A 57671-nucleotide genomic window follows, 5' to 3' on the forward strand; every position below is an offset into this window, starting at 1 on the left:
AATACTGGGCCAATCTTGCCATTATCACCGTCTGCCTTTCGATGCTGGGTATGGTAATGACGGCATTTTTATTTAAGCGCTATCCCCAATGAAAAAATAAAAAAGAGCCTGCAAGCAGACTCTTTTTTCACCTGATTTTGCTTTTAAACCTGATTGGCCTGCCCCGCTTCCAGCACGGCAAACAGATCATCTGCAATCGAGGTGCCAAACTGGGTGTCAATTTCACGGATACAGGTTGGACTGGTTACATTAATTTCAGTAACATAATTTCCGATCACATCCAGCCCTACAAAGACCAGACCTTTTTCTCTGAGATACGGCCCTACTTTTGCTGCAATGGCTTTGTCATTTTCAGTCAGGGGGCGTGCCTCACCTAGGCCACCCGCGGCCAGATTACCACGCACTTCACCATTTTGTGGAATACGGGCCAGACAATACGGCACTGGCTCACCATTAATCATCAGGATGCGTTTATCGCCTTCGACAATTTCCGGAATATAACGCTGCGCCATAATCGGCTGGGTACCATTATTGGTCAGCATTTCAATGGTTGAACCGATGTTGATGCCATCCTGATACAGGCGGAAAATCCCGGTGCCGCCCATACCATCTAGAGGTTTTACAATCACATCGACCTGTTCTTTGAGAAATTCACGGATCAGGCTTTGCTGCGAAGTCACCAAGGTCGGAACTTGCAGATGCGGGAACTGGGTCGCGAACAGTTTTTCATTACAGTCACGCAGGCTTTGCGGTTTGTTGATGATCCATGCCCCTTCGCGCTCTGCCTGCTCCAGAATATAAGTGGTATAGACGAAGTTCATATCAAAAGGCGGATCTTTACGCATCAAGACAACGTCATAAGCAGCGATCGACTCTTTTTGTTTTTCGCCAAGTTCATAATAATGGTCGTAGTCTTCAAATACCTGTAGCGGCGCGATCAGACCAAAGGCCTTGCCCTGATCGATATATAAATCTTGCTGCAATGCATAACCGAGTTCATGCCCGCGACGTGCTGCTGCCCACAGCATGGCCATGGTCGAGTCTTTCTTCAGGTTTACATTTTCAATGGGATCCATCACAACAAGTACGCGCATGTGTCTCTGCTCTTTTTCAAAAAATGACTTGGCAAGGAGTATAGCTTGTGTGGATTCTTTTGTTTATAGTGATTTTGCATGACTTATTTTGTATAGGTTTTTAGATAGATGCTCAGGCAATTTGAGCTCAAGGGAGGTATGCCATGCAACAGGCCATTATCGGTTTTCACCTGGATGAGGAACAGCATTGGGTTGCAGAACTGGCCTGCGGACATGGCCAGCATGTGCGGCATACCCCGCCCTGGAAAAATCGCCCATGGGTGATGACCGAGCAAGGACGTAAAGAAAAACTCGGGATGCTGCTAGACTGTAAAAAATGCGAAAAGTGCGAAACTGCAACCTGAACCTATGAAAAAAGTAGTATGTAGGTGACCTAAAAAATAATCTTGTCCAGAATTTGCTAATTTGAGTTACTGCGTTTATGCTTTTATTGCTCAAACATGCAGCGCATTTTTTCAGGGTGTACTTTTGCTCATACGGCTCGTCAAACAGATCTGGTTGGTGATGCTTGTGGTTTTTGCCATAGGCTGGAGCAGTGTGTCTGTCGCATCTGCAAACACCATGCATCTGGTTATGCCGTCTGAAAAAACGAATCCTCATTGTCTGGAAATGACAAAATCCTCTGCTTCTCACTCGCTGCATAAGACTGATCATCATCAAGATCAGGAACTGATTCAGCCGGACTGTGTCAGTGACAGCACCCAGCAGTCATCAGATTGTCTGGATTGTGGCACTACGGCCTGCCAGAACTTGGTCACCAGCCTGCCCATTACAACGCCCGAGTTAAGCGTGCCTGATCACGGTTATCCGGAAAAAACCCTCCTCCCTGCTTACCATGCCCAGCACCTTGCCGGTTACTGGCAAGAAATCCTGCGCCCACCCAAAGCTTGATCCTGAATTTTTAAATTTTTTTATTCATTAAGGATTAAGTTATGTTGCTTAAAATCAGTCAAAGCCTGTGTCTGGGCTTCGGTCTCATCTCGTCGTCTGCCTTGTTTGCAGCCGTAAAAGAATATCATCTGGTCATTGATGAAAGCCCGATCAATCTCACCGGAAAGACGGTCAAGCGTATCACTGTAAACGGAAAATTCCCTGCACCCTTGCTGGAATTTGAAGAAGGTGATGATGCAGTCATTCATGTACAAAACAACCTGAACAATCAGGATACCTCGCTGCACTGGCATGGCCTCCTCCTGCCTGGGCTGATGGATGGTGTGCCCGGATTTAACGGTTTTCAGGGGATCAAACCGAAGCAGTCTTTTACTTATCGCTTCAAGGTTCGTCAAAACGGCACCTACTGGTATCACGCACATTCCAAAGGTCAGGAACAGGACGGCCTCTATGGCGCATTGGTGATTCGCCCCAAAGCACAGACATTACTACCTCCACATGAACAAACCGAGCGGGATTATGTGGTGATGCTGTCAGATTTTCACGAACAAAGCGGCCAGCAGATTCAGAACAATTTAAAAAAATCGGCCGAATATTATCAGAACCAGCGTGAAACCGTGGGCGATGTATTTAAGCAGGTGAAACGTGACGGCCTCAAGGCCACCTGGACAGACCGCAAGATGTGGAACCAGATGCGTATGCTGAAAACCGACCTATCTGATGTTACCGGTTATACCTTTCTGGTCAATGGAAAAACGCCGCAACAAAACTGGAGTGGCCAGTTCCAGCCCAATGAAAAAGTCCGCCTGCGTTTCATCAATGCTTCTGCCATGTCGTTTTTCGATGTGCGTATTCCCCAGCTGAAAATGACCGTGGTCAGTGCCGATGGACAACCGGTGCAGCCGGTCAATGTAGATGAATTCCGTATCGGAACCGCTGAAACCTATGATGTGATTGTGGAACCCACTGCAGCGCATTACCAGATAGAAGCGGAATCGATCGACCGCTCAGGCTTTGCCATTGGCAGTCTGCATCAGGCAACTGATTCAAGTAAAGCCCCGGCTCCGATTCAATTACCAACACCGCGCCCTCGTGCCTTATTGACCATGGAAGATATGGGACATGGCGAACAACATGACATGTCACATGACACACACAGCAGTCAGACCATGCAGACTGCCACAAGTGAACATGATCAACATGCCCAGCACGACATGCATGCAAGTCATAATGCCATGTCCGGAACCAATCAGCCTCATCAGCCGGTTGAGGGCTGGGCCAATATGTCTACGCCTGCAGGGCACAAAGCCTTGCAATATCAAGACCTCAAAGCTCTGACACCGCAACCTGATACCCGCGCAGCAGAACGTGAACTGGTGATTCGTCTGGGTGGAACCATGGAGCGCTACATCTGGACCGTTAACGGTAAAAAATTCAGTGATGCCGAACCACTTCAGGTGAAATATGGCGAGCGGATCCGGCTGAAATTTATCAATGACAGCATGATGGCCCATCCGATGCATTTGCATGGCATGTTTATGCAGCTGGAAAATGGTCAGTCTGCTGCAAATATGCCAAATAAACACACTGTGATTGTGCCGCCCGGGAAAACGGTGACTACCCTGCTCACAGCAGACGAACTGGGAGAATGGGCAATTCACTGCCATCTGCTCTATCACATGAGTGCCGGTATGATGAACAAGCTGATTGTGGCACAGGTTGACGAAGATCAAGCATCTCACCCTTCTTCACAAAAAATGCCATCAAAGCCAGCAGCTGTTCAAGGAGAAAGCCATGCACATCACTAATCTTTTGGTAAAGTCAGTGCTCAGCAGTGCACTTACCCTAAGCAGTCTGAGTATTTTTGCGGCAGCTTCTAGCGAGCATACGGGTCATAATGAACATCAGCATCATAGCGGGCATCATGCCATGCAAAACATGGCTGATAACCACGCACAGCATACTGAAACTGCAGATGGCGCATCCTATCAACCGCCACAAAAGTTATTGCATCAACAGCATGCACTGAGCACACCAAAAAATTCAGTCAGTTCTGCCAGCGAACATGATCATCGTAAAGAACATGGCGCACAGATTTATAGCCAGATTATTCTGGACCAGAAATGGCAGCATAGTTCAGAGGGAAATGGAGCATTCAAGTCCAAGAACCAGGCCAGAGTCGGCACGGATGAAAATAAAATCTTTCTCAAGCTAGAAGCCGACAAACATGAATCCCGTCAGGCCGAATATGATGCCAAAGTGTTGTATAGCCGAAATATTTCTGATTTCTGGGATGTGCAGACCGGGGTGCGCTATCGACAGGAAAATTTAGCCGAGCCTGCTACACAACAGCAGAACGAGCGCTTCGATGCAGTATTTGGGCTACATGGCCTGGCCCCCTACTTTTTCGAAACGGATGCTCATGTTTATGTCGGTGAAGATGACTTTGTCGGATTAAAACTGGAAACAGAGCGTGACCTGTTATTGACGCAGAAACTGATTATGCAGCCCTTTGTCGAACTGGATGTCATCCTGAATGATCAGGCAGCGAATGCGAAAAAAACTGGTCTTAGTCATGCAACCTTGGGTCTGGAAACACGCTATGAACTGAGCAAAAAGCTCATGCCTTATCTGGAAGTCGGTTATGAATACAGCAAAGGCAACCAACAGACGGCCTGGCAGCAAAGTTCAGATTCAGAAAAAGGCTGGATCTATTCGGCAGGTCTGAAAATGATGTTCTAAATTTTTGATACAGAAAATTATGCAGCTACGGGATATGAAGCTCCATTCATGTCCCGTAGCGCTATGGCACTATACATTTGGCTGAGGAAGATTTTTTAATCCTATGAACTGTACATGCAATGCTTTTCTGTACTTTCCCGCTCATTAAGACACTTGTTATTTTGCAAAAAACTAGTCTTCATCGCCTTGATTTCTACTGTTACTTTTAGCCACCAAAGTGCCTAACATAATGATAAAGGTACTCACGCCGCCAATTAACAGGCTCATCAATCCCATTTCCAGCATAAAATTGCTATCGCCAGTCTCAGGGGCACCCCACAAAAATTGAAGCCGATCACCAAAAACAAAATTGATCCCACATACAATCAGAAATCCAATCAAGGTGGCAATCAGTAAAGTGACCACCAAGTTCTTCCACATTTTACATCCGACGAACAGGATGATCATGGCCAGTCCAACCATGGTGATGATGGATATAAGTAACACACTGTTCCAGTAATCCATGAGACTCACTCGTATTTGGTTTTAAATTAAAATCAAGAAATTCTTATAGTTAATTTTTCCAATTGAATTTTAATATAGGTGGATTTTTATACACAAACAATGACGATAACTATCTTAAAACTACAAATACTAATTTACCCAAAGTTATAAAATACACTGACTTAGTAAAATCTTGCTGGGTACTGAACGATTTTGATTAACATAAAGTAACACAAACACAACGTGTATTTATTGTTTAGCTTCGCTAAAGCTTAAATGCAAATGATAAAGCTCAAGCGAATCAGCTTGAAATGCTTTAAAAAACAAGAATTGAGCTACTTTTATAAGAAAAATAAATAATAAATATAAAAAACTTGAATATTTTCTGATTTAGGCTATGCTGTCTTTAACTAGAAAAAAGCGTTGTTTAGTTAAGCTTCTTTAAGTGCCGCAGTATTATTTATAATCCTCAGTTTTTTCAGATCTTTATTTCAATTCTTGTTGTTTTTCCAAGTTATCCATAGTCATTTGCATGACTAAAATTATTAAAATTTAACAGGTTATATTATGTCTACTACAGTTACCGGTACAGTAAAATGGTTTAACGAAACTAAAGGTTTTGGTTTTATTCAACAAGAATCAGGTCCTGACGTTTTTGCACACTTTAAAGAAATCAGCAGTTCTGGTTTCAAAACTTTGTTTGAAGGTCAGCGCGTTTCTTTTAGCGTGGTTGATGGTCAAAAAGGTCCAAATGCGATCAATATCGTTGCGCTATAATTTAGCACAGCAATAAGAAAAAGCACCTTCAGGTGCTTTTTTTAGCTCTGAAGATTCATAATTTTGGTGAAAGGTTTTCTACTCCTCTATTTAACTCATTAACAGTGAATTTTTAAGAATCATGTTCTGAATCATTGCTGTTGTAAGCGTTGCTCTATAAAGAAATAGAAATGAAAAACCCCTGGCATCTGCCAGGGGTTTTCCGTATGGGTTCGCTTAGTATAACTCCTGTCGTACCTTACTTTCCTTGTATTTATCTATTGTTATTCTTGTGTGGAACCTCCTGTTCCTGTTAAAGCCATCATAGGAAATTTCCACTATTCAAAACAGCCGCAAAGTGCTGGAATTGATGTAAGCGAATGCTTACAAGAATAGACAGAGATAATAAATTTCAAATACTTAGAAAATCGAGCATCTATAAAAAAAGGAAGCTTAAGCTTCCTTTTCTATGCCAATCCAGGCTTAGATCCCGTATTTAACACGGTAATCTTCCATTTTCGCCAAAGCTTCTAGGTCGCCTTTCGCTTCCAGATAGTCCATTAAATCTTTCATGGTAATTAAGGCATGTACAGGAATCTCAAGCTCTTGCTGCACTTCCTGAATGGCAGATAAATCACCCTGACCTTTTTCCTGACGATCAAGCGCCACGAGTACACCGGCAATTTGGGCACCGGCATTTTTCAGGATGGTGACGACTTCACGAATCGCTGTGCCTGCGGTAATTACGTCATCAATGATCCAGACTTTTTTACCTGCTACAGAAGCACCGACCAATACGCCACCCTCGCCATGGTCTTTGGCTTCCTTGCGGTTAAAACCCCATGGCACACTTACCCCATGATTTTGCGACAGAGCCACAGCAGTTGCTGCCACAAAAGGAATGCCTTTATATGCAGGGCCAAAAATCACTTCAACATGGTCACATTCAGTCAGTTTTGCAGCATAGCCAGAAGCCAGCAGTGTCAAGGCTTCACCATCATTCAACAGACCCGCATTAAAAAAATAGGGACTCACACGTCCCGATTTTAAAGTAAACTCACCAAATTTAAGCACACCGCGTGATAATGCGAGTTCGATAAAAGCTTGCGGGTTAAACTGAGCTGGCGTTGACATGAGGTGCTCCTAAATCCATTAATTAAGGTAAGACTTGCGCATGATACCAAAGAGTAGCTATCCAGGTGATCAAAAAATTCTTCGCGTCGTTTCAATTAATGTCAACGGCTTACGTTCATCTGTCACCAAAGGCCTATTGGAATGGATGGAACAGTCGGATGCCGATGTAATTTGCATGCAGGAAAGCCGGATCACGCATGCGCAGTGGACCGATAAATTCAAGCCTGAAGGCTGGTACACGCACCTGTTTCCTGCCGAGCGTCCGGGTTATGCCGGTACTGCCATTTATAGCCGTCTGCCTTTTGTGTCTCTGACCGATGGCTTGGGTTTTGAACTGGCCGATTCGCAAGGCCGTTTTATTGCCGCTGAATTTAACTTGGGTCTAGAACAAACTGTACAGATCTGTTCCCTGTATCTGCCTTCGGGTTCATCAGGCGATGAAGCACAAGCGCGTAAAGATCACTTTCTGGAAGAATACGCAAAAATCCTGAAACAGTGGCGCGATGAAAATAAATCGGTGATTGTCTGCGGTGACTACAATATCGTGCATAAACGTATCGATATTAAAAACTGGTCGGGTAACCAGAAAGCCTCGGGCTGTTTACCGCACGAACGTGCCTGGCTAGATCATATCTACGATGAGCTTGGTTATGTCGATACTTTCCGTGAAGTCCGCAAAGAAGCCGAATTATACTCCTGGTGGTCAAACCGTGGACAGGCGCGTGCCAAGAATGTTGGTTGGCGGATTGATTATCATGCCTGCTCTCCGGACTGGAAAGAGCGCACCATTAATGCCTGGGTCTATAAAGAACAATGGTTTAGCGACCATGCCCCTGTGATTATCGACTACAAACTATAATCTGGATTATTTAATTGAGTGAACAGTTGTTCACTCAATTAAGGCTTATCTCTTACATGACATGACGTATTTTTTGGGTTTATCTCAATGTAATAACATAGCATTATAGCGCTACGGCACAAGGACATGTCAGGACGACAACATAAGGACAGGACGCCGTAGGACGAAAATAAAACAGACTATAGATTTAGCTTGTTTTGCATGGATGTGACATTGGACGTTGGATTGAGACCCGCATGATCAGGATGATTAAATGCGGGTTTTCTATTTCTATCATTCCCAAATTTTTATTTTTCTTATTATTTAGATTGTTCTTTTTCTTGCTGCTCATGTTAAAGCTGCTTGATGTCATTTTGATGACATGACTTTTCTGCTATTTAAAATTTTTTCTTTTTTTTTCATTTGCTTTTGCATGGTCTGCTGCTGCCAATTTGGTTAAGCTAGTTCATGATTTAAATTTTTTAGAGGGCAGCTATGTTAAAAATTTACGGAATTAAAAATTGCAGTTCGATGAAAAAAGCCTTTGATCTGCTGACTGAGCAAGGTCTGAGTTATGAATTTCATGATTATAAAAAACAGGGCATCGATGCTGAAACCATCAAAACCTGGCTAGATGCCTTGGGTCAGGATGTGGTCCTGAACAAGAAAGGCACCACCTGGCGTAAACTTAGTGAAGAAGAGCAACTAACCGCCCTGTCGAGTGAAGATGCATTAATTAATGCATTAACTACCCATACCAGTTTAATTAAACGTCCAATCTTGGCGACCTCTACAGGATTTATTGCCGGTTTTGATGAAACAGCTTATCGTGGCTTAGCCCGCTAATATCATGTATTGAATAACACTCATAAAAAAAGCCTGACATCGGTCAGGCTTTTGTATATCTGCTTAAAATAAATTAGTTGGCACGAATCCAGGTCTGGTTACGACCCAATGCCGCTACGCCGATGAAACCACGTAGCTCAAGTTTCTTGCCACCGTCTGCCAGCTGGCCTTTCAACTTATAGGTTTTACCAGATTGCGGATCTAGGATCGAACCGCTGTCATAACTGGTACCACCAGCATTTTTCAGACCTTTAACAATAGTCAAGCCTTTCAGAGATTTGTTGTGATATGGACCTTCACATTTCTTGCAGGCATTTTCTTCACCTGGAGTTAACACCGACTGAATGCTGGCTGACAAAGTACCATTCTTTTGTTCAGTGAATTTAACCATCGCCTTCGGCTGCTTGGTTTTATCATCAATGGTTTTCCATACCGTGCCATTTAAAGGATCCGCGGCATTAGCCAGTGCAGATAAGCCTAGTAGTCCTAACGTAAGCGCTATTTTTTTCATTTTTCTTCATTTCCTTAGTCTGAAAATAGACCCATGTAGTATTAAAAAGTCACAACAATTTTTCAATTTTTAGGTGTGACTATTTAGTGTAACCTTGTAAATATGGTTGGTAAATAATCTACACGATCAATAAAAGCACAAAAAGATGGAAGGAAGATGAAGATAAGCCCGCTAACGAAACAATTAATTACAGAAAGCTTTTTAAAAACGGCCATTCGTGCCCCGAGCAGATTCAGTCTTCCACCGAGTTCGATGCGTATTGCTCTGGAACAGATGTGCAAACTTTTCCCTCAGGATAAAACGGTACAGATTCGCTCGCTCCGACTGGCCGGGCTGCGCGCGGAAGAAATTAAGCCACAACAGGAATCGACCCAGCTGATTTTTCATATTCATGGCGGCGCATTTTATTTGGGTTCTTTAAATACCCATCGTGCCTTTATGACTCAAATTGCGGCTCGAACCCAGATGCAGGTGCTGCATGTCGATTATCCGCTATCACCCGAATCTGCCTATCCAGAAGCATTAGAAGCCTTGTTTGATGTCTATAATCTGCTGCTGAATCAAGGTGTTCAAGCCAAAGATATTATTCTGTCCGGCGATTCTTGCGGAGCCAATCTCGCATTGGCGCTGGCACTCAAAATACAGCAGGAAAGTCTTCCACAGGTCAGCGGTCTGATTCTGTTGTCTCCACTGCTGGATTTAACGTTGACCAGTGAATCTTTACGTTATAACCAGAAGCATGATGCCCTGCTGTCTCTGGAAACGGTTCAAACCGGAATTGAATATTATGTGCCGCGTTCGATTGATCGTGGTGATCCGGAAGTTTCCCCCTTTTTCGCCGATTTAACTGGTTTGCCACCGATTCATATTCAGGTGGGTTCCAAGGAAATTCTGCTAGATGATGCTAGCCGTTTTAAAGAAAAAGCGGAACAGGCAGGTGTCGAGGTCGAATTTAAACTGTATACTGGTATGTGGCATAACTTCCAGATGTTCAGTGCCTGGTTCGATGAAGCCAAACAGGCCCTGACCGATCTTGCAGAATTTGCCCATCGTCTGGACCGGGATTAAGCATAATTCAATGCATAAAAAGGTCAGCCGTAGCTGACCTTTAAAAAGATGTATTAGGTTTTAAATGGCCTGAACCTGCTGTAATGCAGTTTGCAGCGCTTGTGCTTTAACCGCTTCGCCCATGTTCACTCCTTCAGCACGAATCACTTCGATATCATTCACACCGGTAAAGTTAAATACGGTTTTCAGGAAAGCCTCCTGAAAATCAGCCGGGCTTTGCTCGCCATACACACCACCACGGCTGCTGGCGATATACACTTTTTTATTGCCCGCCAAACCCACAGGACCTTGTTCGGTATATTTAAAGGTACGTCCCGCTACACAAATCCGGTCAATCCAGGCTTTCAGGGTCGATGGCAAACCGAAGTTATACATCGCTGCACCAATCACCACGACATCCGCCTGCAAATATTGTTCTAAAATTTCCTCGCCCAATGCCGTCTGTTCTGCATTCTGGCCCATTAAAATTTCGGCAGTAAGATGGGGAATAGGCTGTGCTGCCAGATCCAGGTACTCAACTTCAATGGCCTCCGCATATTTTTGCTGCAATTGTTCCACCACGGCCTGAGTCAACTGACGCGAAATAGAAGCATCTCCTAAAATACTGGAATCAATCTGTAAAACTTTCATGGCTTCGCTCTTTATCTTTGGTTGTTTCTAACAATGCAGGCATTTTAACGATTGACCATATTGAAATAATTAGCACAAATAAAACACATCATCCTGAATTTAGAACAAAACTGTATGCCTCTTAACCTTTTTAATTTTGATTAGAACCCTTTGGTATAGCCTAGATCACTTATGCTATAGGCAAAGACTGAGCAGATCAGATATCAACTAAATCACAAAAATGTTTTAAATATTGTTGTTTATCAAGTATTCAAACTTATGTTATCTTGTGTAAATAAAGCTATAAATATCCAATAAGTCTTAAAAAAAAATCTGCCATAACAATTAAAGTCAGACCGGGACCATGAAGCGAATATCGCCTGTATTAGAAAAAGTGCTAAGACACAGAATCAAGAAATATCTGGTCGAAGATGAAGTCGTGATGAACTGGCGCATCCTGAAGAAATGCATCCTGATGCTGACCTTGGGATGCGGAGTACATCTGACCTGGCTCGGCTGGGATATTTTCGTGTTATTAAATCCCGAATATTGGCAATATGTTCATCTAGAACGGGTCTATACACAAATTACTCTGAACAGCAGCTTTCTGGTAATTCTATTTCTCCTGATTTTTCCCTGTTATAAATTTCAGGGGAATCAGCTGATTGAACGTTATCTGTCTTATATGGCAGTGGGTACTTTTGTTATCTCGTTGTGTCGTGACGCCTATCTCGTCGGGGTGATCAGCCCTGTGGCCACGACCTCCTATGTCTGTTTAATTATGGTGGGACTGGTGCTGTTCCATCGCACGCTGGTTTATAGCATGCTGATTCCAGCGTCAATTTTCCTAGGCGGATGTGCCTATTTAAGTTTCAGTCATCAATTGCCTTATTCACCGCTATTTAATATCGATGACAAGCTTTTCTATAATGGTTTCTGGCTGTTATCGATGCTGTATTTCATTTTGCCAATTCTGGCCGTCTGTATGGTCTTATTCGAGATTCTGCTCAGTCAATGGCGGCATCGTGAGCAGCTGATCAAACAACTGAGTCAGATTGATCCGCTCACTAACCTGTTTAACCGCCGTAGCATCAACCAATGTCTGGATAAACTGAATGCCGCAGCAACTCCGAATTACGCCTTGGTCTTACTGGATCTGGATCATTTCAAGAAAATTAATGATCACTATGGCCATCATAAGGGCGATGAAACCTTAGTTGAAGTGAGTGCTGTGCTGAACCAGCAATTGCGCGAAAGTGATGTGGTCGGCCGTTTTGGTGGGGAAGAATTTATTCTCGTGCTTAAAAATACTAGTCTGGAAAAAGCCGAACAAGTGGCTGAGCGCTGCCGTATCGCCATTCAGCAATTGCAGATTTTCAGTGATGAGGGTGAGCTGATTCCGGTGACCGCCAGTTTCGGGATTGCTATTTCTAGCGCGGAATTACGCCCGCAGCAGTTATTGAGTCAGGCCGATCAGGCGCTTTATCAGGCCAAAGCCGGTGGGCGTAATCTGATCAAAGCCTATGCTGAACCGGTGCCAGCACAGATGCAGGTCTCTTAAGCGGGTTCAGCTTTTTAAGACTCGATTATGGATTTTCACTTTGAGCCAGCGCTTGCAGTTGTGCCAGCAATTCTGCCTCGCTAAAGGCACCGGTCAAACGCAAGCCACGAATTTCCTGCTGCTGCGCATTCAAGAATAAATACGTCGGCGGCCCGAGAATTTCCCATTGGTTTAACAGCGCTTGATGAGAGACATTATATTGGCTTAAATCCAGCTTGATCAGGAAATATGGCGCAAGCGCCTGCTGTACCGCTGCAGATTTTAAAATACGATGTTCGATCGGCTGACAGGCAACACACCAGTCGGCGTAGACATCAATAATAATCTTTTGCCCTTGTGGTGCCCTGTCCAAAATCTGCTGAAATTCTGCTGCACTACGTGCCACATGCCACTTGGCTTCTGTGCTCGCCTGCTCCACAAAAAAACGCTGACTGTGCTGATATTGGCTATAAGCGATATAGGGGACGGCCAGTACCAGACACAGGATATATAGCCATCTCAAACCGGTACGATGCCAGAAAATCCGGAACAGCACATAAGCCACGAAGGTCATACCCAAAGCTAGGGATAACCATTGTAAAGCGGCTTCTGAAATCAGTGGGCGAATAAAATACAGCGCCAGCGCCAGCATGATAAAGGCAAAGAGCACTTTGATCTGATTCATCCAATGCCCGGCTTTAGGCAGAATCCGTGCACCCAGAATACTGGCCAGCAATAAAGGCGTGCCCATCCCAAAACCTAAAGTAAACAGCAGTAAAGCTCCCTGCCACTGACTTTGCGTCTGGGAAATAAACAATAATGCGCCTGCCAGCGGTGCGGTCATGCATGGCCCCACCAGAAGCGCCGAAATCATGCCCATGACACCGGCACTGACCAGACCGCCTCCCTGCTGCATGGCCTGTGCCCGATCCAGACGATGAACCAGACGTTGCGGCAGTTTGATTTCAAACAGGCCAAACAGATTCAGGGCAAATAGGACAAACAGGATGCTAAATGCGATCAGGGTTCCCGGTTGCTGCAACCAGCGCTGAAAATTCAGGCCGGCCGAAGATGCAATTAGGCCAAGTACTGCATAGACAGCGGCCATACTGCTGACAAAAGTCAGTGCAATCATCCAGGCTTTCAGGCCTTTACTATCTCGTACAATCAGCGAGGTCAGAATCGGCAACATCGGCAAGGAACACGGTGTAAAAGCCAGTAAAATGCCTAAGCCAAAGAACAGCAAAAGCCCATAGCCCAAAGAGCGTTCAAGCAGTTGGGCTGACCATTTCTGGTCTTGTGCTGCATAGGGTTCAGTTTGTGTGTTGGCTGATGCAGAGATTTCATTTGCTGTAGATTCTGAGGAGTCCGCTGCATTAAATAGGGTATTGTGTTGCAGTGATGAAGTATTCAGATCGAGTAAACGCTTTGTTCCTGATCCGGTAGCTTCAAATTGCACCAGACCAGACAAATCGGTCTTGAACTGAATGGTTTGTGGCGGATAACAGATCCGGTCTTTGGCACAGCCCTGCCAGCTGACCTGATAGGATTGCCCCGCCTGAGTCGGAATTTGAAACTTTAACTGCTGATAATAAACCTGGGTATGTCCATAGTTATCATCATATAAATCTTCAGCGGGTGGCAACTCAAACGACACCGGTTGGTTGCCCTGCCGGACTTCAATTTTATGCTGATACAGATAATAGTTGTCTGGAATCTGCCAACTCAGTTCAGCCTGCTGCTGACTGGTGGAGATCACGCTCACAGGAAAAGCCTGCTCGGCAGACAACAATGCAGTTTCCGCCTGAGCAGGACTGCTGAACAAGGTGCTTCCCAAAATAACCAGGGCAAGCATTTTCCCCCAGGTCGGGAACTGCGAGTATTTCATCATCTGTGAGTTGAATAACTTAGAACAGCACAGAGAAACCTAGGCCTGAGAAGTAACTTCGATCTGCACCATCCAGATCTACACCGACATTCGCATCCAATTGGACACGGTCGTTTAAGGCATACATGACCCCGGTACCGAGCGCGTATTGATTATCGACACTTTCAGCTTTACGGTAAATCAGTTCAGAATAACCTGACCAGCGATCAGTAATGCGGTAGCCTAGAGAAGGAATCGCAGACACTGCCCAGTTGCTGTCCTGCCATTCATAACGCATGGTCAATGCGGTACTGACCAAGTCATTATATTGATACGACACGACAGAACCCAAGCTGTAAATATCTTCTTCATTAGTGAAACCGGCATTGCCTGTTGCAATGATGGCTTCGGCCAGCAAAGCCATACTGAGTTTGTCATCATCCAAATCAATGGCCTTTTTCAGACCAATACTAACATCGCCCAGACCATCATCTTCTTCGGTCTGGCCATTGGATTTCACTTGGGTCCAGGTCGGGCCAGCCCAACCTAAACGCAATTCCAGATCATCACTGAGTCCGGTACGTAACAACATATCTGCACTGAGTGTGGTCACGGTCTGATCGCCCGACTTGCTATAACGCGCTGTAGGCAAGCCTTGCTCCCAAGCGACATTTCCGACTGGAGTAATTCCAGTACTCAGACCCTCACCTGGTCGATCAAATTCAAAATCTGCTGCGAAAAGCTGTGCACTACAACCGGCCAGTGCAATCAAACCCAAGGTTTTTAATGTTGTCATGTTGGAGCTCTTTATTAAAATTTAACTGAGTTCTTTGGTCATTTTTGCGCCATGCTTGCGAAGCAGTTCTAGCGTCTGTTTTTCTTCGTCTAAAGCTTCTGACCAGTTGATTTCATCAAAATCACAATCAAAGAATAGATCACTAATTGAAGATAAAATAGTCATGCCATCTTCATCTTTGCTATTTGGATCGACTTTTTCATCCAGTAAACGCTGTACAGCCGGTGCACATGCGGCACTCGCGGCATCCCAGAGCGGGCCATAAATTTCTTCTGCATCCCACAGATGCAGATTCACTTTGGCCTGGATCAGTTCTTCCAGAATCTGTAAATGTACCGCCAAACGTGCCTGTTTCTCATCTTCTGAAAGTGGTGTACCGGCTTCATACAGTTCACACACCTCTTCCCACCATTTGAACAGGCCATCTGACCAGACCGAAATCACCGGGCCTTTGTCATGATCAATAAAATTCGGGTTGAGTCCATCTGCCAGCAGCTGTTTGACCTGGTCCAGATTTAATTCTTCGAGTGCTTGCACAAAAAGCTGTTGTTGCGCAGTTAACATGATGGAGCTCACTTTGATTCGTTTTCGACTATTATGCCGAATAAAGCAGGATTTGTTGTGCTTCTCATAACTATATTTTTGTTTAATACGAAAAAAGCCCCGCAGGGCTTTTTCAAATCAGTTCGGCTTACTCTTCGATATCCGCAGTATCTGTGTCTGCTAGTTCGAGAGCACCAGGACGAACATTGTCTTTTTTCTCGATCACATGTTCCAGACTACGTTTTAGTCGGTCAATTGCACCATGGATCGCGGTATCGACATTATAGCCACGGTGATTGACTACGACAGGTTTCAAGCCTGCAGGGCGCGCTTCAATCATACAGCGAATATCGTCATCGCCGCCTTTGGCGCCATTTTCATCACTGAGATGGACTGAAAAATGGGTAATACGTTCGCTGTGGCGCTGGAATTCTTGATTTAATTCTTCCCGTACATAAGTAATTAAACGATCACTATTCTGAATGTGGTTATCGGTACGAAGTTCAATATTCATATATTACCATCCTCAATCTTTGTAACTTTTGAGTGCAAAATTTTTTATCTTGGCACGTTTGTAGCTTGCTGTTTCGCATCGCATTTCACTTCTTCAAATGATTGGAATCACACCCTCCATTTTGAATGATGAACACATTTTTGAGTCTGCAGAATCGTGTCCTTATATCTTGAATATCGGCTGTATCTGGGAAATATGCAAGTGATATTTTGGTTTTTTAGCAAAAGAATAATCCATTGTGACAACTGCTTACTCAGCTCAAAAATGCAGGATTTTTCAAACGACAATTGCGCAACTCTTCACACGATCTAATTTGAAATGTTTTTTAGTCAGACAGATAAATCGCTTAAATAACACTCGACCAGAAAACCTAAAAAAAGAGAAATTAAAAGTATTTTTTTATGGAAATTAGCTCACTTTTACCTAATAATTTATCTTATAAGATCAGCTCCTAGTCAGCCTTACAGTCCTGAAGAGATCATATGCTTTATCATTGTTTAGTTGCTTGTGCAGAACCAGGAAAAATACTCTTTCTTCATTCGAAAATAACAACTTGAAAAAATGATTTTCAATTGAAATATAAGACCGATCAATCTCACTTGAAGAGGTTGAGAACAGGCTTATAAAACGACCATCATTTGAGATTTTAAAAGTAGCTTCATTACACAAACAGAACAAAGCTATTCAGCCTCAGGCTCAAATTAATTACTAAACAATCTGTATATTCCCCCCTATTTTTACTGTTTCTCTAAACTCATCATCCTGAATTGAAGTGATTTTATATTTTTAGTTATACATTCAGTCTTTTAAGGCACTAAATATTCAACTTTATTTAAAAAAATAATGCTTTAGAAAAGCCTCAGCGAAAGACAATGAAAACTGAGCAAAATGATCGTCTGCATTCAACTCATGAGAGCTGAAATATATTTAAGTTAGCGATCACTTTTAACTTTATTTTTACTTATTAATCTGTATGCTTATTCTGCTTTCTCGGGGGGATAGATCTAAATGAAATTTACACAACTTACGGCACTTTGTGCATTAGCTTCAACTGCTGTATTTGCCCAAGCAAAACCAGTTTGGCAGGACTTTAGCGTTACAGGTCTTTATGGTGAAAACTATGAAGTTGTAGACGATCAGCAAACTACTTTAACTGTTGAATATGCTGCAAAAGTTAAATATGCAGATGTATTCTTCTTTATGGATCGTCTGCGCGGTGGCGATGATGTTAAAAGTACGTACTTTGAGTTATCACCACGTTTAAGCTTAAGCGAAGTTACAGGCCAAAAACTTGCCTTTGGTCCAGTGAAAGATGTGCTTATTTCAACAACGTGGGAAGGTTCAGATAATGCTGATAACTTCCTATATGGCGTGGGCTTTGACCTTGATATCCCATACTTTCAATATGCAAGCTTAAATCTTTATCGTGCAAACAATGAAAAAGTGTTTGGCAATAAAGACGATTATCAAATGACGCTTACCTATGGTGTGCCATTTAAACTGGGTGCTGAAGATTTTCTTGTAGATGGCTTCCTTGATTGGTCAACTGCTGAAAAAGACGCTCAAGCAAGCGAGTTAAACTGGACTACACAGTGGAAATGGAATGCGGGCAAACACATTTCTCCAGATACCCGTTTATACCTCGGTGTTGAACATTCAGTGTGGAACAATAAGTTTGGTCTTAAAAGTCAAGACGAAAACAATGTCAGCGCACTTGTGAAATATCATTTCTAATTGATGTATGATCGAAAGCAGAACTCCGGTTCTGCTTTTTTTTTAAACTGTGATTTCAGCTCACCTCTACTAGAACAAAAATATGCCTGATTTTGACATTCGACCTGCGACCGAACATGATCTTGAAACCATCCTCGAGATTTATAATCAGGAAGTACTCTATGGTACCGCGACCTGGAACAGAACAGCCTTTGATTTGAACTATTTCAAAATCTGGTTTAAGCAGCTTAAAAATCAGAATTTCCCGGTTTTTGTGGTTGAAGATACTCAAAATAAAGTCGTTACTGGCTATGCCTGTTATGATCAGTTTCGTAGTATTCAGGGCTTTCAACAGACGGTAGAACATTCCATCTTTTTAAATCCGGATTATGCTGGGCAAGGTCTGGGTTCTAAATTATTGCGGTATTTAATTGAACAGGCTCAAGTACAGAAACTGCATATCATGGTCGCGGCGATTGATTCTGAAAACACCTCATCAATTCGTCTGCATGAAAAACTGGGTTTCGTTCAAACTGCCTATATGCCACAAGTCGGACAGAAGTTTGGGCACTGGCGTGATTTGGTCCTCTTACAAATCAATCTGGATCAAGCTTGATTCATTCTTAGTTTAAAGCTATTCCAGAACTGCTTTCTGGACACTCCTCTTCAGCTTTTTAATACTTGGCCATCACGATATTTTGTTGTTATCCAGTCTAATAAGCACAAGTTCTATTTACTTATACTAGCGGTTATGTTTTATTCAGCTCAAAATCATACTGAATAACACCATGTATAAATCTCTATTGTCTATTGGTCTTTTAAGTTTAAGTATGCTCACTTTTGCTGATTCAGACTTTGAAAAAGAGCTCCGTTCAGGCTGTAGCAAAGTGCCAAGCTATGCAAATAATGGCAAAAAATTCTACGACCAAAAACAATATCAAAAGGCCATAGCGCAATTTGAGCAACAAGCCGCATGGTCATCCTTTTGTGCGATGAATGTAGAAGATGGCGGTACAGCTTTTTCCGAACGCGATATCACTACGGCGTTTAACAATGTCGGTTTAAGTTATGCCAAGCTTGGAAAGCCGCAATGGGCACGCGCCTGGTTTTCTGTCTATCCTGAAGCCCAAAGTAGCCAGTTTAATTTGAAACAGCTTCCCACTCCTCAAAAAAGTGCTAACTTGGCGGGAAAATATGTACGTTACGCGGGCTATGGAGCATGGGATACTATTACAGTTCAGAAAGTAAAAAATGCATATGAAATTGATTTCGAAGGTTATTATATGGGGTTACGTAGTCTGATTTACGGTCCTAATGTAGGAGACTTTGAAACTTCTATGGCTTTAAATAAAAGCCAAGCACAGTATCAATTTCAGGATTGCAAAATTGATCTAACTTTTAAATTTGATCCAAAAATAGGACAGCAAACTGATGTAAAAGAAACACCTTATACTAATTGCGGTTTTGGACATAATGTCTCGGCAGAGGGTCTATATTTAAAGGTTGAGTGATTGCCGATTCAGCGATATCTTATTGCCCTATAACAAACATAATATTCAAAATATTACAGGGAAAATATGGCTAAATTTCTAAATACCAGTGCAACCAATTTTTTCTTAGAAGAACTCATCAAAAATGCCAAAGAACGTTTAATTTTAATCAGTCCGTATTTGCGTCTCAATGACCGTATTAAAGAATTATTAGAAGACAAAGACCGGTTAAAAATTGATGTTCGCATTGTCTATGGCAAAAGTGATTTGCATCCTGAAGAAATTAAATGGATTCAAAAACTGGACTATGTTCGTTTGAGTTTCTGCAAAAACCTGCATGCAAAGTGCTATCCGAATGAATCGGAATGTATTATTTCCAGTTTAAACCTCTATGAATTTAGCTAGGTCAATAACAATGAAATGGGCATTTCAGTTCGTAAGTATGAAGATGATGAAGTTTTTAAAGATGCGTATGAAGAAGCGCAGCGTATTATTCGGATTAGCGAAGAAGTCCGGATTAGCTTAGATGAAGTCAAAGCTAATCCGAACACTGAGGATTTAGGTCAAACTGATCAAGAAGCTAATGCCTTTAGTAAATTGACCACCTCCAAACTGGCTGCCAAATATAAAATTAAAACAGCAGATTTACTTGAAAAGTTAGTGGATAAAGGCTTTTTAAAGCTGAATGACACGGGTAAACATTTTTTAACTGACCAAGGCAAATCCATCGGTGGTGAATACCATCCAAGTCAGTACGGCGGCTATTTTTTATGAAATGAAAATACAGAAATCTAATTCCTCCATTATTCAAAAAAAATTCCCCTCTCTCTTTAGGAGATGAGAAGCTCTGCTTGATAAGAGGAGATTTAAAATTTAATCCCTCCAAACCTCCCTTTCTTACGCTTCGATATAAAGCAGTGCTTATATCTTGCTCAGGGAAGCTTTTTCCCTCTCCTTCTAGGAGAGGTTTAGGGAGATGTAAATAAAGATAAACCCTCATCCCCCGCCTTCTCCCTGAGGGAGAAGGAGCTAAAGAATTAAATCGTCACCAACTCCCGGATCCCCTTCCCCGGCATTTCACTGCCCACACCTTGCGCCACCACTTGCCCACGTGCCATCACGGTATAACCATCGGCAAGTTCTTCTGCAAAGTCATAGAACTGCTCCACCAACACAATCGCCATTTCACCACCATCAGCAAGTTTACGAATGACTCGACCAATATCTTTAATGATTGAGGGTTGAATACCCTCAGTCGGCTCATCCAAAATCAGCACACGAGGTTCAGATGCCAAGGCACGGGCAATAGCAAGTTGCTGCTGTTGACCACCCGATAAATCCCCCCCACGGCGATGCTTCATTTCATCTAAAACAGGGAAAATTTCATACAGATGCTCAGGCACTTTACGAGTTTTCGCCCCTTTAAATTTCGCCATGCCAATCAGGAGGTTTTCCTCAACCGTCAGCGTTGAAAAAATATCGCGACCTTGTGGTACATAAGCCAAACCTTCACGGACACGCTGTTCAGGACTGAACTTGGAAATGTCTTTACCATCCAATAAAATTTGCCCAGATTTAATCGGTAAAATCCCCATCAAACACTTAAGCAGTGTGGTTTTACCCACACCATTACGCCCAAGTACCACCGAGCATTCACCCACAGGTGCAGTAAAGGACACATTACGCAAAATATGACTGCCACCATAAAATTGATTGACGTCTTTGACTTCTAACATTGCTGTCTCCTTAACGTCCTAAATATTTTTCAATGACATCTTCATTGGCTTGTACTTCTGCCAATGTGCCTTCTGCCAAAATTGCGCCTTGTGCCAATACCGTGACTTTTTCACTAATGGTGTCAATAAAACTCATGTCATGCTCGACTACTACAAGGGTATGGTTTTTCTTGAGTTCTAAACACAACTCCGCCGTGCGTTCGGTTTCGGCATCGGTCATCCCTGCTACAGGCTCATCCAGTAAAATCAGTTTTGGGCGTTGCATCAGCAACATGCCGATTTCTAACCATTGCTTTTGACCGTGTGACAACAAGCCTGCCGGTTTATTGACGAACTCTTGCAAACGAATTTGCGCAAGTGACTCATCCAACGCATTTTGCGCATCAGGATTAAGCTTGCTAAAGAAACTCTTTTTCACCCGTTTATCTTTGGGTGCAGCAAGGAGCAGATTTTCCATAACCGTGAAATTTTCAAACACGGTTGGCTTTTGGAACTTACGCCCGATGCCTGCTTCGGCAATTTGCTCGGTACTCATTTTGGCTAAATCGTAATTTTGACCGAAAAATGCCGTGCCTTCGGTTGGTCGAGTTTTGCCCGTGATCACATCCATTAAGGTGGTTTTACCTGCCCCATTCGGCCCAATGATGCAGCGTAATTCGCCTTCTTCTATATAAAGCGACAAATCGTTTAAGGCACGAAAGGCATCAAACCAAACACTGACTTTTTCTAAATACAGCGCAATACCATGGGTAAAATCCGCGCCTTGTTCTTTAGGACGGCCATAGCCTTCAGCGGCATGACCACCATGAGGTTGCAGGATTTCGCTCATTCGCTACGCTCCCTTCTTAAAACGGTCAAACAGACCAATAATGCCTTTTGGCAGGAAGATGGTCACCACAATAAATAGGGCACCTAGAATTAATAACCATGCTTCAGGGGATGCTGCGGTAAAGTAGGTTTTTGCCCCGTTGATGACGCCTGCACCCAGCAATGGCCCAATCAATGTGCCACGACCACCTGCTGCCACCCACACCGCCATTTCAATCGAGTTCACCGGGTTCATTTCACTTGGATTAATAATGCCTGCTTGCGGCACATACAGCGCGCCTGCAATCCCTGCAATCACCGCAGAAAGTACCCAAGCAGAGAGCTTGTACCAAAGCGTGCGATAGCCCAAATATTGCAGACGATTTTCGCTATCACGAATCGCCCCCAACACACGGCCATAAGGTTTATTCATTAAATGACGTAAACCGATAAAGCATAGCAACAACACCAATGCGGTAATAAAGCACAAACTCGCACGCATCGATGCCGAGGTAATGTCCATACCTAAAATGGTTTTAAAACCGGTAAAGCCGTTGTTTCCACCAAAGCCGGTTTCATTACGGAAGAAAAGTAATGCAGCGGCAAAAGTCATGGCTTGAGTGATAATCGAGAAATACACACCTTTGATTTTCGAGCGGAAGGCAAAGAAACCAAAAATAAAGGCAATAATGCCTGGCACGAGCACTACGAGTGCCAGCGACCAGAGGAAATATTCTGTACCGACCCAGAACCAGGGCACTTCGGTCCAGCTTAAGAAACGCATAAAGTCCGGAATGCCATCCCCTGCAGACTGGCGCATCAGGTACATCCCAAAGGCATAACCGCCAAGGGCAAAGTACAAACCATGTCCCAAACTTAAAATTCCGGCATAGCCCCAAACTAAATCCAGCGCCAAGGCGACCAAGGCCAAGCACATGATTTTGCCAATCAGAGTGACCCAATAAGCAGATAAATGCAGGGTTGAATCGGCAGGTAATAAATGTAGCCATGGCAATGCCAATAAGATGGCAAAGCACACGGCAGTGGCAATACCGCTATGCGGTTTATCGGATAATAATTGTGTCATCTTCATGTGCTTACTCCACGAAACGGCCTTTGATGGCAAACAAACCTTGTGGACGTTTTTGAATAAACAAAATCACAAGCACCAAGAGAACAATTTTTGCCAGTACCGCACCAATGCCAATTTCCAAGGCGGTACCGCTAATACCCAGACCAAGCGCTGCAAGGACTGCACCCCACACCTGACCTACACCACCGACAACTACAACCAAGAAGGCATCAATAATGTAGTTTTGCCCTAAATCCGGCCCGACGTTACCGACTTGTGCCAAAGCACATCCGGCTAGTCCTGCCAAACCTGAACCGAGACCAAAGGCCATCATGTCAATACGACTTGAACGAATGCCGACTGCACGTGCCATTTGACGGTTTTGCGTGACTGCACGCACGAACAGACCAAAACGGGTTTTATTAAGCAGATAAACCAGCAGTAGAAGCACTGCGATGGTAAAAACAATAATGGCAATGCGGTTATAGGGCAGCATTAAGCTGGGCGTGATAGAAATCCCGCCTGATAGCCATGAAATATTCGACACTTCGACATTTTGCGCACCAAAAGTCATCCGTACCAGTTGCATCAGAATGAGACTGACACCAAAAGTGGCAAGCAAGGTTTCCAACTGGCGACCATATAGCGGACGAATCACCGTGCGTTCAATCAACATACCAATCAGCGCACTGACCACAAATGCAGCAGGAATCGCGGCAATCAGGTACCAATCAACATAGCTGCCCAAATAGCTTTTAAACAGGCTTTGCACCACATAAGTGGTATAGGCGCCAATCATAATGAGCTCGCCATGTGCCATATTAATCACACCGAGCAAACCGTAGGTAATCGCAAGACCCAGTGCAGCAAGCAACAAAATACTGGCGGTACTTAAACCTGAAAATAAATGTCCTGTCCATTCACTGGCTTGAATACGGGTTTTAATACTGTTTTTCGCTTCAAGCAAAGCCGTTTTCAGTTCAGGATGTAAATTCGGCTGTGCCAACTCATTGTCGATCATCGCCAAGACATCAGGACGATTAGAATCTTGTAAAATTTTTGCGGCTTGAATTTTGACGAGCACATCTGAGTTTTGATAATCCAGACGGGCTTTCAACTGAGCCAAACGGGCTTTGACTTTATTGTTTTGTTCTTTTAAATACAGCGCATTGATATGTGCTATATCAAGTTCTGCAAGATTGCTTTCATAAATATCAATCGCTTCTAAACGCTCAGAGGCATCATCCGACTTCAACTTGCTTTGTGCCAAACCAAAGGTCAGTGCTTTACGCAAGGTATTCACCAAAGTGACTTGTGCAAGGTCACTTGGCCAATCTGCAACGACATCTAAACTTGGATAACTGAGCAACTGATCATCGGCTTCTAAAATATAGGTTTGTCCTTGAGAATCGCTATAAAGCTGGTCGTTTTCAACATATTCTGCAAGCTGATCTAACTGTTCAATACTGCCTGGCCATTGATTGAGTAAAGCACGACGTTGAGCAAAATCACCTTGCACAAATTGCTGAATCGCATCTTGTGGTTGTATCGCTATGGTTGAATTATTGTGTTGTAAAGAGGTTTCTGCTGTTGCCATTTGCATACAAAATATTTGTATACACAACAGAAAAATAGTGGCGATATTCACACGAATATTCATTATATACACCCCTATTCCATTGGAAGTTTTCCGTGGAGAGTAAGAAAAAAATCAGAGGATGCCTGCTACGGCTGTAGCAGGCAAAAGATAGGTATTATTTAGGAATGTACGGGCTCCAAGGCTCTGCTTGAATAGTTTGAGATGTTTTGTAGACCACATCAAACTGACCATCACCACGAATCTGGCCAATCATGACTGGCTTGTGTAAGTGATGGTTACTTGCATCCATTTTTAGGGTATAGCCCGATGGTGCTTTGAATTCCTGACCTGCCATCGCTTCACGGACTTTATCGACCTCTGTAGAACCTGCTTTTTCAACGGCTTGCTTCCACATATTAATCCCGACATAGGTCGCTTCCATTGGGTCATTGGTCACCAGTTTGTCAGCATTTGGCAGTTTGAATTCCACCGCATACTGCTTCATTTTGTTGGTGAATTCGGTATTGACCGGATTCTTCACTGACATGAAATAGTTCCATGATGCCAAATGACCGACCAATGGCTTGGTATCAATACCACGCAGTTCTTCTTCACCCACTGAAAATGCCATGACTGGAATTTCAGAAGCTTTAATACCCTGATTACCCAGTTCACGGTAGAACGGCACGTTGGAGTCGCCATTAATGGTCGAGATCACCGCAGTCTTTTTACCGGCTGCGAATTTTTTCACATTACCCACAATAGTTTGATAGTTGCTGTGACCAAATGGCGTGTACTCTTCCATGATGTCAGCATCGGCCACGCCTTTAGACTTTAAGAACGCACGTAAAATCTGGTTGGTGGTACGTGGGTACACATAGTCTGTACCGAGCAGGACAAAACGCTCAGCCTTGCCGCCCTCTTCGCTCATCAAGTATTCCACGGCTGGAATGGCTTGCTGGTTAGGCGCAGCACCGGTATAAAAAATATTTTTGGATTGTTCTTGGCCTTCGTACTGTACAGGATAGAACAATAAGCCATTCAGCTCTTCAACCACTGGCAATACCGATTTACGTGACACCGACGTCCATGCACCGAAAATTACCGCGACTTTGTCTTGGGTAATCAGCTGACGTGCTTGCTCTGCAAACAGCGGCCAGTCTGATGCTGGATCGACCACCACCGGTTCCAGTTTCTTACCCAGTACCCCACCATTATCATTGATTTCCTTAATCGCCATTAAGGCCGTGTCTTTCAGTGAAGTTTCAGAAATTGCCATCGTGCCTGACAAGGAATGCAGGATCCCGACTTTAATCGTATCGCCGCTATCTGCGACTTTGCTTTCTGTGGCCGGGGCTCCTGCTTTTTCAGCAGATTTTGAACACCCCGTTAATGCAACAGCCCCTGCCATGGTTGCGGCTAAAATACTTTTTGAAAATAAATTGCGTTGGAACATCAGATTTTTCTCCAAACTTTATAATGGTGCATTTTTCATGCTTGTCTTGTTGTACATCTGGATGGAGTGATTCAATTTCTGTGCCAAGGCTTCAAAAAATAAAAAAATTTACTTTAACCGATCTCATTATTTGTATTATGAATCATTGATTTAGTAATACTAAAAAGAATTAAACCTGTATTTAAATACTGTATCCGAGCTTAATTCTAAGTAGGTCGCGCAAAGAGCAATGAAAGCATGGCGGAAGTGAGATAGAAGATGATGTACAAATAAAGTGCAGTATTTTGAATAATTTTTGCACTGTTTTAAAACAGAAAATCCCGCAAGCGCGGGATTTTTTATTGCTTAAATTCGATAGTTTAAACCACCAAATCTGCCAGATTGCCTTTTTGCTCTAACCAGTCTTTACGGTCACTGGCACGTTTTTTTGCCAAGAGTTTATCCAATAAACCTGCAGTATGATGAGCATCATCTAAGTCCAGTTGCACCAGACGGCGCGTGTTTGGATCCAGTGTGGTTTCACGCAACTGGCTGGCATTCATCTCGCCCAGACCCTTGAATCGGGTAATTTGCGGATTCTTGGTTTTGCATTTTTTCAGGATGCTATTCAGTTCGTCTTCATCCAAAGCGTAATGCACATCTTTGTTGTCATCAATACGGAATAATGGCGGCATCGCTACAAATAAATGCCCTTCCTCGACCAGTGTAGGAAAATGCTTTACAAACAAGGCACACAGCAAAGTCGCGATATGCAAACCATCCGAGTCGGCATCCGCCAGGATACAGACCTTGCCATAACGCAGTTCAGACAAGTCATCCGAACCCGGATCAACGCCAATGGCAATCGCAATATTGTGTACTTCCTGCGATGCTAGAACTTCGTCAGAAGAGACTTCCCAAGTATTCAGGATTTTTCCACGAATTGGCATAATCGCCTGGAAGTTCTTATCACGCGCCTGCTTGGCCGAACCACCCGCAGAATCCCCTTCCACAATAAACAGTTCTGACTGATCCAGATCATGGCCTACACAGTCCGACAGTTTCCCCGGCAAGGTTGGACCCGCGACAATTTTCTTACGTTCTACTTTTTTCGCTGCTTTGAGACGGCGACCGGCTTTGGAAATGGCCATTTCTGCCAGTTGCATGGCGATATCAGAATTCTGGTTCAACCATAATGCAAAGGCATCTTTGGCAATATTCTGCACAATTCCAGCTGCTTCACGGCTCGATAGACGTTCTTTAGTCTGACCTGAGAATTGCGGCTCCTGAAATTTCAGCGACAGGATATAATTGACGCCGTCCCAGACATCTTCGGCAGAGAGTTTCATATTCCGCGGCAGCAAATTACGCAGTTCACAGAATTCACGCATCGCATCGGTGACGCCTGAACGCAGACCATTCACATGCGTTCCGCCTTGTGCGGTCGGAATCAGGTTGACATAAGATTCCTGGACGCTTTCACCCCCTTCGACATTCCAGCAAATTGCAAATTCTGCGCTGGCACGTTCCGCATCGCCTGTGGCAACAAACGCCGGTGCCGGAATAATTTCACGGTCTTCCAGCTCGTCCATCAAATAATCAACCAGACCATTTTCAAACTGCCAGGTGATCTTTTCATCATTGATCTGATCAACATAGTTGATCTGTAAGCCCGCCGCCAAAACAGCTTTGGCTTTGAGATTATGTTTTAAAGCTTTGAGGGCAAATTTAGGAGAATCAAAATATTTGGCTTCAGGCCAGAATTGTACAGTAGTTCCTGATACCCGTTTCGGTGCCTTACCTGCCAGTACTTCAAGCGGTGCAACCGGTTCGCCATTTTCAAAGGCCATTTTATACAGATTGCCCTGACGCTGAACTTCAACCTCTACCCGGGTCGAAAGCGCATTGACCACTGAAATCCCAACGCCATGCAAACCACCGGAAAACTGGTAATTATCGGTGCTGAACTTACCGCCGGCATGCAGTTTGGTCATGATAATTTCAATACCGCTCTGGCCATATTCAGGGTGAATATCCACCGGCATACCACGGCCATTGTCTTCGACTGATAAAGAACCATCTTTATAGACCGTGACGGTAATCTTGTTGGCATGCCCTGCCAGTGCCTCATCGACAGCATTATCAATCACTTCCTGTGCCAAATGGTTGGGACGAGAAGTATCGGTATACATGCCCGGACGACGACGGACCGGATCCAGACCAGATAAAACTTCAAGAGATTGAGCCGTATATTGAGACACGTTATTCGGTTTCCTTTTTTATGCAGTCCAATAAAAACTGTAAGACGAACGGAATTTTCTCCGCAAAATCATCCATCCCGTGACTGCCATAGGCTTCAGTCATCAGCATTGCAGGGGGATGCGCAGCACTATAATAACGATGTGCTTCACGATAATCCAAAACTTCATCGCCTTGTTGCAGCAGAACCAGTATTTTGTCTGCATCTTGTGCAACAGGCAGGGCCAATTGCTGGAGTTGTACCAGATCTGCCTCATCCAGACACCAGTTTGGATGTACTTGATAAGGCAATTGCTCGTCAAACAGTTCACGAAACAGTTGCCATGGTCGCATTGCCGGATTGATCAGTACAGCAGGCACAGCATGCTGTGCGACCAGATGTGTCGCATAAAATCCGCCGAGACTACTGCCCAGTAATGCCACATTATGCATCGATTCAATCAGTTCAGAAACATGCGCAATGGCAGCGTTCGGTGACATGTTTAAATCGGGTAAATGTACCTGAATTTCAGGATACTTTGCACAGTAATGTTGCAGCAATTTCCCCTTGATCGAGTTGGAATTACTCTTAAAACCATGCAAATAAATGATATTCATGAACTACCAACAAAAAACCCATCAATCATCAAAATTTAATTTAAATAATGTGAAGTACACTACTTTATAAGACCAGTTAATTGCTTAAATTGTCTGACAAAAAAGCCCAAAATCTTTTCTCATTCTCGTTATTTTAAGCTGAGGCCCTCAAAATCCGGAAACTCAACAAGAAAAAGAATTTATACCGCGAAGTTCTTTAAAAAGAAAGATGGCACCATATGCGGCTCATTGAAAGGACAGGATCAGATGCCAAGTTTGACACCGTTACATGAAACCTATTGTCGATGGGACCGAACCCCGCCGAGTCAGGCCGATGTACTGGAAGGTCTGGCGCAGCTGGTAACGATGCGCTTTAACGATGTGATCCAGGAGCTGATCAAGAGTATTCAACGCGAAATTTTAATGAGTATTTTCGGTTTAAGTGAAAATAATTCTGAAAAAATTCAGAATATTCCGTCGATTGTGCGGCTCTATCAAATGTCTTATGACATGCTGTTTCATTACGGCAATACCCTGATTGCCCCTGCTTTGCGCCAGATTATTGAACGCTTTCCTAAACTGCATAATAAACCGCTGACACCTTCCTTGCATTTTCTGGTCAGTGTCTTAAATGGTATTATCGGGGATTATCTGCTGAAATATCAAAACCCTCTAGCCCTGCCGATGGTGATCTATGACCATTATGGCTCGCTGCAAAAAGGTGAGCTAAGCGGTCGTATTACTTTGTTTGTACATGGCTTATGCATGAACCATTTAGACTGGTCAAATCGCAAATATGAAGGCATTGGGGCAAAATTACTGGCGCAGCGCGACCGCAATACCATGCTCTACCTGAATTACAATACTGGACGCCGGATTTCTGCCAATGGTCGAAGTCTGGCGAATACCTTACAGGATCTGATTGCTCGCAATCCGAGAATTACCAGTATTGACCTGATCGGGCATAGCATGGGTGGTCTGGTCTCTCGTAGTGCGCTGTTTTATGGCAAGCAGAATGTCTATAGCTGGGTCAATATGGTGGAAAATCTGGTCTGTCTGGGTTCACCGCATCATGGTGCAGTACTGGAACGTTTTGGCTTTAGCTTGCAGGACAAACTTGGACATTTTCCACTGATCCGGCTGCTTGGCCATCTGGTCAATATTCGCAGTAACGGTATTCTGGATTTGCGCCATGGCAGCGTCCGGGATGATGACTGGGAGCATAATCCACTTCGGATCGGCTTTATGGATGATCACCGTAAACCTGCCCCAATTCCCTCGCATATCGATACCTATCTGGTCGCCGGTACCATCGAGTTTGAAAACCGCAAGAACAAGACCTTACATGTGATTGGCGATTATCTGGTCAGTATTAAAAGTGCTTTGGGCGAGCACCCCAATCCGCGTTTCCAGCTCAAAGTCCCGGATGCAAACAAGGCGATTTTCTACGGCCTGAACCATTTTGAAATTCAGTATCATCCGCTGGTGGCCGAGCAGGTGGCGCGCTGGTTCTATCCAAGTATAGAAGATGAAGCCTTTGATCAGATTCATGAATATGTGATGGATCTGGACAGTCTGGAAGGCATTGCCCTGACCTGAACTTCAGCAAAATAAAAAAGCCCTCGATTGAGGGCTTTTTTATTAAATATGGAATTAATATTTATCTCTGAGTCGTTTAACCGGTGCCTTTTTATATTTACGCAGTAGTTGCCACAGACTAATCAACAATAAAATACTGAAAAAGATCAAAGACCAGACAGGCAAGGATTGACCCAAAAAGGTCCAGTCAATCGCGGCACATTCCCCTGAACCATTTAAGACCTGTTGCAGTACAGACTGCATCGGCAGGGTTTCCAGCCAGTATTCCAGACCGGGACCACAGCTCGGCACCTGATCCGGTGGCAGGTTCTGTAGCCAGACATGACGTGCAGCCACGCCCACAGCCCACAAAATACTGAGCGAACCCAGCAAGGCATATAGCCGCTTCATGAGATTGGATGCGGGATTATGCAGGAATGCGATCAGTGAGATGATCCCGAGTCCGATTAATCCAACACGCTGAAACACACAGAGCGGACAAGGCGCCAGACCTTGTACATGCTCAAGATATAAGGCAAATGCCATGCCGATGACAGCAGCCAGAAACAACATACCACTCACGAAGCGATAACCCCATTGCATGGTGAATCCTCTTATTTTTTTATCGATATTGGGCTAAATAATCAGCAAAACTGACGCTGCTATCTTGCTCGAGTTGCTGTTGCTGCTGCAATGACTTTTGTGACATTTCTTCAAAATAAGCCAGGGTTTCCGGGCTGAGCTGATGTTCTTCATAGACACTGCTGTGCTGTTGGGCCAGATGTTGGCCAAAATGCCACATACCGCCCTGCTCACGTGTATCCCCGACCACCAGAGCAGACAAGGTGGCATCGACTTCATCGACCCGGATCATCATGGTTTTTAAAGCATCAGTATATAGAGTACTGTCGTAGGCTGAATTTAACAGCTTGGCCAGGGGATGCATACGCTGCAAATGCATGGCACACCAATCTTCAATCGGATAAGACTGGTCATTTTCCATAATTGCCGCATTTGGCGCACGGCCGCGGTTCACTACTTCAGCCTGATTCTGTTCAATAATATCCTGTTCATTGCTGAGGAGCGCCGGACTGTCCTGCAATAAACAGTACAAGGCTACGACTTCGAGGAAGCCGGCCGTATCTTCATTAATGCCAATCGGGCTGTATGGATTGACATCGACTGCACGCAGCTCGACATAGGCAATCCCACGATTTTCCAGTGCCTGTGACGGCGTTTCACCTGCAAGCGGCACCTGTTTCGGGCGCACTAAGCTGTAATATTCATTTTCGATTTGCAGCACATGATCATTGATCTGGATCGGCTGGCCATTGGCATCATCTAGTCCCAAACGGCTAAACGGTTTATACGGCGTTTTGACGGCTTTTTGCAGCCCGTCCAGATAGTCCTGCAAATTATTGTAGTGAATACCGAGCTGTTTCTGCGCAGAGTTTTGATAACCAAAACGTCCCATACGCAGTGCAGTCGCATAAGGCGAATACAAGGTACCTTTGACCAATGGCAGCAAGAAATGATCACGGCCAGTCATAAAGCACTGGCAGACCGCCGGACTGGCCCCGATCAGGAACATCACCAGTGGGGTCAGACGAATAAAGTTGCGGATCAGGCCCATATAGCGATGACTGCGATAATCCTGCAAGCTCAGTGCTTTGAGTGCTTCATCTTGTTCCTGCTGTTGCAGTGCCTCGAACAGATGGTCCGGGAAAGACAGGTTGTAATGCACGCCTGAAATCGTCTGCATACGGCGACCATAACGCACACCTAGACCACGACGATACAGGGTTTTAAATAAACCGATATTCGAGCTGCCATATTGTGCCAGCGGAATGCTGTCATCCCGACTGTCCAGCATACACGGCATCGACAAAGGCCAGAGCTTTTCATCATTTTCCAGATGACGATGCACAATCGCATGAATATCGCTGAGATAGTCCAGCGCTTTTTTAATACTGTCCTGTGGCGGAGTAATAAACTCCATCAACGCTTCGGAATAGTCTGTGGTGATATGTGGATGAGTCAAGGCTGAACCCAAGGCACGAGGATGCGCTGCCTGTGACAGGAAACCATCACTTTGCATACGCAAGCTTTCACGCTCGATACCACGCAACATGCCTTTGATGAGTGACGACTCGACCCAGGTTGGTAATACATTTGGGGAAGTCGATTCAGGTTGACTCATTACAATCTCGCTTAAGGGGGCTAAATTATTAAATTAAAATCATCGGTTTAATCAGTATAACGTGATTTCATGCCGGCACATGACAGGCTGCCTAGTTTTCAGGCAAACCATTGATTTTTAATTTGGCAAATTTTTAACACAAACTTCCTCTATAAGACATGGAAAATTTGTGATTTTATTAACAAATAGATGCTAATGAATTGTAAATATTATGAATTATCAAGATATTTTAGACTTCTGGTTTCATGCAGACAGCCAGCCCTTATGGTTTAGCCAAAGCCATGAATTCGACCAAAGTATTGCGCAGCAGTTCATGAGCACCCATCAGCAAGCAGCCCGGGCTGAACTTTGGGGCTGGCGTAAAACAGCAGAAGGCCGGCTGGCCGAAATTATTGTCCTGGATCAATTTTCACGAAATTTATTCCGTGATTCTCCCCAAGCTTTTGCCCAAGACAGTTTGGCACTGGCCTTGGCTCAGGAAACCATCAGCCTGAACCTGGATCAACAACTCAGTCCGGAACAACGTGCCTTTCTATATATGCCATTTATGCACAGCGAATCCAAACTGATTCATGAATTCGCATTAAAACTGTTTCAGCGTCTGGGCAATCAGACCAATCTGGAATTTGAGAAAAAGCATAAAGTCATTATTGACCGCTTTGGACGTTATCCGCACCGGAATCAGATTCTGGGTCGTGCATCGACCGATGAAGAACTTACTTTCCTGACCCAGCCCGATAGCAGTTTTTAAGATTTTTTAAGCCCGGCTGTCTGGACTGGATCATTGCATCAGGAGATCGAACATGAAAAACATGCTACTGGGATTGAGTGTGATTGCTGCCATCAGCCTGACCGGCTGTGCAACCACACCATCAAAGCCCTTAACATTTGATCAGTTAGGTCGCTACAGTACCACTCCCCTCAATAGCAACACTTACCGTATCAGCTTTCAGGCCCGTCCCAATATGAGCTTTGGCACAGCTGAAGAAATTACCCTGCTCAAAGCCGCACAGACTACCGTACAAAATGGCTTTCAGTTCTTCAGAGTACTGAATGATCCAAGTAACCGTAGTCAACAACCTCCACGGCAGGCCATCGTCTATCCGGCACCAAGCTTTTATCCGTACGGGTATTACCGTCGATATCCAGGGTTCTGGCCAGACCCATTCTATGACCGTCCTTATACTGTGACGCTGGATCCTGCCCAAGTGGCCTATACCATTGAATGCTTCAAGGCCAATCAGGCACCTCAAGATGCCTTTGATGCCCGCTTGATTTTACAGTCACTTGGGGCTAAATATGGTTTAAGTCCATCCGGTGCAGTGCTGCAACCGCAACCGGCCAATCCCTCCTGACAGGATGATCTATGCAGACAGAGCGTATCTCCCCGAGCTTACAACGCAGTAAACGTTTCGCGACCATCGCCCTGGTGGTCGCCGTACTGACCTGGTTGGCATTGATGGTTGCAGCCAAATTGTTACCTGAATATGTCTGGCTCATTCATATTCTGATGCTCTCGGCAGAAGCGGGTGTGGTCGGTGGTCTGGCGGACTGGTATGCGATTACTGTGCTGTTTCGTAACCCTTTTGGCAGATTGCCCATTCCCAAGTTTTTACGTGACCATACCGAGATCATTCCACGTAACAAGGCCCGTATTGCAGAGTCAATGGGCCGTTTTGTGCAGGAAAATTTTCTTTCTCCGCAAATTGTACAACGCAGTCTGGACAGTACTGACCTGAGTCTAGCCGCGGGACGCTGGCTAGCCAATCCACAAAATAATGCCCAAGTGACTCAGGTCATCCAGCAGACGGTGCCTAAAATCTTTGAATTTGTGGGACAGGAACAGATTGCCGGATTTATCCAGAGCAACAGCGTGCAATGGGTCAAAAATACCCAGATCAATACCTTAGCCAGTGAAATGCTGCATGCCGTTCTGGACAATGATTTCCATCAGGATGTGCTACAGCGCGGACTGGATGTGGTGCATGCCTGGATGACCTCGCATCCTGAACAAACCCGCGAGCTGACCCGTAACCTGTTTAAGGAAATGGGCGTGTGGAAACTGGCCAAAGGTGCCAGCTGGATCGGGATTGACGTGCAGCAACGCAGTATTGATTCCGTAATCGGGCGCGTTGAAGCCATGCTGGCCGATCCAGATCATCCATGGCGACTTAAAATTGAGAACATGGGACATAACTGGATGTTACAGTTGGCAGATAATGACAGTGAAGCCAGCCAGCGTCTGAATGAAACCAAAGATGCCTTATTAGATAGTCCACAGGTACTGAATTTTATCAGTGGTGCGGTGGTGATTTTATGTGATGCGATCAAGGAAGACTTGCAAAAACCTGATTCGGGTATTGCAGAGAATCTTAGAATTGCCATTCAACAGGTCGGAGAAAATATTATCTCAAATGCCTCGGTACGTGAGCTGCTGAATAAACGTCTCAGCGGAATTGCGGTTGACCTGAGTGACCAGTACAGTGAAAAAGTCATTCGTTTTATCAGCGAGCGCATTCACGAATGGGATTCAAGCGAGATGATCGATAAGATTGAAAACGAAGTCGGCGGTGACCTGCATATGATCCGGGTCAATGGGGTCGTGGTCGGTGCCTGTATCGGTCTGGTGCTCGGGATCATCCGGGCGGCGGTGGAGCATTTAATTTAAAAATGATGCTATTCGCCCCATACAGCCCCACTTTTAAAATGCCCAAGAATTGACTCCAGCCAGATCAAATTTAAGATTTAAAAAATGATCATTTGGGTGGCTGAGGTCCGGACATATCCACCAACAGCCCAGTGAATTTGCGTACGAATGGCAATAAGGTCACCACAATCGGAAAAGCAATCGCCCAGGAAATCATCCAGTTATGAAACCAGAGTGCCATAAATCCCTCAATCCAGCCAAGATTGCGCAGCATATTGATCATGGAAATAATGCCACTCATCAGGCAGGACAGGATAAAAGGCACAATAATCAATGCACATTTTGCAGGAAGTTTAGGAATATGACCGATAATGGTCGGACGTTGTGATGCAGCCACGACATGCTCTTTTTACTGTTTTCAGATGACTAATATAAGCCAAATTCTGTACGGTGAAGCATTGTTTTTTTCATCTGAAATGTTGAGCTAAAAACTGGTTTTATTTTCATGGGATTAATCCGTTGATTTTCCCTTTCTTTAGTCAAAAGCTTCTGACAAAGTGATCCTCTACTTTTTATTCCCTAGAAATGCTTTTACCTAAACAGCCTGAAATTTGCTATATTTGCTGTTTTTCTGCGATCTCTATTTTCGACTGATTATGAATACGGCAATACAAGCAGCTCTCGATCATGCAGTGCACACTTTACAGGCACAAGGCGTACTCCCATCTGACTGGAACAATACAAGTAATTTGACGCGTACCAAAGACCGAAGCCATGGTGACTTTGCGTCGAATATTGCCATGATCGCGTCGAAAGCTGCGGGTATGAAGCCACGTGATTTAGCGGAAAAAATTCTTGCTGCCCTGCCTGAAGTGGCAGATATCAGCAAGGCAGAAATTGCCGGTCCTGGTTTTATTAACTTCTTCCTGAATGCCGACCAGCGCTTTGCAGTCCTCGATCAAATTCAGACACAACAGGCAACTTATGGCCGTACCCAGGTCAATGCTGACAAACGTATTCAGGTTGAATTCGTTTCTGCCAACCCAACCTCTAGCCTGCACGTAGGTCATGGTCGTGGTGCTGCATATGGTATGACGGTTGCGAATTTGCTTGAAGCGACCGGTGCCAAAGTCGACCGTGAATACTATGTCAACGATGCTGGCCGTCAAATGGACATTCTGGCGACTTCGACTTATCTGCGCTACTTAGAATTAACGGGTCAGGAACTGGTATTCCCGAAAAATGCCTACCAGGGTGACTACGTAAAAGAAATTGCACAAAGCATTATTGACCAGGATGGCGATGCTTATGTCCGTCCTGTGGCCGACGTGTATAAAGATGTGCCTGAAGATGTACAGTTTGCAGCCGAATTAGATGCTGATGGCAATAAAGTCGTATTGTCTGGTGATAAAGAAAAACACATTGATGGTTTGATCTTTAATTCACAAGCGTTAATTGGCACAGGCTACCGCGTATTCTTGCAAGCCGCGCTTAAAGCAATCTTAGATGATATTAAAGATGACCTCGGCGAGTTTGGTGTAACCTTCAATCAATGGTTCAGCGAAGAATCATTGACAGACAAAATTGAAGAAGCCTTACAGACTTTAGACCAGCGTGGTTTCCTGTATGAACTGGATGGCAACATCTGGTTTAAATCCACTGCATTCGGTGATGAAAAAGACCGTGTCGTAAAACGCCGTAATGGTCAGACCACCTACTTCGCATCTGACATCGCTTATCACCTGAACAAGTTACAACGTGGCTATACCGATATCATCGATATCTGGGGTTCGGATCACCACGGTTATATCGCACGTGTAAAAGCGGCCATTGATGCGTTGGGCTATGACTCGAAAAAATTAACGGTTCTTCTGGTTCAGTTCGTGAGCCTATGGCGTGGCGGCGAGATGGTACAAATGTCATCTCGTTCAGGTCAGTTCGTGACCTTGCGTGACCTGCGTAAAGAAGTCGGCAATGATGCCGCTCGTTTCTACTACGTAATGCGCAAGTCTGAACAGCACATTGATTTTGACCTTGATCTTGCTGTGTCACAAAGCAAAGACAATGCAGTGTATTACATCCAGTATGCACATGCCCGTATCTGCCGTATGTTAGAAAAAGCAGCGTCTACCAACGTCAACTTTGATGCTACAGCGGCACGTAATTTAGCGGCTAAACTGGAGCTGGATGCTGAAACTGAAATCCTGGCCAAGCTGGCGGCCTATCCAGAGATTCTGGTCCGTGCTGCAAACAGCTATGAGCCGCATCAAATCGGTAACTACCTGAAAGAGCTGGCAGCATTGTTCCACGGCTGGTACAACGACAATAAAGTACTCGGTGATGATGCTGAATTGACCCAAGCACGCTTATTGTTATCAGTGAACGTACGTCAAGTACTGCGTAACGGTTTAGAACTTTTAGGTGTGTCTGCACCTGAGAGCATGTAAGCAAAACACTGTTTTGCATGCTCGCAAGGCGAGAGCTAGGCTCGAAGCAGAAATGTAAAGCACTGCTTTTACATTGATGCAAGACAAGAGCTAAGCTCGAAGTGAGCATTTAAGCAAAACATTGCCGTTTATCTGCTGAGCAGACATTTTGTAACTTCAGCTATGTGCTTGAAGATATAGATAAATTAAAATTCTGTGTGATTTGTGATCTAGAGGATGACTTTTGTATCCTGATCACATAGGATGAAGTGATAGTAAGGGCATAACTGCTGTTATGCCTTTTCTATATGTCCCGATTAATAAGAGGAAAATCCCAAGTGTTTGGAAAAACGCAGCGCGGTGTATCTGAAAGACCGAATAAGCCTAAAAAGCCACTTATTCCAACTTGGCTCGGCACACTCGTGATCATTTTAATCGTGTTAAGTTTTTTGATGGCACTGATGCTCTGGAAGCCATGGGAACCGGTTAAACCGAAAACTCAAACAAGTGCTGAATCTGTCCAAGAAGAAGATACCAATAAAGATTACCGTTTTTATGATCTGTTGCCACAGCAACAAGTGACGCCGATTCCTGAACAGGCCGTCCCTGAAAACAAAAATCAGGATACAGTAGTGATTGTAGAAGCGCCTCGACCTGAAGTGGCTACACCTGAAGCGACGACGACTGAACCTGGTTTAGAAGCCAGTGAAGCACCTGTTGCCGCTCCGGCCAGTTATATTCTGCAAGTGCGCAGCTTTGATGATCCAGATCAGGCCGATGCCCGCCGCGCCGAAATTATTCTCAATGGTTTATCTGCTGATGTGGTACGCAGTGTAGAAAATGGTAAAGTCTGGTATCGCGTGGTTTCTGGCCCTTACGATTCTGCAGAAGCTGCGATTATCGCGCAGCAAACCTTACAAAATAGCGGGATCGATTCTATCGTCGTGAAACGATAAACCTTAGCAATAAAAAAGCGCCTGATGGCGCTTTTTTATTGCTTTTTAGCTCCTCCCTTTTAAAAGGGAGGCTGGGGGGGATTAGCTAAAAATTAAATCCATCTTTAGAAAGGGGGAAGCTCCCTCACCTTCTAGGAGATGAGAAGCACGGCTTCGCAAGGAAGAGGTTATTTTAAAAGCCCCTCCACCTAGCCTCCTCCCTGAGCGAGATTCAAAGCAATGCTTTGAATTAAAGTGCAAGAGAAGGAAATTAAAAATTTTAATCCCCCTCGATCCCCCTTTTTCAAAGGGGGAGGCAACAAGAGGTTAAAAGTATCTTATAGAGTATGTCCCAGCGCTTCACCCATATTCACCAAAGAATTGGCCTTGAATGCAGCATCCCACTGCATTTTATTTTCTTCAAATAAAATCACTGCAGTTGAACCGAGGTAGAAACGACCCAGTTCTGCCCCTTTTTCCAGGAACAGGTCATGCTGATTAAGTTCGATTCGTCCTGAAGGCTTCACTTTGCCGGTTGCCACGGTTTCAATACCCGCCACAATCATCGCGCCGACCAATACCACCGCCATACGGCCAATTTCAGTATCAAACAGGCAAACCATACGTTCATTGCGTGCAAACAGGCCCGGAATGTTTTCTGCGGTCACCTGGTTTACCGAGAACAGCTCGCCCGGAACATATAGCGTTTCAGTCAGGGTGCCAGCAAATGGCATATGCACCCGATGATAATCACGTGGCGACAAATATACGGTCGCGAATTCACCATTTTTGAATGGCTCGGCCAGTTGTGGATCAGCAATCAGGGCTTCAACGGTAAATTTCTGGCTTTTGGCCTGAAACACATCGCCATTTTCAATTTTACCCAGCTGGGAAATCGCACCATCTGCAGGCGAAACAATGCTCGTAGCATCTGGATCAACCGCACGGATACCTTCTTTTAGGGCGCGGGTAAAAAATTCATTAAATGACTTGAATTTCAGGGCATTGGCCTGCTCAGCAATCGACATATCAATGCCATACTGCGCCTTAAAGGCAGTAATTGCAGCAGTTTTGATAATCGGGTTTTCGCTGGCGGCAATTTTACCCACCACACGAGACAAGCGATGTTGCGGTACTAATCGTTGAGCTTTAATAAAAAACTGTTGTTTTAAACGTGACGTGATGCTCAAGATGGCAGCTCCCCTGTAGCGATTGGACTATCGAGGCTGTTGCCCCATTCACTCCACGCACCATCATAGGCTCGAATTTTCCAGCCCAGTAAACGACCCAGAATATAGGCCAAACCTGAGCGGTGATGGGACTGGCAGTACACCACAACGGGTTGATTCAAATCAAAGCCCAGTTGTTCCAGACGCTGCTGAGTACGTGGTAAAGGCTGTAATTTTAAATGATTTTCGCGATTAAGGGCAGTACTCCATTCAAAATGACGTGCTCCCGGAATGTGACCGCCGCGTCGAGCCGCTAGACGTAAACCGGTATATTCATCTTGCGTACGGCAATCCCAAATTTGAACCTGTTGATTTTCAACCTGTTGGCGCAGTTCATCATAGCCAATCTGAAAATTCGCCTGATGCTGGAGATTGACCTGCAATACATCCTTCACTGGTGCAAACTGCTCCTGACTGGAAGAAGTCGGCAAACCGGCACCGAGCCAAGCATGAATCCCGCCATTCAATAGGCTGGTATTTTCAAAACCCAGACAATGCAGGTTCCAGAGCAAACGTCCGGCCCATGCCCCGCCCTCATCATCATAAGCCACCACATGATGTTCAGGAGAAATATTCAGATAATCAATGAGAGCCTGCAAGCCTTCCGCGTCCGGCAACAGTCCCATTGCCGTTTCATCCTGACGCACCAGAAGTTTAGGCTGAAGATGCAAGGCATGCGGAATATGCAGCTGCTCATACACAGAGGCACGGCTCAGGTCGACAATACGAAGTTTTTCATGGCCCAAATAGGGAACTAAATCTTCTGCCTCAATCAGCAGGCCAAAATTAAAAGCTGCAGCGGTCATCGTTATCATGGCTATTATTGGTCAAATCCTGTTGATCTTAGCACAGCTGGTTTTTACACTGATGCGCTTTCTTTGCAGATGATTAGCAAGATTTTAGCTAAACCCTGGTCTTAAATAAGCTTGCATAAAAAAAACCGCATCTGCATAGACACGGTTCTTTAAGATTATGAATTGTTCAAACTGACTTAGACAGGTTCATTGATCTCAAAAACCTGACGTAAATAGGCCAGGAACGTATCATTATCGGTCATGGTCTTGCCCGGGCTATCCGAGATTTTGGCCACTGACTGACGGTTACATTCCACCAGTTTCAATACAATATTCAGCGGAGTCTGTCCCATATCATTGGTCAGATTGGTACCAATCCCGAAACTGACCTGGAAACGGTCTTTAAAGTATTGATGCAGTTTCCAGGCTTTTTCCAGATTCAGGCCATCACTAAAAGTCAGCATCTTGGTTTTGCTGTCAATTTTCAGCTTTTTATAATGCGCATAGGCCTTGTCACCCCATTCATAAGGATCGCCACTGTCATGACGCAAGCCATCAAACAGTTTGGCGAAGTACAGGTCAAAGTCGCGCAGGAAGGCATCCATCCCCACCACATCGGTCAAGGCAATGCCCAAGTCACCACGATATTCCTGCACCCAGCTTTCCAGTGCAGATTTCTGGAAATTACGCAGACGTACGTCCAGCGCCTGAAAAGCTTGCAGGAATTCATGCGCCATGGTGCCAATCGGGGTAATCCCCAGCTCTTTGGCCAACAGTACATTACTGGTACCACGGAACACATGCGGTGCAGCTTTGTGAAATTCTTCGACCACATGCTTTTGCCAATCGAAACTGTAACGGCGACGCGTACCAAAATCTGACACCAAAAATGGTGGATCATTGGGGTTTTGCGCAGCATCATACTGCTTTAATAACTCGATTTTGGCTTTTAAACGGCGCTCGCCTTCCGCCAACACTTCAGGTGTGCGAATGCGGCTGAAATACAGTTCATTCACAATCGCCAGTACGAAGATCTCAAACATCATCGCCTGAACCATCGGGCCTTCCACCACAATATCCAGACGGCCTTGACTGTCGATACTGGCCTTAATGAAACGGCGCTTGAGCTGGAACAGTTCCAGATAATCCACAAAATCGCTTTTGATAAACCGTAAGCTTCTTAAGTATTGCAGTTCATCTTCTTTGAATTTGAGCTGACACAGCAAGTCCAGTTGATGATTGAGATCATCCAGAATATCCGTCAATGGATAGACTGTATCTTCCAGATTACGACAACGGAAATGGTAGACACTATGCGTTTGCGGAAACTTGTGTAAGACCACTTGTAACATGGTGAATTTGTACAAGTCAGTATCTAACAGAGAATGGATAATTGGAGCCATAACTAAGGGAATATCGCTGTGCTTATCTCTGCATTAAAGCATAAAAAGTCGTGCAATAATGCAGGATTTACGTACAGCTGGCTGTATTTGCGACAAAAGTATCAGAAGCATAACCCGCTTTATTTCTGGGTTTTGGTCTGAGCTTTTTCCTGCTCCTGAATCAGTTTCTGCAACTGTTTTTCCTGACCAATGACCTTGGCAAATTCGGCTGTGGTCTTTTGTCCGGTTTTTTGCGCCTGTACATCACAGTCCACCTGACGCAGCTGCTTGGCAATCGCAAATTCCATTTTAAACAAGGCTCCCATCAAGGCTGTATTGCCTCGATTGTCTCGAGCACAGCGGTCTGCCCCATGCTTAAGCAAACTAGCGACAATATCCTGATGGCCATAATAAGTCGCCATCATCAGTGGTGTATAACCGTCTTTATTGCGTACATCGACCGGAAAGCCATGTTTCAAAAATTCGTTGATAACTTCGCTATTGCCAATTTTGGCGGCAGCAAAGAACAGGTCGACCAGTTCCTGTTGTGAGTTCATCTGAATATTGTCCACGCTTTTAGCGGGGGAGATCTCCTTCGCGACAGTCACGTTTGCGAATGCGGAACCTATCGTGAGAATACTGGCTAAAAACATAGATGACATAACTTTCATGATGAACTCCAGCAGAAATCGAAGGGGAATTTAAGTCTTGAAAGACTGAATTATCCTGAGATGAGATAAAAAACGGAGTGCCTGTAAAACTCCCCCTAGGGTGCAGGAAAGGTTTGGAGTATTACAGGACTTTTTGGAGGTGATGCGCTATGCCCTAGTCACCAGTTCCTCAAGACCAATCGGGATTAGTCTTTTAATTTTGCAGCTTTGGCTTTAACAGTCGCGAGATTACCGTTTACCGCCTTGGTCATACGTGTACCGTAGTCTGTATCTGCCTTGTAGAAATAAGACAACATGATGTGCTTGGTTTCTGAATCTTTCACTGCACCTAAGTCAGCAGCAAGGTTCATGATCAGGTCATTTTTCTCTTTGACCGTGTATGAACGGTATAGCTCACCTGCCTGCTTGAAGTTCTGCTCTTTCACGCCAATTTGCTGTACATGTCCAGATAATGGTGTTTGTACCGCACGTGCTTTTTCAGTTGCAGCTTTTGGCTCTTTACGGCTTGGCTCATAGTTCACATCCGAGTCACGCTCAGAGATATTCATGTAGCCATCCTGATTATTGTTGTTCACATTCACCACAGAACGATTTACCGGAATTTGCTGATGGTTCGCACCTAGACGGTACATTTGTGTATCCGAATAAGAGAAGATACGGCCTTGAAGCAAACGGTCTTCAGATGGTTCGATACCTGGTACCAAGTTACCTGGTGCAAATGCAGCCTGTTCAGTTTCATTGAAGAAGTTCTTCGGCATACGGTTCAGCGTCAATGTACCGACTTTCACTTCTGGAACCAGCTCGGTTGGCCAGATTTTGGTTGGATCTAGCGGATCGAAATCAAAGCTATTCAGATCTTTAGGATCAAGCACCTGAATATACAGATCCCATTTCGGGAAATTACCTGCATAGATGTTGTTATAAAGATCATTGGTCAAGTGATTGAAATCTTTACCTTGTTGTACAGCCGCTTCTTTGACGTTCAAGCCCTTCACACCCTGTTTAGAGCGGAAGTTGAATTTCACGTACTTGTATTCGCCTTTATCGTTATACAGTTTGTAGGCATGTACACCGAAACCGTCCTGTTCGCGGTAGCTGGTTGGGACACCTTGCTTGCCATAAACATAAGTCAGCATGTTGGTTGCCCAAGGCTGGCTAGACAGGAAGTCAAATACACGGTTGGCATCTTGTACATTGGTGACCGGGCTTGGTTTCATCGCATGGATGAAATCCGGGAATTTGATCGCATCACGGATAAAGAAGACTGGCGTCTGGTTACCGACTAAGTCCCAGTTACCTTCCTGGGTATAGAATTTGATGGCGAAACCATGAGGGTCACGTAGGGTTTCTGGTGAACTTTTACCATGAATGACGGTAGACATACGCACAAAAACTGGAGTTTTAGTCCCCGCTTTGAACAATGAAGCGAGGGTAAGATCAGATAAATCTTTGGTTGCAACGAATTCACCATATGCCCCAGTACCACGCGCATGTACGACACGCTCAGGAATACGCTCACGACCAAAACGTTGTAATTTTTGTACCAGTTGAACGTCCTGAAGGAGTACTGAACCATTTGGACCCGCAGTGATCGAGTTCTGGTTATCACCGACTGGTGCGCCATTGTCTTTCGTTAAAGGAGCAGCTTGTGCAGCTGTGATAGTTGCAAGCATTGCAACCAGTAATGAACGCTTAAACATTTCTAAATCTCTCAATTTATTACCTTTCCTGCATGAGCTAAGATACGCCAACACAATAAATAGATAAAACAGATTATTTTTATTAATTCAATCGCTTTAATGAATTTACAAAAATTAATCAATTGATTTTCAGATATTTAAAGTTCATAAAAACAGCATCTCATACTGCTCCAGATTTTATTCTTGCTACAATCACCTCCATCTATCATTAGCAGTCCATATGTAAAATGCGTGCCTTATTACAAAGAGTTTTAGAAGCTAAAGTCGTGGTCGAGGGTGAAACCACCGGGGAAATTGAAAAAGGAGTTCTGGTTTTTCTTGGTTTAGGTAAAGACGATAATCTGGAAAAAGGCAAAAAGCTGATGGATAAGATATTGAAATACCGCTTCTTTGATGATGAACAGGGCAAAATGGGCTGGAACGTTGCCCAGGCCGGCGGTGGTGTATTGCTGGTTTCACAATTTACCTTGATGGCACAGACCCAGAAGGGTTTACGCCCAGACTTTGGCCCGGCTATGCCGCCTGCCGAGGCTAAAGCACTTTATGAGCAGCTAGTAGAATATGCTCAACGCCAGTTTGAACATGTACAAACCGGTATTTTTGCCGCTGACATGAAAGTGCATCTGGTCAATGATGGGCCGGTGACATTTAATCTGGAAGTGGAATGATTCAGTAAAAAAGCCCTCGAATTGAGGGCTTTTTCTTTTAAAAAATCTTTCATCCTTTCACCCCCTCTCTGTGTTTCTCCCAAAGGGAGAAAGAAAAGGTTAGATGAAAGATGTTTAACTTATTTACCGGTTTTTTCTTTAATAAACTGACGTACCATTTTCACTTTTTCTTTGACTGGCTTTGGCAGTTTCGGTGGAATCATCTTCGCCACTTGGTTAAACCAGACCAGCAGGCCAAAGTCGCCTTCCATTTTGATCGTGCCGCTTTGCATCCCGGTCATAAATGCCGTCGGGTCACCTTTAATCAAAGTCTTCACACCCTGCTCACTGTCAGCAAACTGCAACACAAAATCGGCTTTTTCAGCATCACCAGAAACGGTATCGATATGACCATTATTGACAATAATCTGACGTGCCATACCTTCATCCGTACCAATCTGGATACGGAATTGACGTCCATGTACCAGTTCAATGAATTTTGGGCTGGTACGTGCCAACTGCTTCATACGTAAAGCTAGACCTGCGACCAGTAAGTCCAGCGGATCTGTACTCATATCAATAAGAGGAAGTTTTAACACAGGAATGGACGACAGTTTCATGGAGGATGCCTATTCTAATTGTACGAAAATTGACAAATATCCTAGCATAGTTCTGGGCTAGGTGGATTATGCAGTTTGTATCATATTTCCAAACTGAAAAATGCACCCGTGGGTGCATTTTTTTCATTGCAACTTGTAGAATTAACGGCTTGAAAGCTGCTGCTGGTCGTCTTCATAAACTGGCGTATGTTCGATGCAACGGCGTTTTGCCAAAGCACGTTCAGCACGACGATCTTCACGCAACAACAGGCCAGTCACGACCATCATGACCGCAGTTAACGCGCTCAGATAACTATACGTCATTGGTAGTTCAAACCAGGTTTGAGTTCCTACACGAATCACCTCGATCAGGCCCCATACCAGCATACCGGCCGCCATAAAGCTCAACCAGCGACGATAAGGCGAGAAGAACACAGCAAGCACAGCTACAGCGACTAAACTGAAGCCCACAATCGTTGCTAAATTCGCTGTTACCATATAACCCCCTCCATCCAGATAGATAGTTTCCGCTTGATATTGCAACGCTTCTATCTATTGAATTTCGTTAAATCAATAAAATGGAATCTGTTGATTTGTATCTCTATGCCTGCATTATGCTGAGTTTTTTGCATAAAAAAAGTCCTGTCATCGAGCCTAACGACATACTTTGTCGCGATATTATATTGTCATTACATTTTTTGCTTTTCACATTTTTGTGGATCAATGACTGCGCCAATGTTGGCGTGTCATTACAAAATTATCAGTAGTTTTTTTAAGTGAAAAAATTATTTTTCCGTTTAAGATGATCGATGTTTTTGTAGCCATATTTTAGCTATTCCTTATATAACTCAGATCATCAACAATAAAAAACGCGACCCAGAGGTCGCGTTTAAAATCAATCAAAGCCTGTATTTATGCACGGTTCAGGTCTTTATCATGTACGCCGAGCAGATACAGCACCCCATCCAGACCGACGCTAGAAATCGCCTGATTGGCATTTTGACGTACCAAAGGTTTGGCACGGAAAGCCACACCGAGTCCTGCAATGGATAACATTGGCAAGTCATTGGCGCCATCACCGACTGCAATGGTTTGTTCCAGGGAAATTCCCATCTCCTGGGCGATTTCACCGAGCAAGAGTGCTTTGCGTGCGCCATCGACGATATGGCCTTTGACTTCACCGGTAACGACACCATCCTGCACATCGAGCGCATTGGCATGCACTTCATCAATATCCAGTTTAGTTTGCAGATATTCTGCAAAATACTGAAAACCACCTGAAAGGATTGCAGTACGGTAACCTATTGCTTTTAAAGTCGAAATCAGGCGTTCCGCCCCTTCGGTAATGGTCAGGCGCTCGGCAATTTTCGGAAGTACCGATGCGTCCATACCTTTTAATAAAGCCACACGGGCACGGAAGCTTTGCTGGAAGTCCAGCTCGCCTTGCATGGCACGTTCGGTAATTTCAGCGACCTGCTCACCAACACCGGCTTCAATTGCCAGTTCGTCAATAACTTCCTGCTCGATCAGGGTCGAGTCCATATCAAAGCAAACCAGACGGCGGTTACGGCGATAGGCATTGTCTTCCTGCACCGCAACATCGACATTTAATTCATTGGACAGGCTCAAGCAGGCCGCACGCATGGCAGCTGCATCTAGCATTTGTCCACTTAAACCGAACTGGACACAGGCACGTTTTGGCCCTGCGCTCTGGCCATCTAAAATGGGGCGGCCAGACAGACGGGTCACGGTTTCAATATTAAAGCCCTGACCCGAGACAATCTGGGTCACGGCTTGCAGATGAGAGGCATTTAATTCAGGGGCCAATGCCGTTACGATATAACGTGTGCGTCCACCCTCTTTGACCCACTGATCATATTCAGTCGCAGAGATCGGTTTAAAGCGCACAGTTAACCCGATATCATGTGCTAGAATCAGGATCTCCTTCATGGCTAATGCTGTCGCTGTCTGGTCTTCAGAGGCTACAACAATACCTAAGGTTAACTGATTATGAATAACCGCTTGCCCTACATCTAAAATCTGTAAGGAATGGGCGGACAAAACCTGCATTAATCGTGTAAATTGATTAGGCTGGTCAGGTCCTAAGAATGATATAAGAATGATTTCTCGCATGAATTGACTCGGGTCTGAGCTACAACTATTGTTAGAATCATAATCGAAATTGAACAGAATTGCCTTGGAAGTTTACGTTGAATGCGCCTAGACAAGGGCTATTTGCTAGCCTATTGATTGTAAGTTTTGCTCTGCATACCTTTTTACTGGTATTGGCAACCACTCACCAACTGAATGAAAACCGTGCCAATCAGGGACAGCTGATCACCAGTCAACTGGTGACAGACAGCCTGTCTGAGCTTGAACCACCCAACCGCGTTTCTCTGGCGTTGCTGGCAAATCGTTATGCCACCAATCCAAGTGTCGCTTCCATCCGGATTCTAGATGCGAAAGCTCAGGTTTTAGCCACTGGCGGACTGACCAAAACCCGCGAGGGTGAAGTTTTTGTCCGTGATGCGCTGCAAAATGAGAAAAAAGTCGGTGTGATTGAAATCACTCTGATTGAACCAAGTATTGGTGAAATTCTGCGGACACAATGGCTGGCAATTCTGTTCTCGTTCATCATTCATGGTCTGCTCTGGGTCGCTTATCGTGCTGTGGCACGTCCAAGCCGCACCGAATATCTGGCGCGCATCAATAACGAATCGCGGCTGAAATTCGAGATTCAGACCCTGACCCAGGCATTGGAACAGGAAAAGCATAATGCGGCACTGGCGATTGCCCAAGCCCAACAGGCAGTGAAAAACAAAGCCAAAGAAAAAGAACATAAGCCGGCGGTACTGGAGAGCGATAGCCTGAGCTTAAACATCCAGTTCTACGATCCAAAACAGTTACTGGATAGCGTGAATAAAACCGTTTCGGTGCCTTATTTCAATCTTTGCCAGATTTTTCTGAATAAAGCCACCGAACTCTGTGTGCAACGCTATAAGTTGAATAGTTCTGATATTTGTACCGTACATAAATTTGATGAAAAAGGTGCCACCATCAGTATCGCGGCAGACAAACCGAATGCCCTGGCCTGCCTGACCATGATCAGTGCTGTGTTCCAGCTGCTTTCGGAAGTCCTGTATAAACGCTATCGTGAAGAAAAACGTTTTGTGCTACAAACCCGCAGCGCGATTGCTTCTAAAGTCGAGGAGATGCAGCTCAGCTCGGTACAGGCCGCTGAGCGCCTGACTCAGCATCTGGTCGCGAAAGAAAGTGCCTTACATGTACCGAACACCTTGCTGAAAGATGTGAGTGATCACTTCCAGCTGGTCAGCATGCCGAATCCAACCAATGTCCTGACCCGTCATGCTTTTGTGGTGAATGGGATGGATGCTGAAAGCGCCGAGCTGGCACAGACTTTTAGAACCGAAATTCTAAAATCCAAACAGTCCAAAGCCTCATAAATATCCCTGAATGTTGCAATTAAAAAAGCCGGATTCAACATCCGGCTTTTTTATGGGTACAAAACAAATACGCCAGTGTGTCTTGGCCTATCTCTTAAATTTTTAACTGTTTTTGTTCCAGCAGATATTGCTGGGCATTATAAGGCTGGGCCGGATCCTGACAGGGGACTTTATGCCACTGACCCTCGGCATCTAACTCCCATGCATTGTGACAATCTTTTAAATAGCTGATCAGGCCATCTTTATAAATCCGTTTTTTCAGCTCTGGATCCAGCACCGGGAAACAGGTTTCCACCCGGGAAAACAGGTTGCGCCCCATCCAGTCAGCACTGGCACAATACAGTTTCTTGGCGCCGCCATGCTCAAAATAATAGACCCGGGTATGTTCCAGGAAACGCCCAACGATTGAACGTACCCGAATATTTTCCGACATACCGGTAACTTGTGGAATCAGGCAGCAGATTGAACGCACAATAAGGTCAATTTTTACCCCAGCCTGCGAAGCCTGATACAGGGCAGCAATTAATTGCGGTTCGGTAAGCGCATTCACTTTGATGATGATATGCGCGGCTCTGCCGGCCAGGGCAAATGCCTTTTCCTGTTCAATCAGTTTCAGCAATTCGCTATGCAGGGTAAACGGTGCATGCAGCAAGGCTTTCAGTTTGGCCATTTTCCCCATACCAGTCAGTTCCTGGAACATGCGGTGCACATCTTCACAGATATCCGGCTGTGTGGTCATCAGGCCATAATCGGTGTACATGCGGGCATTACCGGCATGATAGTTTCCGGTACCCAGATGCGCATAACGCAGTAATTCCTGATTTTCACGCCGGACAATCAGAATCATTTTGGCATGGGTTTTATAACCGACGATGCCATAGACCACCACTGCCCCGGCTTCTTGCAGGATATTGGCCACCATAATATTGGATTCTTCATCGAAACGTGCCCGCAGTTCAATCACGGCTGTGACTTCCTTGCCATTCCGTGCGGCTTCTGCCAGCACCTGAACAATTTCCGAATCCGGACCACTGCGGTACAGGGTCTGCTTGATCGCCAGCACCGCCGGATCCTTGGCCGCTTCGCGCAGCAAAGTAATCACCGGCTGGAATGAATCAAAAGGATGATGCAGCAGCACATCCTGCGCTTTCAAAATTTCAAAAATACTTTTCTGTTTACGGAAAATTTTGGGAATCACCGGACTAAAATGCGGATACTTTAATTCCGGACGCTCAAAGCTGGTACTCAGGCGGGACAAATTGATTGGTCCATCAATCCGGTACAGTTCCTGTTCCGTCAGATTAAATTCATCCAGCAAATAGTCGATGATGTTCTGTGGAGAGTCATTTTCAATTTCCAGACGTACTGCACGACCAAAGCGGCGCGAACACAGTTCATCTTTTAAGGCCACTGCCAGATCGTCAACATCTTCCGACAATACCAGATCGGCATTGCGGGTAACCCGAAAGGCATAACATCCGGTCGCTTTCATGCCGGGAAACAAATCACTGATATGCTGCTGGATGATCGCAGTCAGAAAGATCTGGGTGGTATTGTTTCCGGTGACATCTTCCGGAATTTTAATCAGGCACGGTAAGGAACGTGGTGCCGGCACAATCGCCATCTCGATTTCACGGCCAAAGGCATCTTTACCTTCCAAGCTGATAATAAAGTTCAGACTTTTATTCACCAAACGTGGAAAAGGATGTGAAGGATCCAGACTGATCGGGGTCAGTACCGGTTGCACTTCTTTGGCAAAAAAGGCTGCAATCCAGGCCTTATGTTTTTCCAGAAGATCCTGATATTGAAGAAACTGAATACCCTGCGCCTGGAGTTCAGGCAGAATTGCATGATTCAGAACCTCATACTGCTTGTTAACTGTGGCATGAATGGACTGGGACAGTTGTTGTAGAACCAGCTCGGTGGGTACAGCATCAGGCGTCCGGGTAGTCGCATTCAGGTCTTGCTGTTTCATCAGCCCGGCAATCCTGATTTCAAAGAACTCATCCAGGTTACGGGAAAAAATAATCAGGAAGTTTAAGCGCTCTAAAATCGGTAAATTCGGATCGAGTGCTTGTGCCAAGACACGACGCTGAAATTCAAATAAGGAAAGTTCCCGATTAAAATAGGTCGCTGACGAATGCTGAAATTGTTCCATGCCCTCTCAATGCTGCTGATTACAGTCTGTTGTTTCACATCATTGAGGGGCGATCTTAGGCAGACTTCATGACACTTATGTTACAAAGCTCGATAAATCCATATAAATTAATATTCTAACTTTTTCACATTACAAAAAATCTGGTTCCCAGCTTTTTTGTGCTGTCATCAAACGGCAATTAGGTGTCCGTTTTTTCAGTTTGTCTGGCAGCCCAATAAGTGGCTAAAGCAGGTCCTGAAATATTATGCCACAGACTGAAAATGGCACTTGGTAAAGCGGTAAGTGGTGATGCGGCAAAATGGGTTGCCGCCAAGGCCACACCCAGACCAGAATTCTGCATCCCCACTTCAATGGATACTGCACGACAGTCTATTTCTGCCAAGTGAAATATACGGCTGGCCCAATAACCCAGTAAATAGCCCATACCATTATGTAAGGCCACGATCCCTAAAATCATTAACCCAGACTCCAGAATCTGGGCTTTACTGCCGGCAATAATCGCCGCGACAATTGCCACAATTGCAATCACAGAAATCAAGGGCATTACCTGAATATAGGCCGTGACTTTTTGCTTGAGTAGCGCCCGTACGATTAAGCCCAGAATAATCGGGAATAATACCACCTGTAAGATCGACACCAGCATCGACCAAGCATTGATCTCAATCCACTGACTGGCCAATACATAGAAAATGGCCGGAGTTAAAATGGGCGCCAGTAAAGTCGAAACTGAAGTACAAGCAACAGACAAGGCGGTATTGCCCTTGGCCATATAGGTAATCACATTGGATGCAGTTCCGCCCGGACAGCAACCTACCAATATCACCCCGATCGCAATCTCTGGCGGTAGTTGAAACAATTTGCACAACAGATAAGCTAAGCCAGGCATCACCACAAACTGGGCGACCACGCCAATCGTTACTGCTTTCGGACTTTGCAGGACACTTTTAAAATCTCCCACGGTCATGGTCATGCCCATGCCAAACATAATGATGCCCAACATCCACGGAATATAAGCCCGTAACCAGACAAAAACTTCAGGGACCATCAAGGCAATGCCGGAAAAAAGTACGACCCATAAAGCAAAGGTTTTTTGGACAAATTGGCTAAACTGGAGCAAGGCTGACATGGGTTTCATCCAGATGACATTAAGGGAGAAAAAGTAAGATAAAACAGGCACCCGTTGACGCCTGAATTTTTATATTTAAATATAAATAAGATCAAAGGAATATTTAAGTTCTATCCCTATTCAGCTTTAAGCTGCTTGAACAATATCTTTCACATAGATACGTTTTACGCCATGCGACAGCATATCCTGCCAGGCATGTTGCAAGGAACCATTCAGGTCAATGCCCTTGGTGGCATCGGCAATCACATAGGTCTTAAAGCCCAGTTTGCAGGCATCGATTGCAGTCCAGGCCACACAAAAGTCCGTAGCAATCCCGACCACAAATACGGTATCAATCCCACGTTCACGCAGATAACCAGCAAGACCGGTAGTGGTTTTCTGGTCGGCTTCCATAAAGGCCGAGTAACTGTCGATCTGGGAATGAAAGCCCTTGCGAATGATGAGTTGTGCTTGCGGTAAATTTAAATCCGGATGCAGTTCGGCATCGCGTGTCCCTTGCACGCAATGCTTTGGCCATAAAACCTGACTGCCATAATCCAGCTGAATGCTGTCATAGGCTGCTTTGCCGGGATGGTTGTCTGCAAAAGAGATATGGTTGTCCGGATGCCAGTCTTGGGTCAGGATAATATGCTTAAAATGCTGCCCCAATAGATTAATATTTGGAATAATCTGGTCAGCATTGGCTACAGCCAGATTGCCTCCCGGGGTAAATCCTCTCTGTACATCCACGACCAGTAAAGCGACATTATTCTGCATCTGTTTTCATCCATTGAAATCTCGATTTATGCCCAAGCATAGCGCAAAATATCCCAGAATTTTTAGCCCTGCTGCTAAAAATGGTATGACTGTGCATTCTGAGCATCCTTATATGAGCAGATCAAGAGACCCCTTATTTTTTGATAAATATGAGATGAGTTCCGAGCTAGATCTCTGCAAAAAAAAATAAGTTTTAAGATAAAGTGATGAGCCTTTCTAATTAGAAAACAGTATATTTAATTCTTAAATTCTGAAAATAAAAAAGCCTGCAAAAGCAGGCTTTTTAAAATCTTGGAACATTACACTTTAGTGCGGTTCACCAGGAACAGCATACATAATGCAGAGATGATGATACATGGGATCGCAGCGCTAATGACTCCCGCAGCACCAAAACCTGCTGTCAATAACTGACCGGCAATGACTGGACCCAGCATGGCACCGATACGGCCAACTGCAGACGCAACACCAACACCAGTACCACGCACTTCAGTCGGATAAACGATACTACCGAAGGCATACAGTACACCCTGACAGCCAATCACGAAGGCACCGGCCAATGCTGCTGCCATATACATCTGGTTCAGCGAGCTTGCACCATTCAGCGCCAGTAGACCTGCCAGAATACCGCCGTACATCAACAGGATCACATAGGCTTTCTTCCAGCGGTCGGTCAGCATACCCAGAATAATCGTACCCAAGGTCGCTGTAACCATGAAGTAGAACTGTGCGGTTGAACCATCTTTACGTGTGAAGCCGAGTTCCATAAACAATGATGGCAACCAGCTCAACATGATGTAAACCACCATCAAGGTAAAGAAGTAGCTCACCCAGATACATAGCGTACGTAACAGGTTGTCGGAATTAAACAGGTCCTTGAATGAACCCTGCGGTGCAACAGCAAGTTCTGCAGCCGTTTTGTTCTGTGCTTTCAGGTATTCCTTCGACTCAGGCAAAAATAGCATCATCAGCGGAATGGCAAAAATTGGTAACAGACCACCGAGATAGAAAACATTTTTCCAGTTGGTACCAAATTCAGTCGCAGCAACCAAAGATAAAATCGCTGCACCGACTGGCATACCGCAGTACATCAAGCCCACTGCACGGCCACGATTTTGTGGAGAGACAGCTTCTGATGCGAGTGTGATCAGGATCGGCATCGCGCCGCCCAGACCTGCTCCAGCCAGGAAACGCACTGCCAGCAAGCTGTTAAAGCTATTGACCCAGACGGTACATAATGTAAATACAGCAAATATTGCTGTCGACCAGATCAAGACTTTCTTACGGCCAATGCGGTCCGCAAATCGACCACCAACCAGTGCACCCGGTAATAAACCCAGAATCCCTGCACTAAAAAACACACCCAACTGGGAACTATCGAGACCAAAATGCTCACGAATACCTGCAGCAGCAATTCCGGCTGCCTGAATATCTAAGCCTTCAATCACCGCAATCAGAAAACAGATCGCGACCGTGACGATAGCATGCTTATTGTCTGATTTTTCCATTGGATTATCCTTGTTCAATCAGCGTTACAAAAGACAGCCATCATCTATGAGCCTGATTGCAGAAATAACTATCAATAAGTTGAACGTTTTGCTTGGATATTCCAAAAGGGGCTGAAGTAGATGAATTGAAGATACTGACTGATAAAGTCGCAAAAACACTTAATCAGAACAGCATAAAGTTCAAGACTTGGACTTTAAGACTTATACATCAAGTTAAAAAATTAACCGATAAGAAAAAAAATTCTCAATTTATTGATATTTAAAAAAGATTAGTCTTAGTCGTTTTTGGTTTTATTTGTCTTGGTACAAGAGCTCGATCAAGATGTACGAGATCTCAATTTATCCAATATAACTATTAATCCAAAATCAAAAGGTATAAAAATGGCAGTTTTTAGCTAATCTTTTTGCACAAGCCTTATCATTATTGGGTGCATTTGGGGCAATATCCTCCATTGTCTAGACTGGAGACATAACTTTGGTCTCAGGATTTTGCGTTATAAATCATCTTATTTATTACTTGATTGTTTCCAAAAGGCTTTGTATAAAGAATTCAGTAGCTTTTACTAAAGCATATTGTTCTTATGCGTTTGATCAGTCATAATTTGCATAAGCAATATTCAATTCAATGCAAATCTATTGAATTTGCTATAAATCAAAATACAAATCCATCCCAATTTATGTTTTCTCATTCCTTTCGGATGGACAAATAGGATAGTTTTTTAAAATGACTCAGCAAGCACAGACCATTCAAGGTTCCATAGTCGCAATCGTCACCCCTATGTTTGAAGATGGCAGCGTAGATTGGAAGGGTCTCGAGAAGCTGGTTGAATGGCATATTGCAGAGGGCACCAACAGTATTGTTGCCGTTGGAACGACAGGCGAAGCCTCTACTCTCAGCATGAGTGAACACACCCAGGTGATCAAAGAAATCATTCGTGTGGCCAACAAACGTATTCCTATTATTGCCGGCACAGGTGCGAACTCGACCCGTGAAGCGATCGAACTGACCCGCGAAGCCAAAGAGCTGGGGGCAGATGCCGCTTTACTGGTAACGCCATATTACAATAAACCGACTCAGGAAGGCTTATACCAACATTATAAAGCGATTGCTGAAGCTGTTGATCTTCCTCAAATTCTTTATAATGTTCCAGGCCGTACCGGTGTAGATATGGCCAATGAAACCGTGATTCGTCTGGCAGATATTCCACAAATTATCGGTATTAAAGATGCGACTGGCGATGTACCGCGCGGTGCTGAACTGCTACAAGGCCTTGTCGGTAAAGACATGATTGTTTATTCAGGTGATGATGCCACTGCGTATCAGCTGATCAGTCATGGTGCCAAAGGTAATATCTCGGTCACGGCGAACGTGGCTCCGAAAGCCATGAGCGAAGTGTGTGCAGCTGCGATTGCCGGTGATGCAGCCACAGCTGAACAGTTAAATGCTCAGGTTGCAAATTTACACAATATTTTATTTTGCGAATCGAACCCAATTCCTGTGAAATGGGCACTCCATGACATGGGCTTAATTGGTACGGGTATTCGCCTTCCATTAACACCACTTGCAGAACAATATCGCGCTCCACTTCATGAAGCACTGGTCGAAGCGGGCGTTATTAAATAAAAGAGCACAAGATTATGCAATTACGTTTAGGACTTAGCCTTACACTTTCAGTATTCAGTTTGGCAGGTTGTAGTTCAATGGCCTTTAATAACGGCACTTTAGACTATAAAGAGACTACTACCCTGGAAGCTTTACAATATCCTGAAGGCGCCATGGTTCGTCCTGCAACGCCATTGTATCCTGCTCCAACAGTTGATCCGCTTGCAATTGAACATGCACCGAAGCTTGAAAACCAGCGTGGCAACCGTTTTGCCTTGCCACGCCCACAAGCCCAGACTGAAAACTCAAATACAGCTGATCTAACCGAAACCAATACGGTGGGTCAACCACAGTTGGTCACTGACGGAAATCTTAATCCGCTGCTTAAAATTGAGGGAAATTCTGCTACAATTTGGCAATATACACTTGCCACCCTCAGCAGTCTGAATCATAGCATCGTTGTGCAGAGCAAAAATCGTTATGAAGTCACGATTAAAGTCGACCAGCAGACCTATGTATTAAGATTATCTTCTGTCGGTTCAAGTAATAACCTCGCTGTGTTCAATGCCGATAACAGTTTTGCCGACCGTGAAAAAGCCGCAGAACTGCTCAACCAGATTTACCAAAATTGGCCAGCCTAGACATTTCTAGGCATTTTTTTTGTAAAAGGTTCCCTCATGTTAAAACAAACCTTGCTCTATACTGGTAAAGCGAAATCTGTCTACACCACAGACAGTTCAGACCATCTGATTTTAGTCTTTCGCGATGATGCCTCAGCATTCAATGGCGAAAAAATTGAGCAACTAGATCGTAAAGGCAAGGTGAACAACCGTTTTAACGCCTTCATCATGGAAAAACTGGCAGAAGCGGGAATTGAGACCCACTTTGAAAAGCTACTGACTCCAAATGAAGTGCTGGTGAAAAAACTGGATATGATCCCGGTTGAATGTGTGATCCGTAACTATGCAGCAGGTTCTTTATGCCGCCGCCTGGGTGTGGAAGAAGGCAAGGAACTGACTCCTCCAACATTTGAATTGTTCTTTAAAGATGATGCGCTTGGCGATCCAATGGTCAATGAGTCACAAGCCATTGCTTTAGGTTGGGCGACTGCTGAACAATTGGCGAAAATGAAAGAATTGACTTACCAAGTGAACGACGTGCTTAAAGCATTGTTTGACGCAGGTAATATGATTCTGGTTGATTTTAAGCTTGAATTCGGCGTGTTCCACGACCGTATCGTACTTGGTGATGAATTCTCTCCAGACGGTTGCCGTCTATGGGACAAAGACACCAAGAAAAAACTAGATAAAGACCGTTTCCGTCAAGGTTTAGGCGGCGTAGTTGAAGCCTAT

The 57671-nt window shown here is 44.6% G+C and carries 54 protein-coding genes and 2 pseudogenes (2 of these 56 running past the window's edge); 25 read left to right on the forward strand and 31 right to left on the reverse strand.

Annotated features, from left to right (window positions below; all coding sequences use genetic code 11):
• A pseudogene (locus NI455_RS04105) lies at positions 1–92 on the forward strand (MFS transporter) (it extends 1111 nt beyond the left edge of the window).
• 51 nt (positions 93–143) lie between these two features.
• Here NI455_RS04105 and gshB read toward each other — a convergent pair.
• Entirely contained in the window at positions 144–1094 is a 951-nt protein-coding gene (gshB, locus tag NI455_RS04110; RefSeq protein ID WP_005250312.1) for a glutathione synthase, read from the reverse strand.
• A gap of 143 nt (positions 1095–1237) precedes the next feature.
• On the opposite strand from gshB, the gene NI455_RS04115 reads away from it, so the two are divergent.
• The 4 genes from NI455_RS04115 to NI455_RS04130 all read left to right on the forward strand — a co-directional run bounded on the left by NI455_RS04115 (position 1238) and on the right by NI455_RS04130 (position 4727).
• The gene (locus NI455_RS04115; protein WP_253112565.1) at positions 1238–1438 is read left to right on the forward strand and encodes a DUF3565 domain-containing protein; all 201 of its coding nucleotides are present in this window, start codon (positions 1238–1240) and stop codon (positions 1436–1438) included.
• Between the two features lie 124 nt (positions 1439–1562).
• On the forward strand, positions 1563–1985 hold the full coding sequence (locus NI455_RS04120; protein ID WP_253112566.1) for a hypothetical protein: 423 nt from the start codon (positions 1563–1565) through the stop codon (positions 1983–1985).
• A gap of 41 nt (positions 1986–2026) precedes the next feature.
• The gene (locus NI455_RS04125) at positions 2027–3793 is read left to right on the forward strand and encodes a copper resistance system multicopper oxidase (protein ID WP_253112567.1); all 1767 of its coding nucleotides are present in this window, start codon (positions 2027–2029) and stop codon (positions 3791–3793) included.
• On the forward strand, positions 3780–4727 hold the full coding sequence (locus NI455_RS04130) for a copper resistance protein B (protein WP_253112568.1): 948 nt from the start codon (positions 3780–3782) through the stop codon (positions 4725–4727). The genes NI455_RS04125 and NI455_RS04130 overlap by 14 nt, the downstream gene beginning before the upstream one ends.
• Before the next feature lie 171 nt (positions 4728–4898).
• Here the strand turns inward: NI455_RS04130 and NI455_RS04135 are convergent, their stop codons facing one another.
• Positions 4899–5231, reverse strand: coding sequence for a hypothetical protein (locus NI455_RS04135; protein ID WP_253100152.1), 333 nt, complete (start codon positions 5229–5231; stop codon positions 4899–4901).
• A 546-nt stretch (positions 5232–5777) separates the two neighbouring features.
• Here NI455_RS04135 and NI455_RS04140 point away from each other — a divergent pair.
• On the forward strand, positions 5778–5987 hold the full coding sequence (locus NI455_RS04140) for a cold-shock protein (RefSeq protein ID WP_004281299.1): 210 nt from the start codon (positions 5778–5780) through the stop codon (positions 5985–5987).
• A 462-nt stretch (positions 5988–6449) separates the two neighbouring features.
• Here NI455_RS04140 and pyrE read toward each other — a convergent pair whose 3' ends face one another.
• On the reverse strand, positions 6450–7100 hold the full coding sequence (gene pyrE, locus NI455_RS04145) for an orotate phosphoribosyltransferase (RefSeq protein ID WP_004281297.1): 651 nt from the start codon (positions 7098–7100) through the stop codon (positions 6450–6452).
• A gap of 40 nt (positions 7101–7140) precedes the next feature.
• Between pyrE and NI455_RS04150 the strand changes: the two genes are divergently transcribed.
• Together NI455_RS04150 and NI455_RS04155 are read left to right on the forward strand one after the other, a co-directional pair.
• Complete coding sequence (locus tag NI455_RS04150) at positions 7141–7959, forward strand: exodeoxyribonuclease III (RefSeq protein WP_129716232.1); 819 nt, start codon at positions 7141–7143, stop codon at positions 7957–7959.
• Between the two features lie 474 nt (positions 7960–8433).
• Positions 8434–8784, forward strand: coding sequence for a Spx/MgsR family RNA polymerase-binding regulatory protein (locus NI455_RS04155; RefSeq protein ID WP_005245670.1), 351 nt, complete (start codon positions 8434–8436; stop codon positions 8782–8784).
• Positions 8785–8857: 73 nt separating this feature from the next.
• On the opposite strand, the gene NI455_RS04160 is transcribed toward NI455_RS04155, so the two are convergent.
• On the reverse strand, positions 8858–9295 hold the full coding sequence (locus NI455_RS04160) for a DUF2147 domain-containing protein (RefSeq protein WP_005105342.1): 438 nt from the start codon (positions 9293–9295) through the stop codon (positions 8858–8860).
• Positions 9296–9451: 156 nt separating this feature from the next.
• On the opposite strand from NI455_RS04160, the gene NI455_RS04165 reads away from it, so the two are divergent.
• Positions 9452–10363 (forward strand): alpha/beta hydrolase, encoded by a 912-nt coding sequence (locus NI455_RS04165; protein WP_253112569.1) that lies wholly within the window; start codon positions 9452–9454, stop codon positions 10361–10363.
• 60 nt (positions 10364–10423) lie between these two features.
• Here NI455_RS04165 and NI455_RS04170 read toward each other — a convergent pair whose 3' ends face one another.
• Positions 10424–10993 (reverse strand): FMN-dependent NADH-azoreductase, encoded by a 570-nt coding sequence (locus NI455_RS04170; protein ID WP_005267680.1) that lies wholly within the window; start codon positions 10991–10993, stop codon positions 10424–10426.
• A gap of 343 nt (positions 10994–11336) precedes the next feature.
• Between NI455_RS04170 and NI455_RS04175 the strand changes: the two genes are divergently transcribed.
• On the forward strand, positions 11337–12533 hold the full coding sequence (locus NI455_RS04175; protein ID WP_253112571.1) for a GGDEF domain-containing protein: 1197 nt from the start codon (positions 11337–11339) through the stop codon (positions 12531–12533).
• Positions 12534–12558: 25 nt separating this feature from the next.
• Here NI455_RS04175 and dsbD read toward each other — a convergent pair whose 3' ends face one another.
• The 4 genes from dsbD to NI455_RS04195 form a co-directional block, all read right to left on the reverse strand.
• The gene (gene dsbD, locus NI455_RS04180) at positions 12559–14400 is read right to left on the reverse strand and encodes a protein-disulfide reductase DsbD (protein WP_005105339.1); all 1842 of its coding nucleotides are present in this window, start codon (positions 14398–14400) and stop codon (positions 12559–12561) included.
• A 19-nt stretch (positions 14401–14419) separates the two neighbouring features.
• Positions 14420–15175 (reverse strand): transporter, encoded by a 756-nt coding sequence (locus NI455_RS04185; RefSeq protein ID WP_253100158.1) that lies wholly within the window; start codon positions 15173–15175, stop codon positions 14420–14422.
• A gap of 21 nt (positions 15176–15196) precedes the next feature.
• A complete protein-coding gene (locus tag NI455_RS04190; protein ID WP_039902494.1) occupies positions 15197–15739 on the reverse strand; it encodes an ankyrin repeat domain-containing protein in 543 nt (180 codons plus the stop codon).
• 127 nt (positions 15740–15866) lie between these two features.
• Positions 15867–16232 (reverse strand): HPF/RaiA family ribosome-associated protein, encoded by a 366-nt coding sequence (locus tag NI455_RS04195; protein WP_253112574.1) that lies wholly within the window; start codon positions 16230–16232, stop codon positions 15867–15869.
• A gap of 1008 nt (positions 16233–17240) precedes the next feature.
• Here NI455_RS04195 and NI455_RS04200 point away from each other — a divergent pair.
• From NI455_RS04200 to NI455_RS04215, 4 genes and pseudogenes are all read left to right on the forward strand, one after another.
• On the forward strand, positions 17241–17966 hold the full coding sequence (locus NI455_RS04200; RefSeq protein ID WP_253112576.1) for an outer membrane protein OmpK: 726 nt from the start codon (positions 17241–17243) through the stop codon (positions 17964–17966).
• Between the two features lie 82 nt (positions 17967–18048).
• Positions 18049–18561: a GNAT family N-acetyltransferase gene (locus NI455_RS04205; RefSeq protein WP_253112578.1), complete on the forward strand. Its 513-nt coding sequence runs from the start codon at positions 18049–18051 to the stop codon at positions 18559–18561.
• A 172-nt stretch (positions 18562–18733) separates the two neighbouring features.
• Positions 18734–19456 (forward strand): hypothetical protein, encoded by a 723-nt coding sequence (locus tag NI455_RS04210; RefSeq protein ID WP_253112581.1) that lies wholly within the window; start codon positions 18734–18736, stop codon positions 19454–19456.
• 66 nt (positions 19457–19522) lie between these two features.
• Positions 19523–20209: pseudogene (locus NI455_RS04215) on the forward strand (phospholipase D family protein).
• 263 nt (positions 20210–20472) lie between these two features.
• Here NI455_RS04215 and urtE read toward each other — a convergent pair.
• The 7 genes from urtE to NI455_RS04250 form a co-directional block, all read right to left on the reverse strand.
• Entirely contained in the window at positions 20473–21171 is a 699-nt protein-coding gene (gene urtE / locus NI455_RS04220; RefSeq protein WP_253112584.1) for an urea ABC transporter ATP-binding subunit UrtE, read from the reverse strand.
• A 10-nt stretch (positions 21172–21181) separates the two neighbouring features.
• Positions 21182–22000 carry an urea ABC transporter ATP-binding protein UrtD gene (urtD, locus tag NI455_RS04225; protein WP_253112587.1) on the reverse strand — a complete coding sequence of 273 codons (819 nt, stop codon included), beginning with the start codon at positions 21998–22000 and terminating at the stop codon, positions 21182–21184.
• A 3-nt stretch (positions 22001–22003) separates the two neighbouring features.
• Positions 22004–23071, reverse strand: a complete 1068-nt coding sequence (gene urtC / locus NI455_RS04230) for an urea ABC transporter permease subunit UrtC (RefSeq protein ID WP_253112590.1) — start codon at positions 23069–23071, stop codon at positions 22004–22006.
• Positions 23072–23075: 4 nt separating this feature from the next.
• Positions 23076–24710 carry an urea ABC transporter permease subunit UrtB gene (gene urtB / locus NI455_RS04235; RefSeq protein WP_253112594.1) on the reverse strand — a complete coding sequence of 545 codons (1635 nt, stop codon included), beginning with the start codon at positions 24708–24710 and terminating at the stop codon, positions 23076–23078.
• Positions 24711–24804: 94 nt separating this feature from the next.
• On the reverse strand, positions 24805–26085 hold the full coding sequence (gene urtA, locus NI455_RS04240; protein ID WP_253112597.1) for an urea ABC transporter substrate-binding protein: 1281 nt from the start codon (positions 26083–26085) through the stop codon (positions 24805–24807).
• Between the two features lie 359 nt (positions 26086–26444).
• Entirely contained in the window at positions 26445–28325 is a 1881-nt protein-coding gene (gene parE, locus NI455_RS04245; protein ID WP_004281275.1) for a DNA topoisomerase IV subunit B, read from the reverse strand.
• Between the two features lies 1 nt (position 28326).
• Entirely contained in the window at positions 28327–28920 is a 594-nt protein-coding gene (locus NI455_RS04250) for a YqiA/YcfP family alpha/beta fold hydrolase (RefSeq protein WP_005245646.1), read from the reverse strand.
• A 246-nt stretch (positions 28921–29166) separates the two neighbouring features.
• On the opposite strand from NI455_RS04250, the gene NI455_RS04255 reads away from it, so the two are divergent.
• Positions 29167–30498, forward strand: coding sequence for a GPI inositol-deacylase (locus NI455_RS04255; protein WP_253112600.1), 1332 nt, complete (start codon positions 29167–29169; stop codon positions 30496–30498).
• Between the two features lie 54 nt (positions 30499–30552).
• Here the strand turns inward: NI455_RS04255 and NI455_RS04260 are convergent, their stop codons facing one another.
• Entirely contained in the window at positions 30553–31080 is a 528-nt protein-coding gene (locus NI455_RS04260) for a disulfide bond formation protein B (protein ID WP_247143252.1), read from the reverse strand.
• A gap of 19 nt (positions 31081–31099) precedes the next feature.
• Complete coding sequence (gshA, locus tag NI455_RS04265) at positions 31100–32677, reverse strand: glutamate--cysteine ligase (protein WP_253112602.1); 1578 nt, start codon at positions 32675–32677, stop codon at positions 31100–31102.
• A gap of 211 nt (positions 32678–32888) precedes the next feature.
• Here gshA and NI455_RS04270 point away from each other — a divergent pair, with 211 nt between their 5' ends.
• The 3 genes from NI455_RS04270 to NI455_RS04280 are packed head-to-tail and all read left to right on the forward strand — an operon-like array spanning position 32889 to position 35345.
• The gene (locus tag NI455_RS04270) at positions 32889–33428 is read left to right on the forward strand and encodes a DUF924 family protein (RefSeq protein WP_253112604.1); all 540 of its coding nucleotides are present in this window, start codon (positions 32889–32891) and stop codon (positions 33426–33428) included.
• Between the two features lie 52 nt (positions 33429–33480).
• Entirely contained in the window at positions 33481–34032 is a 552-nt protein-coding gene (locus NI455_RS04275) for a CC0125/CC1285 family lipoprotein (RefSeq protein ID WP_253112606.1), read from the forward strand.
• A gap of 11 nt (positions 34033–34043) precedes the next feature.
• Complete coding sequence (locus tag NI455_RS04280) at positions 34044–35345, forward strand: DUF445 domain-containing protein (protein WP_253112608.1); 1302 nt, start codon at positions 34044–34046, stop codon at positions 35343–35345.
• An 88-nt stretch (positions 35346–35433) separates the two neighbouring features.
• Here NI455_RS04280 and NI455_RS04285 read toward each other — a convergent pair whose 3' ends face one another.
• Positions 35434–35721 (reverse strand): DUF2798 domain-containing protein, encoded by a 288-nt coding sequence (locus NI455_RS04285; RefSeq protein WP_253112610.1) that lies wholly within the window; start codon positions 35719–35721, stop codon positions 35434–35436.
• A 259-nt stretch (positions 35722–35980) separates the two neighbouring features.
• On the opposite strand from NI455_RS04285, the gene argS reads away from it, so the two are divergent.
• Together argS and NI455_RS04295 are read left to right on the forward strand one after the other, a co-directional pair.
• Positions 35981–37771, forward strand: coding sequence for an arginine--tRNA ligase (gene argS, locus NI455_RS04290; RefSeq protein ID WP_253112612.1), 1791 nt, complete (start codon positions 35981–35983; stop codon positions 37769–37771).
• A 317-nt stretch (positions 37772–38088) separates the two neighbouring features.
• Positions 38089–38706, forward strand: a complete 618-nt coding sequence (locus tag NI455_RS04295; RefSeq protein ID WP_005245641.1) for an SPOR domain-containing protein — start codon at positions 38089–38091, stop codon at positions 38704–38706.
• Positions 38707–39023: 317 nt separating this feature from the next.
• On the opposite strand, the gene asd is transcribed toward NI455_RS04295, so the two are convergent.
• The 5 genes from asd to NI455_RS04320 form a co-directional block, all read right to left on the reverse strand.
• Positions 39024–39875, reverse strand: a complete 852-nt coding sequence (gene asd / locus NI455_RS04300; RefSeq protein WP_253112614.1) for an archaetidylserine decarboxylase — start codon at positions 39873–39875, stop codon at positions 39024–39026.
• Positions 39872–40720 carry a sulfurtransferase gene (locus NI455_RS04305; protein ID WP_253112616.1) on the reverse strand — a complete coding sequence of 283 codons (849 nt, stop codon included), beginning with the start codon at positions 40718–40720 and terminating at the stop codon, positions 39872–39874. Before NI455_RS04305 ends, asd begins: the two co-directional genes overlap by 4 nt.
• Positions 40721–40905: 185 nt before the next feature.
• Positions 40906–42111, reverse strand: coding sequence for a nicotinate phosphoribosyltransferase (gene pncB / locus NI455_RS04310; RefSeq protein WP_044108794.1), 1206 nt, complete (start codon positions 42109–42111; stop codon positions 40906–40908).
• A gap of 119 nt (positions 42112–42230) precedes the next feature.
• Positions 42231–42761 carry an ankyrin repeat domain-containing protein gene (locus NI455_RS04315; RefSeq protein ID WP_253112618.1) on the reverse strand — a complete coding sequence of 177 codons (531 nt, stop codon included), beginning with the start codon at positions 42759–42761 and terminating at the stop codon, positions 42231–42233.
• A 185-nt stretch (positions 42762–42946) separates the two neighbouring features.
• Positions 42947–44461 (reverse strand): catalase, encoded by a 1515-nt coding sequence (locus tag NI455_RS04320; RefSeq protein ID WP_253112620.1) that lies wholly within the window; start codon positions 44459–44461, stop codon positions 42947–42949.
• Between the two features lie 227 nt (positions 44462–44688).
• Between NI455_RS04320 and dtd the strand changes: the two genes are divergently transcribed.
• The gene (gene dtd, locus NI455_RS04325; RefSeq protein ID WP_253112622.1) at positions 44689–45129 is read left to right on the forward strand and encodes a D-aminoacyl-tRNA deacylase; all 441 of its coding nucleotides are present in this window, start codon (positions 44689–44691) and stop codon (positions 45127–45129) included.
• 119 nt (positions 45130–45248) lie between these two features.
• On the opposite strand, the gene NI455_RS04330 is transcribed toward dtd, so the two are convergent.
• The 3 genes from NI455_RS04330 to serB all read right to left on the reverse strand — a co-directional run bounded on the left by NI455_RS04330 (position 45249) and on the right by serB (position 47840).
• Positions 45249–45728: an SCP-2 sterol transfer family protein gene (locus tag NI455_RS04330; RefSeq protein WP_253112624.1), complete on the reverse strand. Its 480-nt coding sequence runs from the start codon at positions 45726–45728 to the stop codon at positions 45249–45251.
• A 141-nt stretch (positions 45729–45869) separates the two neighbouring features.
• Positions 45870–46205 carry a ciprofloxacin tolerance protein AciT gene (aciT, locus tag NI455_RS04335; protein ID WP_004647188.1) on the reverse strand — a complete coding sequence of 112 codons (336 nt, stop codon included), beginning with the start codon at positions 46203–46205 and terminating at the stop codon, positions 45870–45872.
• A 414-nt stretch (positions 46206–46619) separates the two neighbouring features.
• Positions 46620–47840, reverse strand: coding sequence for a phosphoserine phosphatase SerB (gene serB / locus NI455_RS04340; RefSeq protein ID WP_253112627.1), 1221 nt, complete (start codon positions 47838–47840; stop codon positions 46620–46622).
• A 77-nt stretch (positions 47841–47917) separates the two neighbouring features.
• Between serB and NI455_RS04345 the strand changes: the two genes are divergently transcribed.
• Positions 47918–49171, forward strand: a complete 1254-nt coding sequence (locus NI455_RS04345; protein WP_004729076.1) for a hypothetical protein — start codon at positions 47918–47920, stop codon at positions 49169–49171.
• Between the two features lie 94 nt (positions 49172–49265).
• On the opposite strand, the gene ppk1 is transcribed toward NI455_RS04345, so the two are convergent.
• From ppk1 to mhpT, 4 genes are all read right to left on the reverse strand, one after another.
• Positions 49266–51329, reverse strand: a complete 2064-nt coding sequence (gene ppk1, locus NI455_RS04350; protein ID WP_253112629.1) for a polyphosphate kinase 1 — start codon at positions 51327–51329, stop codon at positions 49266–49268.
• Positions 51330–51507: 178 nt separating this feature from the next.
• Entirely contained in the window at positions 51508–52455 is a 948-nt protein-coding gene (locus NI455_RS04355) for a bile acid:sodium symporter family protein (RefSeq protein ID WP_253112630.1), read from the reverse strand.
• A gap of 126 nt (positions 52456–52581) precedes the next feature.
• Positions 52582–53211 (reverse strand): bifunctional nicotinamidase/pyrazinamidase, encoded by a 630-nt coding sequence (pncA, locus tag NI455_RS04360; RefSeq protein ID WP_168730588.1) that lies wholly within the window; start codon positions 53209–53211, stop codon positions 52582–52584.
• A 299-nt stretch (positions 53212–53510) separates the two neighbouring features.
• Complete coding sequence (mhpT, locus tag NI455_RS04365; protein ID WP_253112631.1) at positions 53511–54716, reverse strand: 3-(3-hydroxy-phenyl)propionate transporter MhpT; 1206 nt, start codon at positions 54714–54716, stop codon at positions 53511–53513.
• A 724-nt stretch (positions 54717–55440) separates the two neighbouring features.
• On the opposite strand from mhpT, the gene dapA reads away from it, so the two are divergent.
• The 3 genes in view from dapA to purC are tightly spaced (at most 36 nt apart) and all read left to right on the forward strand, a layout consistent with a single transcriptional unit that may run on beyond the window.
• Positions 55441–56340, forward strand: a complete 900-nt coding sequence (gene dapA, locus NI455_RS04370; protein WP_253112632.1) for a 4-hydroxy-tetrahydrodipicolinate synthase — start codon at positions 55441–55443, stop codon at positions 56338–56340.
• A 14-nt stretch (positions 56341–56354) separates the two neighbouring features.
• Positions 56355–56960, forward strand: a complete 606-nt coding sequence (locus NI455_RS04375; RefSeq protein ID WP_253112633.1) for a lipoprotein-34 precursor (NlpB) — start codon at positions 56355–56357, stop codon at positions 56958–56960.
• 36 nt (positions 56961–56996) lie between these two features.
• Positions 56997–57671, forward strand: partial view of a phosphoribosylaminoimidazolesuccinocarboxamide synthase gene (gene purC, locus NI455_RS04380; protein ID WP_004281247.1) — the 5' portion only. The gene runs 45 nt beyond the window's last position; 675 of the gene's 720 nt are visible here — the first part of the coding sequence; it begins with the start codon at positions 56997–56999; its stop codon lies off the right edge, out of view.

The organism is Acinetobacter lwoffii, from assembly GCF_024129435.1.
In the GTDB taxonomy this organism is placed as follows: Bacteria; Pseudomonadota; Gammaproteobacteria; order Pseudomonadales; family Moraxellaceae; genus Acinetobacter; species Acinetobacter lwoffii_F.

Excerpts from the sequence above, each read along its gene's own strand:
- dapA (WP_253112632.1), top strand. The coding sequence starts at position 55,441 with ATGACTCAGCAAGCACAGACCATTCAAGGTTCCATAGTCGCAATCGTC.
- NI455_RS04280 (WP_253112608.1), top strand. The coding sequence starts at position 34,044 with ATGCAGACAGAGCGTATCTCCCCGAGCTTACAACGCAGTAAACGTTTC.
- NI455_RS04260 (WP_247143252.1), bottom strand. The coding sequence starts at position 31,080 with ATGCAATGGGGTTATCGCTTCGTGAGTGGTATGTTGTTTCTGGCTGCT.
- mhpT (WP_253112631.1), bottom strand. The coding sequence starts at position 54,716 with ATGGAAAAATCAGACAATAAGCATGCTATCGTCACGGTCGCGATCTGT.
- NI455_RS04150 (WP_129716232.1), top strand. The coding sequence starts at position 7,141 with ATGATACCAAAGAGTAGCTATCCAGGTGATCAAAAAATTCTTCGCGTC.
- NI455_RS04375 (WP_253112633.1), top strand. The coding sequence starts at position 56,355 with ATGCAATTACGTTTAGGACTTAGCCTTACACTTTCAGTATTCAGTTTG.
- NI455_RS04200 (WP_253112576.1), top strand. The coding sequence starts at position 17,241 with ATGAAATTTACACAACTTACGGCACTTTGTGCATTAGCTTCAACTGCT.
- serB (WP_253112627.1), bottom strand. The coding sequence starts at position 47,840 with ATGCGAGAAATCATTCTTATATCATTCTTAGGACCTGACCAGCCTAAT.
- NI455_RS04250 (WP_005245646.1), bottom strand. The coding sequence starts at position 28,920 with ATGAATATCATTTATTTGCATGGTTTTAAGAGTAATTCCAACTCGATC.
- NI455_RS04115 (WP_253112565.1), top strand. The coding sequence starts at position 1,238 with ATGCAACAGGCCATTATCGGTTTTCACCTGGATGAGGAACAGCATTGG.
- NI455_RS04195 (WP_253112574.1), bottom strand. The coding sequence starts at position 16,232 with ATGAATATTGAACTTCGTACCGATAACCACATTCAGAATAGTGATCGT.
- NI455_RS04270 (WP_253112604.1), top strand. The coding sequence starts at position 32,889 with ATGAATTATCAAGATATTTTAGACTTCTGGTTTCATGCAGACAGCCAG.
- gshA (WP_253112602.1), bottom strand. The coding sequence starts at position 32,677 with ATGAGTCAACCTGAATCGACTTCCCCAAATGTATTACCAACCTGGGTC.
- NI455_RS04125 (WP_253112567.1), top strand. The coding sequence starts at position 2,027 with ATGTTGCTTAAAATCAGTCAAAGCCTGTGTCTGGGCTTCGGTCTCATC.
- NI455_RS04165 (WP_253112569.1), top strand. The coding sequence starts at position 9,452 with ATGAAGATAAGCCCGCTAACGAAACAATTAATTACAGAAAGCTTTTTA.
- gshB (WP_005250312.1), bottom strand. The coding sequence starts at position 1,094 with ATGCGCGTACTTGTTGTGATGGATCCCATTGAAAATGTAAACCTGAAG.
- NI455_RS04305 (WP_253112616.1), bottom strand. The coding sequence starts at position 40,720 with ATGACCGCTGCAGCTTTTAATTTTGGCCTGCTGATTGAGGCAGAAGAT.
- dsbD (WP_005105339.1), bottom strand. The coding sequence starts at position 14,400 with ATGAAATACTCGCAGTTCCCGACCTGGGGGAAAATGCTTGCCCTGGTT.
- NI455_RS04315 (WP_253112618.1), bottom strand. The coding sequence starts at position 42,761 with ATGAAAGTTATGTCATCTATGTTTTTAGCCAGTATTCTCACGATAGGT.
- urtA (WP_253112597.1), bottom strand. The coding sequence starts at position 26,085 with ATGTTCCAACGCAATTTATTTTCAAAAAGTATTTTAGCCGCAACCATG.
- pncB (WP_044108794.1), bottom strand. The coding sequence starts at position 42,111 with ATGGCTCCAATTATCCATTCTCTGTTAGATACTGACTTGTACAAATTC.
- pyrE (WP_004281297.1), bottom strand. The coding sequence starts at position 7,100 with ATGTCAACGCCAGCTCAGTTTAACCCGCAAGCTTTTATCGAACTCGCA.
- NI455_RS04330 (WP_253112624.1), bottom strand. The coding sequence starts at position 45,728 with ATGAAACTGTCGTCCATTCCTGTGTTAAAACTTCCTCTTATTGATATG.
- NI455_RS04205 (WP_253112578.1), top strand. The coding sequence starts at position 18,049 with ATGCCTGATTTTGACATTCGACCTGCGACCGAACATGATCTTGAAACC.
- NI455_RS04355 (WP_253112630.1), bottom strand. The coding sequence starts at position 52,455 with ATGTCAGCCTTGCTCCAGTTTAGCCAATTTGTCCAAAAAACCTTTGCT.
- pncA (WP_168730588.1), bottom strand. The coding sequence starts at position 53,211 with ATGCAGAATAATGTCGCTTTACTGGTCGTGGATGTACAGAGAGGATTT.
- NI455_RS04320 (WP_253112620.1), bottom strand. The coding sequence starts at position 44,461 with ATGTTTAAGCGTTCATTACTGGTTGCAATGCTTGCAACTATCACAGCT.
- aciT (WP_004647188.1), bottom strand. The coding sequence starts at position 46,205 with ATGGTAACAGCGAATTTAGCAACGATTGTGGGCTTCAGTTTAGTCGCT.
- NI455_RS04170 (WP_005267680.1), bottom strand. The coding sequence starts at position 10,993 with ATGAAAGTTTTACAGATTGATTCCAGTATTTTAGGAGATGCTTCTATT.
- NI455_RS04210 (WP_253112581.1), top strand. The coding sequence starts at position 18,734 with ATGTATAAATCTCTATTGTCTATTGGTCTTTTAAGTTTAAGTATGCTC.
- urtD (WP_253112587.1), bottom strand. The coding sequence starts at position 22,000 with ATGAGCGAAATCCTGCAACCTCATGGTGGTCATGCCGCTGAAGGCTAT.
- dtd (WP_253112622.1), top strand. The coding sequence starts at position 44,689 with ATGCGTGCCTTATTACAAAGAGTTTTAGAAGCTAAAGTCGTGGTCGAG.
- NI455_RS04175 (WP_253112571.1), top strand. The coding sequence starts at position 11,337 with ATGAAGCGAATATCGCCTGTATTAGAAAAAGTGCTAAGACACAGAATC.
- ppk1 (WP_253112629.1), bottom strand. The coding sequence starts at position 51,329 with ATGGAACAATTTCAGCATTCGTCAGCGACCTATTTTAATCGGGAACTT.
- NI455_RS04155 (WP_005245670.1), top strand. The coding sequence starts at position 8,434 with ATGTTAAAAATTTACGGAATTAAAAATTGCAGTTCGATGAAAAAAGCC.
- NI455_RS04255 (WP_253112600.1), top strand. The coding sequence starts at position 29,167 with ATGCCAAGTTTGACACCGTTACATGAAACCTATTGTCGATGGGACCGA.
- urtC (WP_253112590.1), bottom strand. The coding sequence starts at position 23,071 with ATGAAGATGACACAATTATTATCCGATAAACCGCATAGCGGTATTGCC.
- urtB (WP_253112594.1), bottom strand. The coding sequence starts at position 24,710 with ATGAATATTCGTGTGAATATCGCCACTATTTTTCTGTTGTGTATACAA.
- NI455_RS04275 (WP_253112606.1), top strand. The coding sequence starts at position 33,481 with ATGAAAAACATGCTACTGGGATTGAGTGTGATTGCTGCCATCAGCCTG.
- NI455_RS04160 (WP_005105342.1), bottom strand. The coding sequence starts at position 9,295 with ATGAAAAAAATAGCGCTTACGTTAGGACTACTAGGCTTATCTGCACTG.
- NI455_RS04185 (WP_253100158.1), bottom strand. The coding sequence starts at position 15,175 with ATGACAACATTAAAAACCTTGGGTTTGATTGCACTGGCCGGTTGTAGT.
- urtE (WP_253112584.1), bottom strand. The coding sequence starts at position 21,171 with ATGTTAGAAGTCAAAGACGTCAATCAATTTTATGGTGGCAGTCATATT.
- argS (WP_253112612.1), top strand. The coding sequence starts at position 35,981 with ATGAATACGGCAATACAAGCAGCTCTCGATCATGCAGTGCACACTTTA.
- NI455_RS04140 (WP_004281299.1), top strand. The coding sequence starts at position 5,778 with ATGTCTACTACAGTTACCGGTACAGTAAAATGGTTTAACGAAACTAAA.
- NI455_RS04190 (WP_039902494.1), bottom strand. The coding sequence starts at position 15,739 with ATGTTAACTGCGCAACAACAGCTTTTTGTGCAAGCACTCGAAGAATTA.
- NI455_RS04130 (WP_253112568.1), top strand. The coding sequence starts at position 3,780 with ATGCACATCACTAATCTTTTGGTAAAGTCAGTGCTCAGCAGTGCACTT.
- NI455_RS04135 (WP_253100152.1), bottom strand. The coding sequence starts at position 5,231 with ATGGATTACTGGAACAGTGTGTTACTTATATCCATCATCACCATGGTT.